We start from the raw sequence: 57,671 nt of genomic DNA, 5'->3' as shown, positions 1-57,671 counted from the left end.
AAACGGATCAGTCACGCTAGGACTGATCCGTTATCCATTAGGTTGTATTTGAGCTTTGCATACTACCGCAAAGTTCATAATGTTCATTTTTTCAACTCAACCCCATTATTCATTCAAATCTGCAGCAAATGCTTCTTCTTCCTCATCCACATACCCTCTGAAAATGATCTCTTCGATATCTTCATGATTGAATACATACGTATAATCCGGATTAATATATCCTTCCGGGTATAAACATCCAATATAGTCGAACTGACGAGGCGGTTCTGTCATTAACATCTGCTTGCGACCGTAAATGACGAGCTTTTTGGTGCCTTCCTTCAGCCGGATTACGGAGCCGTTGGGCAGTAAAGTCAATGTATCTTTTTCCATATGGTATGTAGCCTCCTTCAACTATTCTGCGCTTTATGGGCAGTGGTTTCCTTCGGGGCATGCAGTACCCGGCGCAGCCAGTAATACCGATGCATATCCATGATAAAGTGAAATACAACAAAAGCCAGCATAATATATACACACATCAGAACCACCGCAACGGTCTGCTGCGTTACAAAGGCCAACGATAGGTTTGCTATCAGATAACCGGCTCCGGTCAGCATGGTCAGTGTAGCGACAGGCATACGCGAGTTTGCACCCGCTTTGGGGCGATGTGGAGACTGCTGCAGTTTACGCAGGTGAAATCTGGCATACTGATACAAGGCGAAGCCGTACACTGCAAATGACCCGATTGCATACCATGGGGTTCTCAGTCCAAGCATGCCATAGGCAAACTTTTGCACGATGATCATGAATCCCAGGGAACAAACAACCCCAAATACTCCGCGGAACAAAACATAATTCAGCTGCAGTCTGCGTGGTGCCACAATCAATGCTACTGCCCACACATTCATGACTGCCAGAGGAGGCAGCAGAATATAAGCATACAGGGACTGGAACGGAACACTGAATATCGGGAGCAGCAGGAAAACGTTCAGAAAGAAGAGCACTAGCGTACCTGCACTGAAACGAATCCCATCCGCTGCATATACCGCAAGATAATTCTCAAACGAGTCCTGGTGGTAGGAGGTTCCTTCTACCCTATTTGCAGCCGTAGTGTTCGTCGATGAAGTGGAACGTTTCTGACGTGCCATCTATTTGAACCATCCTGATACGGTAGACCAGGCCTTCTTCGCTCCGTGTTTCACCACGTCTTTCACGGAATCATCCTGTCCATCGCCATCCAGATCCATGTTCATGGTTACCCCTTCTGCGAGATACGTCAATCCTACGGATACGCCCAAACCAACCGCACCAACGGCCAGCACGGGTGCCGCAGCGGGTAGAATCGCAGCGGTCAGTAGGGTTGCTCCTACCGTCGTTGCCCCACCAACGACAACGTTTCCGATGATATCCCCGGCAATTTTGTCAGTGGATGCGTTCTGGCTGATGTTCTCCTGTGTATCGGTAAAAACATCAATGCCGACGCTGGCCCAACCCAGCTTGTCCGTTAATGCTGACCGGACCGCATAACCTGGTTTGATCATCGAGGCGATTTCCTTAATCTGAGGCGTGGCTGTTCCGTTGGCTATTTTGGCTTCAATGTCACGAACGTAATGAATTTTGTAATCTCGGGGTCTGCCATTGACTAACGGATTATTCTTGACGGAATCATAGCTTTCGCGAACCAAAATTCGTGGCGTATTCCGATCAAGCTGCTGCTTCACCATATAACCATTCCTGACCCGGTACCCCAGTTTGGCAACAGCCGCAGCAGCCGTCAGTGTCCCCGCCGTGCTGCCAGGCCCATCGAATGGTGCAAGTGGATTAATGCCGGTCAGCCCAAATGTGCCCCCGGATTGATCCTCCTGTTCCATTCGTTCACGAGTGGTTTTCACATATGCAGCCAGCTGCTGCATGCTCTGTCCTGCGGTCTGAAACCGCTGTTGGTGCGACTGGTACAGACCGATGATGGTCTGCCGGTTCCCCGACTGCCAGGCCGCTCCCTGAATGGAGCGCTGGAGCACACCATCCACCTGCTGCAGCTGCGCAGTAACCTGTTCAATCTGCTGTGCGAGCGAGTTCAGGTACTCCGATTTCATAATAATCTTGGACAACTGTTTCTCCCCCTTTAGCTTACCTACGTTCTATGGGACTAAACGGCAGGCAAGATGGATAACGAACGCGTCGTTAGCAGAAAAAGACTCTGAACCAATTCTTCTTCTGTTATCTTGAATGCAGTAAATGTCTCTCTTTCTTCATGTTCCTGGTTGTCGATAAATAACCAATTGCCCCTAGGGCTGCCAATAAAATGAATCGTCTGTGGTTTGTCCTGCATCCCCCGGGTAGATACCTCAAACTGCCCTTGTTTTTGGATGTTTACAAACGCTTGGGCCAGCTCATGGATTGCAGTTGTATGCACATACCGGTCCTGTCGCAAGGCGAGTGTCATCCTTTCCATTCCGGATTGTTTCGTCAGTGCCAGCAGCTGCTGCAAAGTATCCTTCCGAATGGGGGTATGGATGGATTCCTCGGCACAATCAGGCAATTCAATCCGATTGCCTATAATCCGGAACAAGTCCTGCAAGCTTTCAAACGAAGTCAGGGTCACCTGATCCTGTTCAGGATTCCAGAGCCATTCAACCATGTTCGTGCCGGATATGAAGCCATAGGTCAGAGATGATTCACTCTGTTCCGAGGTGGATGTAAGCAGGTGAAGTTTCATCACTGCGCTACTGAGCTTGCAGCCCTGGAGCAGCTGATTCACTTGCGGATGTATGGTAATGACGTTATCCTCAGATTCTATAACGCCATCCTGGATCAGATCGGTTTTTATTTTTTCAAAAGTACGCTCGGCCTGCTCACCCTGTAATGCAGCATCATTCAGATGTGCAAAGATCACTTCAGCTTCCGGGATATTCATTAACTGAAATAGAAACAGAGCCTCCCGGCCAGTACAGGTAAACGAAGTATATGTAGGCACAGTCATTCCTCTTTTCCATGATATATGCATCAAACTCCAATGGAAGAGCCTATCTGTTTATTGTAAAAGGATAGGCATTCAGGCTCAATGCGCCCCCGCTCCTGTTCTTGGGACGTTAAACCTGATTATATTTACCCACTAAGCCGTGGAAATGCACAGGGTTGAATCACTTCTCAATGTTGAAATTTCGAATGAGGAGCAACAAACAAAAGAAGCAGCAAGGAGCGGATGCCCCCACTGCTTCTTATCGTCACAGAGCCAGATCGGTTAAACGAATAACTCTTCTGTAATACATGGAATCAATCAGATCTTCCCAATCCAGTTCATCGGCGCTGCCGTCACGATAATATACCGCAGCGGCAGGGAGATAACCAACCAAAGGACCCATGCCGCCACAGATCATGCCGCCGCCATCGCCGCCTTTGGGCAGCACTTCTCCAGACGGATCCACCGTCAATTCAACTTTGTACGGATCTCCAGCAAACTGGAGGCCAAAAAAATTGGGCAGTTCCAAATGATACGGCCTCTTATCTTCTACTACAAGCGACGGATCCGTTTCGGCCGATTCCTCTACCATCACAGTCAGCCTTTCCAAGCTTCCAAAGTGCTTCAACTTCATCGTGTAATCGAAACTGTCGCCCCAGGGAAATAACGTACGACAGCCACCCCCATACAAGTACTCCCATTCATCTTCGGTGAGCAAGCCAAAACCCGCTTCAGCCTGTTCCTCCAGCAGGGCTTCGAGCGTAACCCCCTCGTTGTACAATTGTATCCGCACATCTTCACCTTGACGATCCAGGCGAAACGCCTGATATTGCTCAAAGCTCTTTAGTTCAGAATGCTTGAATCTCTCCAGCTCTGCTGCAAAATCAGGTTCATGCCTTGCGCATGCTTCTTCTTCGGTAACTTCAATCCAGCCAAGCGATTGAGTCCCGCATTCCACCAGCATGGGAGCGATAGCTGCATCTCTCACAGGCGACATTTGGCCCGCCAGAAAAGCACGCACATCCTCTACGCCATACTCACTTACCGTCTCGAATAGATCTGCCGAAGTCTCTTCATTCATGCCATCCTGCCATCGATTCCACCCTAAGGTAACACGGTCTCCAGGTACAAACACAAACTCTCGTCCTGCGTGCAAAAACACCCCCGTTTCGGTTCGCTGACCGAAGCGTTCGAACATTCTTACACCGATATACTCCATACCTGACGGACATAAGGCGATCATCCCGCGCAGCAGTTGTTCTTTTTCCTGAAACGATAGCCCTGCCCATATGCCACGAGTACATGCTTCCATGGCTCTCCCTCTTTCCGGCTGCTCTTCCACTCCTTGATGGCAAAGCCCCTATTTACCTGCGGCCTGCAGGATCTCAAGCAGCAGCTCTTTCCGTTTCCCTTCGGCCTTGCGGGCCAAACCTGCAAGCTTCTCCACCTTGCCCCAGATCGGATATATCACACGCTCCACTTCATAGGTTTCCAATCCGTTGATCTGCTGCACCATAAGAGCAAGCTTCTCCTCATTTTCCAGTTCCGGCTGGATCTTCAGCTTCAAGCTATCCGTCGAACGTCGTAGGCAGGCAACCAATGCAGGTATAGAGCCAGGAGTTACACCATGCTTTTCGGCAAAGGCAACGGTGAATTTATCCTGCACCAACTGGTGTTCCTCGTCCACTTCTCCCATGTAAAATTCAACTAACGGGGAATACCCCTCGTCTGCAAGCCCAAGTCCAAACGTGGCATAACTGCCTGGCATACAGTTCTTCTCGCCCTCTGTGTCACCATACCATTCAAATTCTTCAATGGCTTCACGAGCGTACTCTTCAAGAAGAGGGTGCAGGTTCGGATACTCCAGTGCATTGGCGAAGAACCGGTGAGTATCCGACTTGGCGAGTCCCTTTATCGGCAAGTATTGTTTCACCTTCGATTTGAGCTTGATCTTATAGCTTTTCGGGAAGCCTTGCTTCAGTAAACGAATAATGAAAGCCAGCGCCTGCTCATAGGCAGATGCTTCCTCCTTGCGGATAACGACTGTAATGGTAGAGAATACATCATTAGCCGTACATTCCACCTGTTCATTCTTCACATACATGTCTTCCTTCGCATAAGTGCCGCTGCCTTCCGTCATCATCCGAGCTGCGCGGCTGCTTCCCAGCTGTTTCGCCAGTTCGAGGAAAGTAAGACCTGTCGGTTTACTGTAGCTTGGCTCAAAACGTAGAATCATGACTGCTGCATACAGCAACAGATCAATAGGCTCCGCCTCTTGCTGTTGATGGTTCTCAACCTCTCCATGAGGCTCATTCTGTACCAGAACGGCGCCTGGCTTGAGTGCATATTCATTGGACCTGTACGCCGATGACTGGATATCATAATACTGTGGCAAAAATTGATTCTCCGCCCAATCCGTCAATGCACGAATGATATTGCCGCGATGCTCCGCCAGGGCATCCTGACGGCCTTTATTTAATTCCTGGATACGATCATATTGAGCAAGAATCCAGGCGATGTTCGGTTTGGGAAACAGCTTCGGATCAAGCAAATGACGTGTCAGAAAAAAAGATTCCAGCGGCTTCGTAGGATATGTACCGTTCTCCAGCTTTTGTTCCGCATAGGTATGAATGCGTTCCAGCAGCCGCTCTTTCTTCTCTTCGTTCATATATTCAAACAGCGTCACTTGCAGCTTCCCTTCGGTCGTTGGAAACTTCCCGCGAAAGGTAAAACGGTAGTCGATCAATGGCGTATCCACCAGCTCGTTTACTCTTTTCCGGATCACATCTGCAAGCTGAGGCTGAATTTCGCTTCGCACCTGTTCTTCCGTAAATGGACCTGCGTTCCTGGATTTCAAGTCATCATCCAAACCGAGATCCAAACTGTCGACCGTCGTCCGGCCTGGTCTGTAATCCAGTAAAATATCATCGAAGATCCCCATCTGCAGCGTAGTTCGCTTCACGGTCTTGTCCAAATCGCTTCGCTTCCCCTGTTCATCAAACCATTCATGAATGGCCCCGATCATCTCTTCCATTGCCTGATCATAAAGTGTACTCATCTAATCTCCTGCCTTTCGTAATCGAACTCTATTAAATTAAGCTCATGTTCTATTCATTCAGGACCGCTCCATAAATCATGCCAGTGAAAATACGTATTGATGTTCGCATAACACCTATTATTTTACTCTCTCAAGCACACCTGGAACAATGAGACTTATGCACGGTTGTTGGCTAAGAAAATAGATGATCTATCCTTCTGCACCTGTCTGTGCATCCTGTACTCATACCAAAAAACACCGGAGTCAGGCGACTTTCCGCCCAAATCCGGTGTATTCACGAAACACGCTAACTACTTTTAATACTTTAGTATGATTCCATTCAGACAGTTAAGATTACACGAAAACGGAGAGTGCAGAACCAATCTGGAGAAGCGAAGCGCTCGCCTTTATCTCCGGATTTTATCCTCTAAATAGAGGAATCAAAAAAATCTGGGGATAACAGCGATCGAAAGATGGTACTGCAATCGGAGTGGCAAAGTGTAACCTCCCTCTTGCTGTTGAATCAGTTACCGTATTAATTCACGGTCTTAAACCATTCGTTCACTTCGGCGGTAATATCGTCGCCACCCATGGACTTCCACTTCGTTACAAAGGCATCAAATTCCTCAATGCCAACCTGGCCATAGATGATTTTGCTGAACGTATCCTTCTCCAGCTTATCGAGTGCGTCTTTCTTCATCTTCATCGTGTCGGTAGGCGCACCCGTGAATTTGTTCTTGATCGCATCATCCTTATGGGCAACCACGACTTGAGCTGCAGCAAACACTTCCGGTTTGTTAGCGATGCTCGTATTTTTCTCAAAAGGCGTCTCAGGCTCCTTGCCTGTCGCCAGCTCTGCGAGCGTATCCATCATCAGGTCCGGAATCCGCGCACCGTCATAGGTAATCGTGTATTTCAGCGGCGATACGCCATCTTTCACTTCAGCCTCGCCAACAACTTTGCCGTCTACAATGTCAAAGTCATAGCCTTGAGCAAATCCATGCTCGAACTCACTGCCCACTTCCGGATTGGCAAAGTTATCGAACAGATAATTCTGATATGTGAAGAACACTTCCGGGTTAGCCATATCCTTGTTGATCAACACAACCCCGTTGCTTGCCCCGGAACCATGGTGATGACTCTCACCCGTTGGGCCTGTTGGCAGAGCAATGGCTTTATAGGTGGCACCGTCCACATTTTTCTTCACGTCATCAATCGGCCAGTTGGGCATCCAGTGCGGACCCACGATGATCCCGGCCTTTCCTGCCGTAAACAGCTCTGCAGCCTTGATCTCATCGTATACACCAGCTTCCTTGGGCAGATAGCCTTTGGACAGCCAATCTTTCATTGTAGCAAGGCCTTCCTTCACTCCGGGTTGTATCGATCCGTATTGCAGTGTTCCGTCTTCAGCCTCATTCCATTGTCCTGGCATCGTGTTGTACATGCCGAAGATCCAGCCGGACTCCGTCATCCATGTATTCAGCGCATTCTTCATGCCGACGGTCAAACCATACGTATCCTTCTTGCCATTGCCGTCCGGGTCCTGATTCGTGAATGCATCCATGACCGCAACCAGCTCATCGATCGTTTTCGGTTCTTCCAGTCCCAGCTTCTTCAGCCAGTCTTCCCGGATAAACATCACCGGATCGCCGTTATAGGCATAGTCGAAGATCGGAATGCCGTAACGCTGCCCCTCATACATGTAGGGATACCATTCCTCCGGGGCCGATTCGGACGCCTGTTTCCATGTGTCGGATGCATATTTATCAAACAGTGCACCTGCATCAGCAAATTTGCCGGACTCGATCAACTCACGCACCAAATTGTAATCCCCACGGATCGAGACGATATCCGGCAGCTCTTCGTTGGCCGACAGGGACAGACGCAGCTTCGTATAAAAGGCGTCATTGGTCACTGACACGGCCCACGGTGTGGTCAGGTCAATGCCGAGCCGCTCCTTGGCCCATTTGGTATGCACATTGCTCTGTGCCGTTTCCCCGTTCTTGAACTTCGTATCATCGTTCCAGGCCCGCAAGTAGCTCATCTGCACCGCTGGTTCGTACTTCCCGTCCTGCATCGCAAGCGGCGCAGCCGCTTCCTTGGCAGGCTCCTCCTTGGCCCCCGAACTGCATGCTGTTACAGCAACCATCGTTAATGCAAGCAATGCCGTCATCATCTTTCTATACATGAACAAACCCCTCCTCAGGTAACTTTGAATACCCTTCTGCAATTCGCATCATTTAATGCGTAATGCACCTTACATGAAAAGGATAGTGCAGCCGGGGAGGCAAACATATATCACAATTTCAATGTTCATATTGATTTGTTAACCGTTCCGAAAATCCTGTGGTGTCAGGCCATAATGTTTGCGAAACACTTGGATGAAGTAAGGGGTATTGTTATATCCCACTTCCTGGCCGACTTCATAGATTTTCATTCCAGTATGCTTCAGCAAATGTACAGCGCGTTCCATTCTGGAGCGAATAATGTAATCGCTGATGCCTTCGCCAGTGGACTGTTTGTACATTTTGGACAAATACACCGGATGCAGATGCACCTCTCCCGCAATGACCTGCAGGGACAGGTCTTCTCCCAGATGATGGTCAATCCAGTGCTGCACCTGCCGAATCAAGGTGGACCCACTCTCTTGACCCGAGTCTTGGGTACGCTCTGTCCATTGCTGCATGACGTTTCGGGTCCATGCCTCCAGACTGCGCAGCGATACACCATAACCATCCTTCAGCAGCTGCTGATATTGTTCCCCAAGCACATCGGATAACTGTTTGCCTTCCCGGTGAGCCATGTAAGAGAAAGCGGCAGCCAGATAATGAAAAGCAACGTAAACATGCTCCGGAAATACACTTCCCGATAGCTCGGCAAAGATCTGATCGATCTTGCGATGTGCATCGTCCATTCTCCCGGCTTCCAGCAGCGTTGTCAGGCCAGGAGGTTCATAGAGCGCAGCAAGTGATTTCAATGAGGCTCCGTGCGAGCTGGCTGTAGCATTCAGATGCAATCCTTTCCCTGCTTCAGCCTGCTTCCGCAAGGCACTTACAGCCTGATGATACAGCTGCGGTACCTGATGCGGAAAACGCCCCGTTTTGCTGACGGATAATGAGATCGTGGCATTCAAATACTGCTTCACACTATGAATCAATCGTTCGCCAAGCCGTCCCATCAACAGTTCCGGTTCAGACTGTGCCTGTTTCGGACTGGCCATGAACACCAGATCATCATACGCATCATCGGTATGGCAGAGATGGTAGCTGCTGCTGAAGATTTCCTCCACCACATTGGATATGGCGTATTTCATTAATCGAAATGCCTTGTGCGTTGGCTGCGGATCATCATAGCGGATCAGAAGCAGCTGCATTTTATCCTGGGGACGAAAGCCGATCTCCAATTGCTCCAGCTTACTCACCAGTTCATCATCGGCAAACTTGCTCCCGAGCAGCACATCCTTCATTAACTCCGCCCTTTTCTCCGGCAAGTGTTCCCTTACCGAATACATGGCGCGCTGGTGCAGCTGCTGTTTCTCTCCTTCCAGCCGGATCTGCACGGAGGCCTGCTGCACGGCTTCGATCAGTTCTTCATCACGCACCGGCTTAAGCAGGTAACTTACCGTTCCATGTTTAAGGGCCTGTTTCGCATAATCAAAAGAGGCATGTCCCGATAAAATAATGCATTTGGTTCGCTCCCACTTTTGCCGAATATGACTAACGAGATCGAGTCCCGACAAGCCTGGCATGCGGATATCCGTAATGATGATATGGACTTGATGGGCAGCCATCTGCTGCAGCGCTTCCTTGACCGAATACGCCTTGTATACCTGACCGATGCCATATTCCCTCCATGCGATAGAGGAAGCAATGGATTCCACCGCCGAGTGCTCGTCATCCACGACCATTAAATTCATCATGAGACTGTTCCTCCTCAAACCATCGTATTTCAACACTAAGTCCCCCGTAAGGAATTGCTGCAAAATGAAGACCGGATGAATGCCCGTATCGCGTAACCAGACGCTGATGCACGTTCCAAGTGCCGGTACCGATCTCCTCGCCCATAGGCTCATTCACTTCCCGTTCCAGTTCTTCAATCTCTTCGGGTGTCAACGTCACCCCATCGTTATCCACAAACAAACTGTAGCGGATGAACGATTTGCCATCGATTGGCTCTTTGGCCGACATCCCGGTCACCACGATGTGGCCACTGCCCTCGCTTGGTTCAATGCCGTGAATGACAGCATTCTCCACAATCGGCTGAATGAGCAGCCTTGGAATGTGCTGCTGCATCAGCTCCTGCGGTACGGCAATTTCGTAGGATAACCGATTGGTTCGCATCTGCTGTATGGACAAGTAATTGTCCAGCAGCCGAATTTCCTCTTCCACGGTCGTCATGTCATTCTCATCCCGGGTAATGTACCGGTAGTAATCTCCCAGACTCAGCGACATCGCAATAACGGCTTCCGAATGGCCGAGCTGGGTCATATTTTTAATATAGAACAGGCAGTTGTACAGGAAGTGCGGATTGATCTGTGACTGCAGATGCTTGAGCGTTGCTTCTCTTGAACGAATGCGTTCCTCGTACACCTTCTCGATCAATTCCTGAATTTGTTCCGCCATATGATTGAAACTCTGGGTCAGGTATGCAAATTCATCGCGTGAGTGATCCACCGGAATCCGGGTCGACAGCTGGCCTTTGCGAATCTGCTGCAGCCCCTGCATCAGGCGATAGATGGGAATCTGAACTTTGCGGTAGAGCAGCAATGCGGCCCCAATGCTCAAGGCCAGCAGCAAGAGTATGGACGTGATAAACATGTTCCGGCTCTTATCCATCGGGGTGAGCAGGTCATCCAGCACGACGGGATTCACATAGATGCCATGAAGCTGTTTGGAGCGAACATAACTGACCAGATACTGCTTGCCTCCCGCCTCCAGCTGATGATTCCCCTCGCTGCCCAGCCCGTTCAAAGGCATATTCTCCATGATGGCTCGCACCAGATCAGGGTCTGCGCTGCGGTTTAATAAAGGGTCATTGCCTGGCACGTATAGAAAGGGATCTCCTCCCTGTGCCTCCTTGAAGTCGTCCAGCATGGCAACAATATTCATCGGATCAAAATTAATTTCCATCACGGTACGAACCCCCGTCGTCGCTGGCTTGGCATTCCACTCATAGTTGTCCGTGAAGAAATAAGTGAATCCTCCGTCATCCAATTGCCATTGTCCAGGCTGGGGAAACTTAAGCATGTTCTCATTGAAGACGGTTCGGCTTGCCTTGGTGGATAACACCAGTTCTGCCTGTGGAAGCAGAATCGTAATGTCGTTCTTCCAGCGGCTGGTGGACTGGTACAGCGATAATTTGTCGAGAATGTCGAGATAAATGCTGTTCTTCTCATACTGGCTGGTCGTTTCCGTCATGTAACGGTAATGCAGTATGCTGGGGTCTCTCAGAAGGGTAAGCCCATAGAGCGAGAGCTGCTCAATATTTTTATCTACCTGGGAGCTGAAATAATTGAACTGGTTCAAACTTGACTGCTGTTTTTCCTCCACGACCATGTCCACATTCGCCTGATTGGCGTATGTATAGAGCAGCAAGATGGGCACCAGCAGGCAGATCAGCAGAATAACCGTTTTTGCAAATACTGTAAATTTCATCATTTCACCCTGTCTCGTAAATATGATCGAACGTTACCGAAGTCCTATTTTATATTGAAAACCCTTTCATATCTATATTGATTTTGAAATCATTAATTGCCTCAACAGGTTAACAAATCAACATTCGCCTTGAAATGTTGGTCTATAGCACGCCCTTTTCCGTTGCTATAATTCAGTTGCTCCACTTTTTGCCGAGGCCAAAATGCCTTACGATGCGGAGGCTGGACGATACATAAGGAGGGACACGGATGGCTATGGAACAACCATTAACAACCAACACGTCGGTGCGGCAGGAGATACGCAATCCACGCAAACGCACCCGCTGGAACTTCAAACGCACATGGCCGCTGCACCTGATGCTGCTGCCTGCAGTACTGCTCACATTGCTGTTCGCCTATGTACCCATGGGCGGCATTATTATTGCCTTTCAGGATTTCAAACCGTGGCTCGGATTCACTGGCTCCAAATGGGTGGGATGGGATAACTTCCGGTTCATGTTCGAGTATCCGGACAGTGTACAAGTAATCTGGAACACCGTACTGATTGCTTCCATGAAAATTGTGGCCGGCCTGGTGGCCCCGGTGGTATTCGCCATTTTGCTGAATGAGGTACGAAACTCTACGTTCAAACGTTTCTCGCAGACGCTTGTCTACCTGCCCCACTTCCTGTCCTGGGTTGTCCTGGGCGGCATTCTGCTCGACATGCTGTCCCCAGAGGGCGGACTGGTGAACCAGGTCTTGGCAGCTGCAGGGATTGAACCGATTTTCTTTCTCGGAGATGGTGACTGGTTTCGGGTAACGGTTGTCATCAGTGATGTATGGAAGGAATTCGGATTTGGTACGATCGTATTTCTGGCTGCGCTTGCGGGGATTAATCCGGCTCTCTATGAAGCTTCCGAGGTGGATGGGGCAACACGGCTCAAGCAGACGCTGCACATTACGCTCCCTGCCCTGGTGCCGATGATTATCGTGGTGGGAACGCTGTCCCTTGGTAATATTCTGAATGCAGGATTTGATCAGATTTTCAATCTGTACAACCCGCTCGTGTATGAGAAAGGCGATATTATCGACACGTTTGTGTACCGGATGGGTATCCTCAATGGCAAAATGAGCTTCGCCACAGCCGTTGGACTCTTCAAGTCTTTCGTCGCGATGTTCCTGGTTATTACTGCCTACCGGATGGCCTACAAAATCGCCAATTACCGCATTTTCTAAGGGGCTCAGCATACTGCATTAAGGGGGAATCAAGGTGTATCACAAAACGACCGGATACCGGATATTCAATGGCTTCAACCTGTTCTTCATTGCGGCCGTTTCACTGCTGTGTGTGCTGCCGCTCGTTCATATTCTGGCCGTTTCTTTCAGCGGCAAGGCGGCCGCTTCTGCCAATCTGGTCACGCTCTGGCCAATTGATTTTACGGTAGACGCCTATACCAAAACGTTTGGGAACAGCAACTTTCTCAGTGCCCTCTGGATCTCGGTTCAGCGTACCGTTCTTGGTACACTGCTCAGTATGGTGCTGGTCATCCTGACGGCATATCCATTATCGAAGGAAAGTCTTCATTTCAAGGGACGTTCTATGTATGCTTGGTTTTTTATCTTCACGATGCTGTTCAGCGGCGGGCTGATCCCGTCCTACATTTTGATTCAAAAGCTGGGGCTGATCAACACGCTGTGGGCACTGATTTTGCCAGGAGCGGTTGCGGTCTGGAACCTGATTCTGATGATGAACTTCTTCCGTAACGTTCCGAAAGAGCTGGAAGAGGCGGCTTTTATTGATGGAGCTAACCATATTACGACCTTGTTTCGGATCTATCTGCCTGTGTCCATGCCCGCAATTGCGACGATCTCGCTATTCACCATGGTAGGCCAATGGAACTCCTGGTTTGACGGGCTCATCTATATGAATGATGCTTCCAAATATCCGCTGGCTACGTTGATGCAGACCATTATCGTACAGCAGGACTTCTCCAACATGAACGTCGATGCAACGCAGCTTCAGAACATGTCTCAACGTACGGTCAATGCGGCTCAGATCTTCATTGGCGCTCTGCCGATCCTGCTTGTGTATCCATTCCTGCAGCGTTTCTTCGTCAAGGGGATTGTGCTTGGGGCGGTAAAAGAATAGAACGAACGCGAATTACTGTCGCATCATCTCATCCCGGGGCTTTTGTCTCGGGGTGTTTTTCTGTTTAACCGAATGGCTTTGTTATATTCATTAATTAACTCATCCAGAATCATCGATTGACGAATGACCTCCGGATGCATTAATTCCGCATGTGAATTTGCGATCTGGTAGAGCCTTTGCCGTGCCTTTTCGATACATTCCTGAATGGTTTCCGGATTATGCACCATACTCCCGCCCCCTGTTGTCCTTCAATATCCATCACCCAAAAAAGACCATCTATTATAATATTCGGAACAATGGGGGCTCCGGATTACCCCAAAATTAAAATTTGTATATTTTTTCTTGTAGAGGTTGAAATAAGCAGGTGTATTAAGGGAGATTTCCCTCGTGGGAATAAAAAATGCCCCCTCTTCAGTCTGAAGAAAGGACAATTTTTTAGGAATGATGGGTGGACGCCTGATCAGCAGCCTGCAGTAAAGGCTGCATGAGCCCTGGAAATCGTGCTTCCAGATCCTCCGTTCTCAGTGTAAGGAAATGCTGGGTACCCTGCACACGTACTCGAATGACGCCAGCTTCTCGCAGGGTGCGAATATGATGGGACATCGTGGATTTCACAACAGGTGCATTAAAGTGACTGCAGGGCTGCTCTCCACTCTTGGCTGCTTCCGCAACAATGCCAAGACGGGTTGGATCGCTCAAAGCATACAACACGGAAGAAAGTTCAATATCCTCTACTGAAGGATGATGCAAAATTTTCATGATGTAGTCTCCTTTTTTCAGACTATCCATTGTATTTTAGCACAATTCCATGATATATTTCTAATGTTCGATATCAATCGAACTTTAATTCTAATTTCGTCAATAGTTCCCCTGCTGTCAGGCATGGGATTCACTGTATATCTCATTTTGCAAATGTTACATACCGTTTCTGAAATATTGCGAAATTACACATTTTATCAAGGAGGTTTTCATGAACAACACTGCAACCGCATCATCCGGGGAACGAACGACCGGACTACAGGAAGGGTTAATTGTAAGTTTGCTCGGTTTCACAGTTGTTCTCGTCGTCATGAATACGATGATGTTCAATCTGGCCCTGCCCAAAATTGCAGCCGAATTCCAGCTCTCATCCGTTGCTTCTTCCTGGATCGTTACAGGTTATTCCATCGTTTTTGCCATATCGTCGATTACCTTTTCGCGCCTATCGGACTTTGTACCAATTCGGACCTTGTTTACAACCGGTCTCACTTTGCTTGGTGCAGCATCCGTTCTGGGATTCTTCAGCAATCACTTCATTATCCTGCTCTGTGCACGCCTGATTCAGGCAGCAGGCGCCGCATCCGTGCCGGGACTTGCCATCGTGCTCATCACACGATACGTTCCAAGTGAAAGACGGGGTAAATCCATGGCGGTGATTATGTCTGCCAGTTCCCTTGGTCTTGGACTCGGTCCTGTCATCGGGGGAAGTATTACCCAATTCCTTGGATGGCATGATCTCTTTATTGTAACGGGGTTAACGTTATTCCTGATCCCTGTGTTCTTCAAACTGCTTCCGAGTGAAATGCCGCAAAAGGGGTCCTTCGACTTGTTGGGCGCACTGCTTCTGGCGATCGGAACCACAGGGGTTCTTCTGTTCCTTACTTCACGTGAGTGGGTAACTCTCGTTGTTGGTGTCGCAGCATTACTTTTGTTCTGGCTGCGGATTCGCCGTGCGGTCGATCCTTTTGTTCAGCCAGCCCTGTTCAAAAACAAAAAATATATGATGCTCAGCTCGCTCGGGATCGTCTCTTACATCAACAACTTCTCGACTCTGTTCCTGCTGCCGCAAATTTTGGCTCACCTGTACGCCTTAACACCAGCCCAATCCGGACTTGTCATCTTCCCTGGTGCAGTTGTTTCCATGCTGCTCTCCAACCGGATTGGCCGAATGATTGACAGGCACGGCAATACATTGCTGCTTAGATTTGCACCATGGCTGCTGCTGGCTGCCGCCGGATTGTTCGCTCTGTTTGCAGACAACAGCATCTATGCCATTATGGTCATTTATATTCTGCTGAGTGTAGGTTTCTCTGCTCTCACAACCAGCGTTTCCAACGAACTGTCCAATAACCTGACGATGGATCAGGTGGGCGCAGGCATGGGCCTATTCCAGCTCAGCCAGTTCTTCAGCGGTGCATTCAGTGTGGCCGTAACCGGTGTGGCTCTGACTGCGATGCAGCAACTGTCCCTATCGTCAGCCTACACGAATATTTTCTGGGGTATGACCGTGGTTGCTCTGGCATCCGTGATGTTCTCTTGGGTATACCTGTCCATGCAGTCCCGCAAAAAAGCCTCTTCCGCTTCGTCCTAATCCAAGCTCGTAAGAGTGACAGTCTAGGTTTCTCAATATCAAAAAGCCCTAAGGACATGATCTCTATGTTCTTGGGGCTTTTACTATTCTGATTTTACTTTTTATCCCTAATGATAACTATTCAAACAGATCCAAACGCAGACGCTTCAAGCTTGTATGCTTGATATACCATTGACCGTCGATCTGAACAAACGTCTCATGGTAATGTCCAAATCCGTGAAAGGATTTGTTCTCATTGCCTTCGGGGAACGTCACCCAATCCTCCATCGGAGAAATGACCCTGGCTTCGTTCTCGGATACAAATTCAACCTCGGCGCTGTGTACGTGATGCACCGTTACGGCAACATCCACCAGATCGCGGAATACCTGAACAATAGTGTCACGGCCCGTTAATACTGGAATGGGGTTACCTTCTGTACTGAAATCAGCTACTGCATCCGGAGCAAACACATCACCCAGTGCGTCCCACTGCTTCGTATCAATAAAGCGGCAATAGCGTGCCTTCGTATTGCGGATATTTTCCAGTGCAAGCAATTGTTCAAGTCCTGTGATGGTTGATTGGCTCATGTGTTGTCCCTCCAGAGATGTTATGGGTTTAAGACATATGTATCTATTAATCTTCCTTATTGTACCACCACGTTTGTATTAGGCACAACGGCTTATTATACGCTTGACTGCTTGATTACAGCTGCGAAAAAGTCCGAAAGCTAGGCCTTGTTGCTTAAATGCCGCTCTCGGACTTTCCGATCTACTTGTACCTATATACAAACTAACCATGAAGGATCGAACTCCGTTAGAAGCTGATCTGCTCTTCCCCCAAGGTTATCCCCGATGTGCACCCTTCATCTGAGCAGCCAGTTCGGACATTTTCTTATTGCTTAGATAGTTCTCCATCTGTTCTTCGGCATGAATCATGACTTGTTGAATCAAACAGCCCTCGTTGTGATTCTGAGAGCATTCGAACAGGGAAGCCTGTCCTTCAATGGCGTGAATAATCTCCAGGAACGAAGGATCCGGATTTTTGCGACTCAGACGATAGCCACCATTGGCTCCGGAAGTCGATTCAATCATGCCCGCCTTAACCAGCTTAGTTAATATTTTGGACAGATAGGTTGGCGATACTTTCTGCAAATCAGCCAGTTGATGAACACTAACCAGCTGCTCCGGTTCGGTAATTACAAGGTGAAGCATGGTATGCAAGGCATAGTTGGTTGCTTTTGAATATTTCATGAGGGCACCTCATTGTATACGGATTTAATTTATCCATAATAGACTTGATTGGGCTCGCTGTCAAACCCAGACTGTCTGTGATTTCGCGGTTACTACGAACCTCATTATTTTATTAATTGTGATAAAGTCCTCGGTATTCCGTAGGTGTCATCCCTTCATGCGCCATGAACTGACGGTTGAAATAACTGGCGTTCGGGTATCCCGCCTCCTCGGCAATCTGTCCTATATTGGCCGTTGGGCGTTCGAGCAGCCACTGCTTCGCCATTTGCAGCCGGGACCGGGTTACGAATTCCATCGGTGTCATCTCAACTGCACTCTTGAACAATTTGCAAAAATAATATGAACTGACCCCCGCCAAATCTGCCCAATCCTGCAGCAAAAACGGCTGACATGCCTCCTGCTGCATCTGCGGGAGCAATCCGAGAATCCGGTTCTCCGCTTGGCTGGTACGTGTATTCTTCAGAGGCACCGCATGCTGGACAAACTCGGCCAGTACGGCATACGTCAACGTGGACAGCTGGGCCGGACGCAGCATCCGATTCTGCTCGGCTTCGTCCAGCAAAGCCAGATGAGCCTCTTCCCAGGGGGCCTGCTGCCGCAGGGTCCACAGCAAATTGCGATGCAGCCCCCGTTCAATCATATAGTCATGGAGACGTTCGCCATAAAAGTGAACCCAACGTACATCCCACGGATCGTCTTCACTGCTGTAATAATGCTGGCGCTGCTGCGGGAAATAAAGTACCGCCTGACCCGCCCGAAGCTCATGTATAATCCCGTCCGCTTCCACATACCCCTTACCAGAAGCAACATAGTGAATATTGAAGTTATTAAGGGCACCAGTCTCCCGCAATACAGAATGCTCTGGGTGGTCCACATAATGCCCAACGGACTCGGGATAACAAAAATATGGAATATCCTGAAGGGTAAGCAATACGGTTTGTCTCATCATGAATATATCTCCTTGGCAAGCAATATTGTGTTAAGAGATCTCAATATATTATCATTTTCATTCATTGATCTATTCCTTATAATCACAATATACATTCATCCACAGGAGGAAACAACTCATGAATTCAGATCGAAAATTGCGCTGGGGCATTCTTGGTAGCGCTAGCATTGCCAAAGGTTCTGTCATTCCTGGTTTGCAACAATCGGAGTTGAATGAAGTGGCTGCGATCGCAAGCCGGGACGAGGAAAAAGCGAAACAAACTGCTGATCAGCTTGGAATCCCCCAGGCTTACGGCAGCTATGAAGCACTACTGGAGGATGACTCCATTGACGCTGTTTATATTCCCCTGCCCAACCATCTCCACCGGGAGTGGACGATCCGTGCGGCTGAAGCAGGCAAACATATTTTGTGCGAGAAACCACTCGCGTTAACCGAGCAGGAAGCTCACGAGATGGCGCAAGCCTGTGATGATGCCGGAGTACTGCTCGCCGAGGCTTTCATGTATCGTCATCATCCCCGTTACGACCAGATCAGAGACGTGATCGCCAGCGGTGAAATTGGGGAAATTCGCGGCATTCATAGTACATTTTCGTTCAATAATTCCGGCTCATCAGGCAATGTCAGGTTCAAGCGTGAATGGGGCGGCGGTGCTCTCTATGATATTGGCTGTTATTCCATTAGTGCAGCACGACTGCTGCTCGGCCAGGAACCTTCTGCGGTTACGGTTATCGGCATGTTCTCCCCTGAGCACGACCATGTCGACATGATGGCTTCGGGATTGCTTGAATTCAATGACCATGTCGGCGTTACGTTTGACAGCAGTATGTGGGCTGCATTCCGCAATACACTGGAGGTGCTGGGATCGGATGGCATTATCGAAGTTCCGTCCGCATTTATCAGCAATCCGGACCGCAGCTCGAACTTCTACGTCACAGCTGGTGGCGAGCGCAGGGAAGTTGAGGTCCCTCAGGTCAATCATTACTCCCTGCAGGGGGATGACATGGCACGTGCCGTACTTCAAGGAAAAGATCTGCGTTTTGCTTCTTCCGATGCGGTAGCCAATATGAAGGTGCTCGAAGCTTGTCTTCGTTCGGCAGAGGAACGTACACGAATTACACTATAAGCGAGGATGGTGTGAAAAATGGAATTCATTACGATTAATGGTGCAGGAAAACCCATTTCCCGATTGATCAAAGGTACGGATTATTTTGTGCATGATGCTTACGAAAAGGCTGCAGCGAACATGGACGCATTTCTGGCGATTGGCGGAAACACCGTGGATACGGCTCACATCTATTGCGGCGGACAGAGTGAAGAAGTGCTCGGACGCTACATGCAGGAGCGCGGCAATCGTGATCAGGTTGTCATTCTGACGAAAGGCGCGCACCATGATATGAACGGCCCCCGTGTCAATGCCGATGCGATTCGCAGTGATCTTTTGGACAGTCTGGAACGTCTGCAAACGGAGCATGTCGAGCTGTATGCATTGCACCGGGACGACCCGAATATTCCTGTTGGCACCATTCTTGAAGCACTGAATGAGCATATTGAGTCTGGTAAAATTGGTGCAATCGGGGCCTCCAACTGGACTTGGCAGCGTCTGGAGGAAGCCAACACGTATGCGGCTGCACATGGCCTGAAGGGCTTCACATTCAGCAGCCCGAATCTCAGCCTGGCCAAGGCGAACGAACCGTTCTGGGCTGGCTGTGTGTCGGCAGATGCGGAGACGCTGGCATGGCATGAACGGACACAGCTTCCGCTGCTGTCGTGGTCTTCACAGGCACGTGGATTCTTCACGGGCCGATTCACGCCGGAGGTACGGGACAATGCCGATCTGGTTCGTGTCTTCTACAGTGACGGTAACTGGGAAAGACTGCGCCGTGCCGGAGAATTGGCCGAATCGAAAAATACAACGGCCATCCAGATTGCGTTAGCTTATGTATTGAATCAATCCTTCCCGACCTGTGCACTGATCGGCGCGCAGAATCGCGATGAGTTATTATCCTGCGACGAAGGCTCTCGCCTGACCCTGACTGCGGACGAAATCGCTTGGCTTGACCTTGCGAGCGATGCCAAACCGGTTGTATAACCGCAAGGACTGGACGAAACGGAAACACTTCAAACGCAGCACGGTTTAAGAGACGGTACTCTCCGCTTTCAATGCGGGAGGCCGTCTCTTTTCCTTACTAAAGTAAATAAAGAGGGCACCAGCCAGAGAAACACTGGAGGTACCCTCAAGTAAATATATATATAAGTAACTTGGGCTAGGCCCGTCTTACAGTTTAACGATTTGGCCTGTCTTCTCGGATTCGAACGCTGCCAGAATGACTTGCAGGGAACGAAGACCTTCTTCACCGGAAATGGTTGGAGGCGTTTGAGTCACAATGGATTCCACAAATGCATCGATTACACCACTTGGTACCTGCTTCTCATTGGTTGCCATAGCACCAACTTTGTACGTTTCAACCGTACCGTTGGTCAGCTCAACAATTACTTCGTCGCCTTCGACCGTTCCGATTTTCATGACACCATTTTCACACCACAGAACCGTACTGTTATCCCCAGCTCTGTATTGAGTCCAGCTGGCAACGAGCGTACCAATGGCACCACTCTTCATGCGAAGCAAGCATGTCGCATTGTCATCCACTTGGGTGCCTTCTTTGTGCAGGGTGCTGATGAACCCAGCCACTTCGGACACTTCATCGTTCAGCAAATAGCGGATGAAGTCAGACTTGTGTACGCCCAGATCACCCATGGCGCCCATAATGGCTTCTTCCTTACGGAAGAACCAGCTCTCTGCTCCGTCTACACTCCATGCTTCCGGTCCTGGGTGACCAAAGGAAGTACGGAAGTTCAGCACTTTACCCAGTTTGCCGGAATCCAGAATTTCTTTTGCTTTGACGTGTGGAGGCATCAGGCGTTGGTTGTGTCCAACCATCAGATACACACCATTTTTCTTGGCAGCTTCAATCATTTGCTCGCCTTCTTCGGTTGTAACAGCCATTGGCTTCTCAACCAGCACGTGCTTGCCTGCATTCGCAGCGGCAATGGCCATGGAGGCATGCAGATAGTTAGGCGTGCATACGCTAACAGCATCAACCGTTTCGTTTGCAAGCAGCTCTTCATAGCTGGAGTACGCTTTACCGCCATAAGTTTCGGCCATTTTCTCCGCACGCTCCACAACTGGATCGGCAAAAGCAACAAGTTCTACGTTTTCATTAGCGGCGTATTCTGGAATATGTCTGCGTTCAGCAATAGCTCCACAGCCGAATACAGCAACTTTAATTTTACTCATGGATAAATGTCTCCTTTGACAAGTAGATTCAGCATTTGCTTCGTTTGATTCAAATTCGCTTCAATTAAAATTGGTTCAGATAGTTTTGTTTCAGCCAGTTATAGCTGTTGGCTACGCTTTCAAGCGGAGGATTCTGACATACGTCCTGTTCCACGATCAGCCATTCCACGCCTGCACTCGTTGATGCTTCAATAACTGCTGGCAGGTCAACCGAACCTTGTCCCAGTTCCAATGTTTTCATCTGACCTTGTTCGTCTTTGCTGAAGTCCTTCAGATGCAGAAGCGGCAGTCGGCCCGCATATTGATTAATATATTCGATCGGATTTTGTCCCGCAAATTGGACCCAACATACGTCCATTTCCACTTGTACAGCCTCAGGCGTAGTTTCAGCGAACATGGCATCAAAGGCATTTTTGTCGCCAACTTGGCCATGGAATTCGAAGTCATGGTTGTGATAACCAAAGATCAAACCTTGTTTCGCTGCTTCCGCACCATATTGCTGCAGTTCAGCGAACAACTTAGTCCAGCCTTCAGCATTGTCAGGACGATCTTCAGGCATGAGGTAAGGACAGATCATATATTGAGCCCCAATCGTTTTGAGGTAATCAATTTGTTTTTGTAAATCTTCGCGCATCGCGTGCAGGGAAACGTGGCTGCTGAATCCTTTGAGACCTAGCTCATCCAGCAATGCTTTCATCTCTTCGGCAGGAATGTCACCATAACCAGCGAATTCCACACCTTCATAACCAAGCTCTGCTACCTTGCGCAATGTGCCAGGGAAATCTGCTGCAGTTTCATCACGGAGGGTGAACAATTGCAAACCAATGTTAAGTTTTTTCATGAATGATACACCTCTGCTCTCAAATTTGCTTTCATTGCTCTATCTGGTATCATCCTACCTCAAAACAGGCTAGAATGAACATATACAATATCGTCAGAACATGAACTATCTGATCGAATTTTTATTCCAGTATTTTGCATCACTATGATTTCACCTATAAAAGTGCATGCACGATACCTATATTGGAGGATTGCATCTTTGGAACCGTTGAAGACTTCAGTACTGATCTGTGACTACTCTTATCACTACAAGGCATTTAACCACAACATGAAGGGCGAGCTGCAGACCTACCTGTTCCGTCTGCAAACCGAAGGCTCTTGCAAGGTATATGTGCAGGATGAGGAATTTACGATGACCAGCGGGGATTTGCTGCTGTTGAAACCAGGAGATGACTATCATCTCGTGGTCGAAGAACCGCATAAGGAAGGCCGATTGTCCAGCGGGGACTATTATTTGTTCTGTGAAGGATCCTGGATTGATCAATGGTGGAAGCGAATTCAGCGTCCTACCGTGAACCGAATTGGACTGGATGACAAGCTGGTCAGCCTCTGGCGCAATATTTTGCTGGAGCAGCGCAGGGGACCTCTTGAAGAAAATGAGGAGTTAAAAGACGCGTTATTACGCGGACTCTGTCTGTACATCGACCGCGCCATCAATGAAAGTCTCCAGACGGATCGGAGCGTCTCCTCCACCCTGAAGCTAAAGCGATTCATTGAGGAACATGCTACCGTTACCTTTAAACTTGAAGAGGCAGCCCGTTATGCCGGTCTAAGCCTGTCACGCGCCGTACGGCTGTTCAAGGAGCACTACGGCAAAACCATGATTCAGTACGCCATTGAAATTCGCCTCAATGTGGCATTGGAACGCATGAAATACAGCGAGATGACACTGGAGCATATTGCCGAGACATGCGGCTTCGCCAGCTATTCCTATTTCCACCGGGTATTCCGCGCTCACTTCGGGATGTCTCCCCTGGAATATCTGAAATCCCATTCTCACCCCTCTTTTGATATGGAACATGTGTAACACCATCTGGAATCTCGAACCCATGGCGACCTGTAAACAGGTGACGTATATGGGTTCTTTGAACTTTTCACAGTTCCAAATTTACTCATGACTCCTTCCGCATAACCCTGTATAGTTAAAATTATAGCCATTTACAAAATCAACCATCATTAACGGAATTTCCATTAACCTTCATTGGAGCGATACATATGCCTCATTCACGTAAAATACTCATTATTGAAGACGAGCAGGACATTTCACGCATTGTAAGAGACTATCTGAACAAAAATCAATACGACGCCGCAGTTGCCGCCACTGGACAAGATGGATTGCAGCTGATGGACATGCTGCAGCCGGACTATATCATTCTGGACATTATGCTTCCGGATATGGACGGTATCGATGTATGTCGTGAAATAAGGCAAAGAAACAATATTCCCATTCTCATCCTGAGTGCAAGAGGAAGTGATACAGACAAGGTGCTTGGTTTGGGCTTTGGGGCAGATGATTATATGACAAAACCCTTTTCCCTGAGTGAGCTGCTTGCGCGAATCAATGCTCATTTCAGGCGGTATGACCGTCTTACATCCGAGCGTGACGAGACACATCTCCTTCGTCTGTCCAATCTGGTGATCGACAAAAAAGCGTACAAGGTTACGCGAAGCGGAAGTGAAATTTCACTTTCTGCGAAGGAATTCGAACTGCTGTATTACCTGGCGAGCCACAAAAACCAGGTGTTTTCCAAGTCGCAGTTACTGGATGCCGTTTGGGGATATGATGCTTACGGGGATGAAAATACGGTCACTGTATATATCCGAAGGTTGAGAGAGAAAGTTGAAGCCACCCCCTCCCAACCCGTTGTTCTGAAGACAGTCTGGGGAGTCGGTTACAAATTCAACCACGAATAAGATAGATGGGAGACAACAATCTCAATGTCGTTACTCAATGGGTCCAAACGCTGGCTGATCACCGTACTTATTCTGCTGATTCTTATCCTTGGGTGCAGCCTGACACTTGCCGCGGATCGGTTAGGTCGTCATACAGAGGAGTCCAACTTGTCCATTAATCAGGTCCGGCTCAGCATCAACCCGGTAATGCTCGCTTTGGAGCAGAATCATTATCAACTCGACACCCCGGAGGTTCAGGAAACCGTTCGTGCCATCGCCAAAGAGCAAGGCATCCAGTTATCCTATGTCGGCCTGGACGGTACGATCATGCTCTCTTCAGACCCATCTTCTGAAGGAGAACGTATCCATCTGGCATCTGCCTTGCATTATGATCTGAACCATTCGGTGTATGCCAAAAATGGAGAGGATGATGTGCTGGACATTGCTTTTCCTGTCCTTCATGCTGCTGATGGAGTTCAGATCGGAAATGCCATCTTTACCATCCCTGAAGCCATGGTTACTGTCCAGCCTTCATCGGCCCTGCCCCATCTGGTTGCAGGCTTCTCGATCTTGATCGCGCTTATTCTGGGCATTCTCCTGGTAACCATGCATCGCAAAATACATAAACGATTACTGTCACCGGTCAATATGCTTCAGCATCATGCTGAATCTATTCTCAAGGGACAGTACGATAAGCCAATTCATTATAAACATGCAGACGAAGTCGGCGAATTATATGCCATGTTTGATCTGATGCGTACCGAAATCAAGTATTTGAGTGAACAACGCACGAAGCAGGAACAGGCGCAAAAGGAACTCATCACCAACATTTCGCATGATATCAAAACGCCCATTACAACAGTTAAGGCGTATATTGAAGCAATTACTGAGGGGATGTGCACAGATGAGGAAACCCTTATGGAATATATGCGAATCATGCAGACCCACACAGACAGAACAGCCCAACTGGTTGAAGATCTGCTAATTCATGCGCTGCACGAGCTGGGTCAGATTTCCGTTGAGCCGCGTGAAGTTTATAGTGGTCCCGCTTTCGAAGCCATGCTTGGATCATTCGGACCTGCTGTACGCATTAAAGGTCTAACGTATGAAACGCCTGAATCCGTTCCGAATGTGTTAATCCGCATGGACACCACAAGGATCGAACAAGTTCTGTCCAATCTCATATCCAATGCACTGAAACACACCCGCCATGGGGATATCATTCGTGTCCATACAGAGCTGGAAGCCGATCAGTTCATTGTGACGATTGCAGACTCTGGTCAGGGAATACGGGCTCAAGATGTGCCTTTTGTATTTGAACGTTATTTCCGGGGGCTAGGTTCACTTGTGTCCAGTCACGTGCAAGAGGGTACAGGCCTGGGCTTATCCATATGCAAAAATATTATTGAAGCTCACGGGGGACGTATATCCTTTTCAAGCAAAGAGGGGCATGGAACCAGCTTCCGATTCAGTCTGCCGATCTGCTGACTCGTCGCAATCCATTAATGCGGGCATCCAGCCTGTAATACTTTATTCATAATTTGATAAGACTTCCTCAACATCCCACCTCTAAAATAAACCGTATACTGCAGTGGGGAGTGATCTTCTTGAGCAAAACGACCATTATTCGGGCGCATAACCTATACAAAACATACAGCACAGGCCCGGAGCAATACCATGCCATACGTAATGTTGATCTGGATATATACAAAGGGGATTTCACGGTCATCATGGGTAACTCGGGTTCGGGCAAATCCACCCTGCTCTATCTGCTGAGTGGTCTGGACCATGTGACTGCTGGTAAAGTCTATTTTCAGGAGCAGCGCATTGATGCTTACAGCGAACGGGAAATGTCTGATTTTCGTACTCGCCGGATTGGTTATATCTATCAGAGTATTAATCTGGTGCCGGATCTCTCCATTCGAGAGAATATTGCACTGCCGGGTTACATCGCCGGGACCAAAAAGAATGATATTCAGCTGCGGACAGCCCAATTGATGAAATCCTTGGATATAGACGGTCTGAGCAGCCGTCTTCCCTCCCAGACCTCAGGAGGCCAGCAGCAGCGAGCCGCCATTGCACGTGCTCTGATCAATATACCGGACGTCCTCTTCGCCGATGAACCGACTGGAAGTCTGAATGTGGAGCACGGTAAGGCTGTTCTCGACATTCTGACAGACATTAATCGAAAAGGACAGTCCGTTGTCATGGTCACGCACGATATCAAGGCTGCCTGCCGTGCCGATCGTCTCATATTGATCCGGGATGGCAAGGTTGGCGGCATTCTCGAATTCGAACCATATCGTGAGCATCAGGTTCATGACCGTGAGGACATGATATTTGCCTTTGTATCGGGGAAGGAATAACGATGGCTGTCATGTGGAAACTTAGCCTCTCCTATCTGAGCAGAAGCAAAATACAAAACTCGTTTATCGCTCTGCTCATTCTTCTATCCACGCTGCTGTTGTCTACTGCAGTCATGATTCTGGCCAACACAGGTAATCAGTTTAGAGAAATGCATACCCGCACCCATGGATCACATCAGATTTTGACTTTTGAAAAAGGTCTGAATGATCCGAAAGCTGTTCACAACTGGTGGGCTTCCCAGGAAGGCGTTGATGTGTCTGACTTGCTTACGTATCGTACGCTATCGGGCATCTCGTTTCATGGCACGGATATCCCTAATGTCTACCTTTACATGATAAACACCCCTTCAACTCCGGGGGCTGTAGATAAACTGATTTTTTCAAGCGGAACATCACAAACGGTTCCCAAACAAGGTTCGGTCTGGATTCCCACTTCCATGGCGAATGCCTACGATATCTCGGCAGGAGATGCCATTGGCTTCAAAACCGGAACCACAACCATCGAATTGAACGTATCCGGCATTGTGGTCGATGTCCCCTATGGGGCACCATTCACCAATACAGCACGAGTCTGGATGAATCCTTCGGATTATTTGGATGATGTCCAATCCCTTGCGGGAAACGATAATTATATGATGGGTATCCATTTCGACGATTACAGTGCACATTCAAGTTATTGGGAACAGTACTCGCTTGAGGCAGGCGGTCCGTTTCTGGAAACCAAAATGGAGTTTGAGAGCATCTCCTCTTTCTACCTGATCATTAATCAAATGATCGGATTCATCATGGTTTTCCTAGGGGTTGTCATGCTTGCCATCGCTCTGATTACGATCGGATTTACAATTTCAGATGCCATCCTGGCCAACTACAAAACGATCGGCATCCTTAAATCACTGGGACTGACCTCGGCGAAAACGATCGGTACTTATGTCATCCAATATTCATTACTTTCCTGTATAGCCATCCTTCCAGGACTTGGGCTCAGTGTGTGGGTATCCAAATTCATTATCAATATTTCCGTGTCTTCTCTTCGTGTGGCAAATCGTAACATCCCGGTCGAAGGGGTAGGCTCAGCCATGCCGGTAGGCGTATTCTTGTTCGCCATGATCCTTTTGTTTGTTGTCATGTATGCCAAGAAAGCACGGAGTATTCAGCCGGTGCAGGCCATCCGTTATGGTATGTCGGAGATGGACAATACCCGGATGGCACGGAGAATGAACTCCCCGCTGACCAGTCTGTTCGGGTTCGCGCGCCTGCCAGTAGCTGCAGTGATCGGTGTCCGCCATGTCATCAAAAACATCAAAAGTTCTGTTCTAATGCTCCTGCTGACAACAATAGCCTCTTCCGTACTGGTTTTGGGGTTTGTTCTGTTAACCAGCATCACCGGAATTGTTCAGACAGCTGCCAAATGGGGTTATGACAATGCCAACATCGCTGCTGTAGTTGTGAATAAAAGCACCTTCCCTAAAGAGGATTTCAAACAATGGCTACAAGAAGATGCAAGAATCAAAAATGCCGGTTGGCAAGGAAACATTACTGGCGTAGTTAGCCCGGACCCTTCGAGAGATGCAAAGGGGCAAATCAGCAGTATAGCTCTGAGTGTACTGGATGGAAGTTATCAGGATCTTGGATTTGAAACATTAGAGGGAAATAATCCGCAGCAGAAGAATGAAATGGCCATCGGCGTGGGTGTAGCTGAGTCCTTAAACAAAGAACCGGGTGACTTTCTGGAACTTTATATTGAAGGGGAAAAGCGCACATTCCTCATCACAGGAATTTATCAAGCCATTGCCAATATGTCCATCTCCGGACGAATTACGATGGAGGCTATGAATACGATCCGTCCGAATTACGGTGATTTCGATGCCATATTCATTAATTTGAATGACCCGCTGGAAGCGGAACATGTTGCCAAGGAGATGAATAATCACTTTAAAAAATCCGCTTCCGTTGTAACGCAGAAGACACTCCTCGATTCGGTCTATTCCGAGGCGGCAGACATTCTAATTTACCCCATGAGCCTGCTCGGGCTGCTGTTTATCCTGGTTACTTTTATTATTATTTTCAGTACCTGCCGAATTAGTATTCGCAAAGAAAGCCGAACGTATGGCATCTACAAATCGCTAGGATTGACCTCTCGCCGCATTCGGCTGTCGATTGCCATGGGAGTATCGGCCCTATCCGCCATGGGCGCTCTGCTGGGAATCCTGATTGGCGTGTATGTGCTGCCTATTCTTCTTGAAATGATCCTTGCTGACTATGGTATAGTACAGCTTCCTCTTATTCTGAATGGAGGTGGAATTGTCATATTTGCTTGCATAGGCATTATTGCAGCAGCCCTCGGCTCCTGGTTCTCCTCCCGTGTCATTCAAGAAACTTCACCACGCATGCTGGTTATTGAATAACTTTTTATGGGTATAGGCATATGAAATAGCCTTCTCAGATCCTTCGCGGGGTCTGAAAGGCTGTATGGTTTGTCCAGATATCACTCCGTTGATGATCCCTGATTCTTGATTTTGATTTTAATGTCGTAAGTAATCGGGATTTCACTGAATGTCTTATCCCAATCCGGTTTAACCTTTTTCCATACCTTTGGATATTTAATGCGTAGTTTCTCGCCAAACCCACCAACATCCACCTTGTACTTGTGCTGCATTTTATCCAGAGCCTGTTTCACCTGCTGTTCAGCGATCTTTTTAAACTCCTTCTCCAATTTGTGAATGTATTCTTCGTCTCCTTCTACTTCAGGAACCGTCCAATCTTCCATGAACCAACCTTCCGATTCCACTTTAACATGAAACGATATATCATCCCCTTTGACAGTAGGGATAATTTTGCCTTTGGTATGCTTAATTTCATATACGACCGTACTCCCAGTTCGTTCCTCATATGTTTTTAATACGCCTCCCTTAGGCCTTTCCTGTATCCACGACAATCCTTCGAGATCTGCTTGGCTTAACGTTCCAATAAGGCGTTTTGTCTTCGAGTGATATATCCCTGCGCCTGAAAATTTATGTTCGCCTTTATATGAGATGACATTTTGGAGGAGAAAGCTTCTGCCAGACTGCATTGTTGCGTCCAACTTAGCCAGTGACACGGCGGGTATGATTTTGTTTGACAAGTATGAATTGTCCACAAGACCTGTCAGGTAAAATGCCGGGATTTCACTAGGATCATTGGAGTACAAGGCATCAATGGCTTTTTCATTACTCACCACGACCAGACAGCTTGGCCGAATATCGTTATCACGCAATACAAAATCGAGTAATTGTTCCAAGCTATATTTCCGTGAGATTTCTTGAGAAACGACGATAACTTTCAAGTGATGCCCAATAAGGGGGCGGTCTCTTCTGAGTGCAAACTGACGGAAAATTTCTAATAGAGAATCCCCCGTTAATTGTTCGTTAAAATAGGATTTACCCGCTGAAGGAGAACCTTGCTGGCTATTGGATTTCGAAGAATCCTTAGGTACAATCTGAACTGTGGCGGTAATATTGTTTTCTTTTGGATAATAACCGCCATGAGCGTTTACATCCTTTTCAAATTCCGTTTGCTCGGCGACATCTATCCCCAGAGCCACGTAGACGCCCAAGTCCTCGATCTCTTTACTGCTCCAGCATCCTGTCTGCGTGAATAACATGCATAACGATACAGAAAACAAGATTAGCTTCTTCCAAGGAATATTCATTTCTTCTGGCCTCCTTTCTTACGAACAACACTTAACAGCAACAAAAGGGCAGGAAGGATAGCAAACAAACACACAGATACTTTCCCCAAAAAGTCACCTAATGCAAAAGTCTGGTTGACGTCATTTGGAAGAAAGGCAATAAAATAGATAAGGGCAACTAATATAAACATAGCCCCCAGTATTTCCTTCCGCTTGAACAATTGCGCACTTCCTATGGAAGCACCGTATAACGTGACGGTGAATGTCGAAAAAATTTGCATTATCCAGATGACCAGCAGCAACGATTCAAATCGTTCAAATATCAATCCCTGAATCTCAAAACTTCTCATCAAATCAAGTGTAGGCCAGGTTCTGGTCTTCATGCCATTAATGGACAGGCTACCTACCACCATGATAACCGTTACCAGATAGATTAACATAGGGATAGCCGTTCCCCAGATCATCGCCTTATTTCCTTTTTCAGGATTCTTCATATAAGCCATGATGACAAACATGATCTCATAGCCTGTATATGACAAAAGTGAAGGCTTCAACCCTTTAATGACTGGCATAAATCCTTCACCAAGCACAGGTCTCAGATTGTTAATCTCAAACACTTTGCTGCTAAGCAGGATAGCTATGACAAAGATAACAATTGTGATCGGCAAAATAATCTCGAACAACCTAACGATCGCATTCAGGCCGCCGGATATCAGATAGATCCCAATCCACATAAATCCCATGACAATCCCCCAAGTTGGCGTACGCTCAAGCAGATATAAATTAGTCACTTCCGCCAATACCCTGACTTCAAATGCAGATATTACGACGAAGTACAGGATAATCGCCATACTGATTAACATGGCAATCCACTTGCCTGTAATCTCCGGAACAAACTGGAACACGGTCTTTCCTGGAAATCTTCGGCACAGCTTAACCATGATGAAACCAATGAGCAGGATTATCAAACCCGAAATGATAATGGACATCCAGACATCCGGCGTATTCACTGCTTCCACGGTTGTCCGGGGCAAGGTCAGGATGCCTGCTCCCAGCATGTAGTTGATGATCATGATCGCAGCCTGAGTTGTTGTTATGGGAGTATAGGAAGGCTTCATTGATTTCACCTCTTCATCAGTTTCATAGCCTTGTCCTCATTTCTTGCGATCCTGATCTTTGGGTTTCATCATGTAAGGGCGTTTCTTCATCATGCTCATTGGCGCCCTGATCAGAAAGTCCTTCCAGTCCGACAATCTATAAGGAACACTTGGGCTGACATATGGAACGCCGAAGCTCTGTAAGCGTGCAAGATGACTGCAGAGCAACAGGATAAACAAAACCACCCCGTACAAGCCAAGAATAGCTGCACTAAACATGCCTATGAAACGCAGAATCCGCAGCGTTATCCCTGCGCTGTATGTGGGAATGGAGAATGACGAAATTGCCGTAACGGCAACGACAATTACGAGAAACGGACTGACAATCCCCGCCTGTACGGCGGCATCCCCGATAATGAGACCGCCGACGATGCCCATCGCAGGTCCAATCGGTTTCGGCAGACGTATGCCAGCTTCGCGCAATATCTCAATGGCCGTCTCCATAATGAGTGCTTCAATAATGGAGGGAAAAGGTACTCCTTTTCGCGTCTCAATAATGGTCAATGCCAGTTTGGTCGGAATCAGACCCGGATGAAAGGAAATAAACGAGATATACAAGGCAGGTGCGAGAAGTGCAATCATGGCTGCCAGAAAACGAAGCATGCGGAGAAAGGTCCCCGGAATCCATCGTTCATAGTAGTCTTCCGGTGATTGCAGCAGCATGCTGAAGGTGGTCGGCACAATCAATGCGAAGGGTGTACCATCCAGCAATATCGCAACACGCCCTTCAAGCAAAGCACTGATAACCCGGTCCGGTCTCTCGGTATTTTGCACCTGCTGAAAAGGACTCAGTTGATCATCCTCAATGAGTTGCTCTACATACCCAGATTCCAACATGGCGTCCACATCCAGCTTCTCAATTCGCTTTTTTACTTCAGCTACTATCTCGGGGTTGGCTATATCCTGAATATACGCAATAACCAGATCCTTTTTGATCCGTGTGCCTACTTCATATTTCTGTATGAACAGACTCTGATTACTGCCATATCGCCGTAGTACCCCCGTATTATCACTCAGACTTTCCGTAAAACCAATTCGCGGACCTCGGAGCAGGGCTTCGGACAACGGCTCTTCAATACTGCGCGTTTTTCCTTTGGCTGATCCGATCAGAAGAGCACCAGGCATGCCATCAATAATTAGAGCATTTTTACCTGACAGAACACCCAGGGCCAGTTCCTGCAATGATTCCGTTTCTTCTACCTGACTGACCGGCAGCAAATGATTTTTCAGATATCCCTTAAGCAGATGAGCATTTTCCGGATGAATGAAGGCATCCTGTTTCAGTTCGGGTACCCCTCTTAACATAAGAGGCGTGATCAAATGGTCATCGACCAACTCCTGATCTACCAGACCATCGACATACATGACAGCCGCAGGCGTATCCGTACCATAGATGAAAAACTCCCGGATATGTACGTCGGCATTCTGGCCAAAGGTTTCTTTTGAACTGATCAGATCTGTGGTATAGTGCCCCGTCAGCTTGATGTTCGCATATGCCCCGGTTTCGATTCCCTGCGCTTGGTCAGGACCATTTGAAGAGGAATCACAGGAGCTTTGCTTCTGCTGTGAATTGGGGTTCGTGAATGCACCTTTTCTAATGGAAGAGCTCATCCATCGAGCTACTTTTAATATGACGAATGGAATAATCACAACCAAAAATGCCTGCATCCATATCGACCATTCAGGTACAAATGATAATATTTTGGACCACATCACCCTCACCCCAACATTTCTCTATGCTGTACACCACAACCTACATGTATTTCTGAGTATTCTTTCCCCGAAGGCTCACAATAATTCCCGTTTTTTTGGCGTAATAAAAAAGCAGGCCTCTGTTAAGGAGACCTGCCTCATTTGTACCGTTCATCACATTCTATGGAAAGAGAAATACATATTAGACAATCATCCACAATACCAGGAATTATCCGCGAGGCAGCTTACCCGCATATTTGCTGCGCAGTTCAGCGAGCCTCTCCAGCTTGGATAACGCCAGCTCCTTCTGCAGCAACCCCACAGTGAGCACCAGCTGTTCCATAAGCAGAAGCGGAGTAACCATAGAGTGGAATTCCCCCAGCTCACCGCGGCTCACATAGAAAGACAATTCCGTTGCCAGTCCGTATAACAGATCCTCCCGATCCGTCACGAGTACAGCCTTACTGTTTACTTCCTTGGCATAATCCAGAATGACTTCTGCTTCAGGCAGCAGACGGGTAAAACTCATTAGTAAGACCATATCCTCCTGCTGCATGTGCATCAGGGATTCCAGCAATTCATGTCCGCTTCCGGCCAGATGGATGACCGTTAAACCAAATCTCGATAACCGGAATGATAGCAGCTCTGCCAAACCCGCTGAGGGCCCCGGCGCATAGATATATACTCTTCTTGCTTCAGCAAGGATGGAAGCGGCCTGCTCCAGATCTCCCTGCTTCATATGGGATAACGTCTTCTGCAGATGGGACACCGAGGCTTCCAGCAATTGCACAGGCAGGCTGCTTGTGTCCATGCGGGAGATCGTTTTATTTAATTTGAGAGCAGGTGTCGTGTCCTCGGAGGTACGCAGCCGGATTTTGAACGCTTTGGCATTGTCATATCCAACAGCACGCCAGAAGCGCGAAACGGTGGCTATACTCACTCCGAGCCTGTCGGCGATTTCCTGCTCCGTCATGAATAATATCTCTTCGGGGTTACGTTCAACAAAATCGGCAATTTTCAGATGACCAGGTGATAGCTGTTCTTTTTGGGCAAATAAATTCATTCCGGATCCACTCCTTTTCTAGCTCTGCCATCAGTATACCAGCTGTGTAGAGATCAAGTGGTTTAAGTATGTAATAAATTTTTCATTAAATTTTATACTTGTAATAAATATTACGATCGATTTACAAATCTCTTCCTTTGCGTTAATACTCTGCCCCTAGACTGTGGCTATGATCAACAACATTCAGGGAGGTATGTATCGATGAAGAAGATGACTGAGCGTTATACGCTGACGTCTTCACAGAAAATGATGGTGTTTGTGCTTTCCATGTCACTGTACGGCTTGTCCAACATGTTTACAGAGCTCATCCCCAAGCTGCAGCTTGGACCCATTGAATTGTCCGTTGAATATTTTGCTTTTATTCCACTGACGCTCTGCATCCTGTTCCATCCCATGATTGCCGCTCTCGGTGCTGCTCTTGGTGAAGTCATCTTCGGTGAGCTGATGCTGGGGCAATTCGGCGGACTCGGCGAACTGGAGAAATTCATTACTTTTTCCTTCGCGATGTATGTCGCCGGCCGCATGGTCCGTGATCCCCGCAATCGCAGGCAAGTCGGCATCGCAGCCATGACCGGGGTCATCATTCATCAATTTCTCAGTTCATTGGTCGATATCGGCAAAGTATGGATTGGCGTGGAAGAACTCGAAGCCGTTCCCGGGCTTGCCGAGAGTGTTGTGCTGATTGAAGGCGTTGGGTTCCTGAATGACGTATTATTCTCGGGTATCCTGTTCGCTCTGCTGCCTACGCTTTACCTTGTTCCTCTTCTCTATGGCAAAATCGAGCCACTGCTCGGCATCAAACCACGTAATCCTGGCATGAAGTATGAAGGTATCGGTTTCTTCCGTCCGAAACTGTTCCTGGTCGGTCTGCTGCTGCTCGCACTGGCTTTTGGTGCAGAATCCTTGTCTGAGATGGACATCAACTTCGCCGTATGGGAAACGGACTATGCAGATCAATACGGTTCAGCCTCGATCTGGATTAGTATCGGCGCTGCCGCTTTCATCGCGGTCGTAACCATATGGATCATGCGAGCGAAACGGAGCAAAAGCAAAGTGGCTTCCGGTACGGAGAATCGTCCTTATGCCTAATATACCTTCTTCTGACTCTGCTACTTCACCAGCTACCGCCATTGCTATCCGTAACGTTACCTTTACCTACCCGGGTTCGGAAGAACCTGTTCTGAACGGAGCTTCACTTGAGCTTCCCCGCGGAAGTTTCACTGCCATTATTGGAGGCAACGGATGCGGCAAGTCAACGATGTGCAAATTGTTCAACGGCCTCATTCCCCAATTCTACACGGGAGACTTCGCGGGTGAAGTACATGTGCTGGGTATCCCTGCAGAAGGTCAAAGTGTTGCAGACCTGTCCAGAAAAATTGGATATGTCTATCAGGATTTTGATAATCAGCTGGTGCGTCCAACCGTGCTTGATGAAGCTTGCTTTGCTCCGCTGAATTACGGACTGGCCAACTATAAGGAGCTGGGTGAACGTGCGCTGACGATGTGCGGTCTGGACTCCATCCACAATCGGTACATCTGGGAATTGAGCGGCGGGCAGAAGCATCTGCTTGCGCTCGCTGGGGCACTATCCATGGACCCAGACATTCTCATCGTGGACGAACCCGTCTCCCAGCTGGATCCACAGCATGCCAGACTCATCTATGAATGCCTGTATCGGTTAAATACAGAGCACGGCAAGACCATTATTGTCATCGAGCATCATACTGAATTTATCGCCGACTTCTGTGCGAATGTGGTCCTGATGGACAAAGGTCGTGTTCTGTGGAATCTGCCCGTCAAGGAAGGTTTGAATCGTATCACAGATCTGGAGCGGCTGGGCATTCAGCCACCTGAAGTAACCCGTGCAGCCCTTCAGGCTGCTCCATTATTGAAGCGAGATCAGGTAACCCACCGCAAGCAGCTGCATCATCAGCTCCTTCCAATCACGGTGGAGGAAGCCGCGGGTTATTTTAAAAAACAGCAAGCTGCTGCGATATCCGCACTACTGGCCGAACAGGGCAGACAGCCCCGTGCTGCGGAGAGCAAGGTACAGTCACTGTCTGAAGAACATACGAATGCTGCTGCTCTCCCGATTGTACAATTCAAGGATACACGTCTGCGGTATAGAGGCCTTGGCAAAAAAGAACACGAAATCATTCGCGGTGTTAACTTTTCACTCCATGAAGGAGAACGGATCGCCCTGGTAGGCAACAACGGTGCAGGTAAGTCTTCACTACTCCGGCTCATGGCCGGCATCAGTCTGCCTCAGGAAGGCAGTGTCAGTGTGCTTGGGGATATCACACATCGTTCATCCTTGGAACAGCTGGCCGGCCGAGTCGCTTATATTTTTCAGAATTCGTCGGAAATGTTTATCGAAGACAGTGTGCGCAAAGAGGTCTCGTATTTCTTGAGAACCCGCCGCATCCAGGGAGCCGATGAGCAAATCGCACATGTACTCGATCGCTTTCGGCTTACCCCGTTACAGGAGCGGGATGCCCGTCTCCTCAGCGGTGGACAACAGCGACGCGTTACCCTTGCGATCGGCGCAGCCATGAAACCCTCTCTTATGCTGCTGGATGAGCCTACCGCCAACCTGGATCTGGCTACGCGGGAGGAACTGATCGGCGTGTTGGATGAACTGGATCAACATGTCCGGACAACCGTGATTGCAACTCATGACATGCAGCTGGTTACCCAATGGGCCAGTCGTGTCATCGTGCTTCATGATGGACGCGTTGAAGCAGATGGAACACCTGCGGAGGTGTTTGCCAATGAGCCGCTTCTGCGTCGTTCGGGACTTGCTCTTACTCAGATGATGGAACTTTCGCATCGGTTGGGTATGTCCGCACTATGCGCGACTCCCGAGACATTTGTGGAGAACCTTTTGAATCATTCGTTTACCAAGGAGGAAGGCATTGATGCAGCTTGTCCGCAACTGGTTTGACAAAATATCGATTGAACGCATTCAGCTGGAGTTGATGAATACCGTGTATGGCAGCGGTCATGCGAGCCTGGCACGAATTGATCCGCGTGTCATGCTGATCTGGTATCTCTTCTTTGCCATCGTTCCCTGGTTCATTCATAATGGCACGGTGCTGCTTGGCATGTTTTTGCTCATGGTCACCACGACCATCCTGTCACGCGCTGCTCCCTTCATCATCATCATTCTATGTCTGGGGCTGATCGGTCAGGTGGGCTGGATGTTTATTATCTCGCTGTTCTTCGGAGGTAGTCTGGAATCAGCATTTCCGTTATTACTCTTAACCCTGAAGCTGTCGATCGTCTCCCTGGCAAGCATCACCGTCTTTTCGGGTATGGACCCGGAACGAATCGGGGATGGCCTGCTGGCACTCGGAATGCCTGCGGCATTCTCGTTCAGCCTATCGTATGCATACCGTATTCTGCCCGTCTTGTTTGGTGAATTCCGCAACATTATGTTGTCCTACAGATTGCGCGGTCAGGTTCCTTCCAAACACGGCTGGTTCTACTGGCGGCTCGTCGTCTACTATATGAAACTGTTTGTTGTATCCTTTTTCCCGTTAATGCTGGCTACCGCCAAGCGTTCCCGCACTACTGTGGAAGCACTGGAAACCCGTGGTTTCTCGTACGGAATGAAGAATGCCGATTCGAAACGGCTGAAGCTCGCCCATCTGAAGATTACCCCACGTGATATCGGTTTTCTTGTCGGGTCAGCGATCTATGCTGCTCTCCTCTTCTGGCTGGGTGCACATTATGAAATTTTGTAATTCATATACTTAATCATTCATGGAATAAAAGGAGTGTCTCTATATGCGTATTGATCTTCATACTCACGGCAAATTATCCAAAAACTCTGATTTCTCCGTCGACTACTTCACTGAAATGGTCACCGAGGCCAAGGCCAGCGGACTGGACGCCCTCGCGCTTACCGAACATTTCAACACTCGCCACTTCTACGATGTTTACGAGACGCTGGATCGTCTCTATCCATACAACGGAGAATATTATGACGCGGACGGACTGCGCATTTTTCCCGGGATGGAAGTGGACATTCAGGAGACAGGGCACATTTTGCTGATAGGTCAAAAAGAACATATCCTTGCCGTTCGTGCCGGCCTGGAAAATTATACAGCCAAGGGGTCATTCATTCCCTTTGCGGACCTGCTTCATCTGGCCGAAGCCTGGCCCTTGTTCAAAATTGGTGCACATCCTTTCAGGGAATCCACTCCCCTGTATGAGCTGGATCGCAATCTGCTTGGGCGCCTGGATTCCTTCGATCTAAACGCGAAAGATATGTACAAAACCGGCATCCAGACCTGCCGCAGTCAGGTTGAATCGTTCGCTCAGTCCCTTGGCAAACCCGTAACAGCCGGCAGTGACACGCACCAATGTCTGCAATACGGCAGTGTATTCAATGTATTGGACCGTCCTTGTGTATCTGTTGCCGAACTGAAGCAGCTAATCCTCGCCGGGCATTACACCATTGAGGTTTCCTCAGACCTGCCTCTTCGCGTCAAAGCCTCGGTAATGCTGAAGAAAGTCATGAAACGCCTTGCCAAGCTCGAAGCCGCCAGCTTGCAGGAAGTTTAATCAATAGTGCGTGCGAAAACTTATCATGTAGTGGATCAATGTATAGCGCAAAAGGACCTGCTCACGAAGAGCAGGTCCTTTTCTTGTCCATATGACTAAAATCTATTAGGCTCCATAACAACAATTGATAACCGCCAAGTACAGACGAATCACGTCTCCAGCAGATCGACACGTTCTGAACGTTCATTTTTCTTGTATTGGGTAGGCGATTCGCCCATGGTCTTGGTGAAGAGAATCGTAAAATAATTCGCATTCTGATAGCCCAGCCTATGAGCGATCTCACTCACCTTCATGTCCGTCGTGGTCAGCAGGCACTTCGCTTCTCCCATTCTTCTGTAGACAGTATAGCGAATTGGGGAATCATCATACTTGTGCTTAAACACATGGGATAAGTAGTACGGGTTCATATGAAAATGCGCAGCGATATCCTGCAGTTTCAAGTGCTGTAGGTATTTCTCATCAAGATATTCCTTGATCCGCACAGCCAGATGATCCGAATCTTGCTTTCGTGAAACATTCGGTTGAACCAACCTCTGTATTAAGGCAAGCAGTGCATCGAGCAGTCCTTCGCAAATCTTCTCATAACCTGCCTGTTGATTGGACGATTCCTCATACATGAAGTCAAGCAGCTCGCCGATTCTGCCAGCGTACCCCTCAGTTTTAATATATGGAGATGCGTTTTCGGGAATGAGGTGCTCTCGTCGTGACCCATCTGAATAGATATGGGCTATTCCACAATAATAAAGACTGAGTGGACAGACCGGAGAGGTACATTGCTCATGAATGACACCTTGGTTATAGATTAACAAATCGCCTTTTTGCACGGTATAAGGATGTTCGTTTATTTTAATAATGCCTTCCCCATCAGACACATAGACGATTTCACTGATATGCTCATGCATGTGACTCGGGAAATTCCAATTGGGATTGCCATTGACTTTGCCTATATACAGCAACCGGGAGGACGTTTCTTTTCTTGTCTCGTTCATTGCTGTCTCCTCCTATATCCATGCTTGATCTCTCTCTAGCTGTATTAATATACCCTGTTTGCCACAGCAAGATCTATAATTTTTCAGAAAAACAAAGCAAGATCTTTCATTGTCTTCCCCTCTCCATTTCCTTATGATGAGTCATGCACCTGCACATTAATCACATTTCAAGGAGTCGAAATCGATTGAAAAAGCTGATTTTTTATATCATCGCCATTGCGACAGGAGCTCTTTTAAGTTTTGAGGGGGCACTGTACGGCAAGCTTGGGGAACATGTCGGCACGTTGGAAGCTGATTTTTATAATTTCTTCATGGGTGCGATTATCTCATTGATTCTGTTGATTTTCTTCGGCAAAGGAAACCTCTCTGCCCTCACCAAATTTCCAAAATGGAACCTTCTCGGTGGTTTGCTCGGGGTCATCTACCTGCTGACTTTAGTCATTGGTGTTCCGATTGTGGGCGTAGGAATCTCCATGATTGCCATAGTCGTTGGGCAGATGGTGACCAGTATTCTAATTGATCATTATGGATGGCTGGGAAGCAGTCGCAAACCGGTGGGAAGCAAACGAATGGCCGCCTTGGTCTTGATGCTGGGTGCGCTTGCTCTAACTTTATTCTAAAGGAGGATTACCATGGGCACAGGTTTATTGATTGTTATCGTTACTTTGATTGGTGGAGCCGTGCTTAGTGCACAGTCCTCCATTAATGGCACCATTAGCCGTAATATCGGTCTGCTGGAGACGGTATTTTTCACATTTGCGTCAGGTACGCTGATTCTGGCCATACTGGTTAATTTTTTTGGCAGTGGGCACCTGCTCGACTTGCTTCATGCACCCAAATTGCAGCTCTCTGCTGTATTCATGGGTTTTGGATATCTGTTCCTGTCTACTTTTGTTGTTAATAAATTGGGTGTAACGCCTGCCAACCTTACGGCAATTGTGGGTCAGATTGTTGCGGGTTTTATTATCGATGCAACGGGGCTATTCGGCAGTGAGCTGATTGAATTTTCCTGGCAGCGGGCTGTATCCCTCTTGCTGATGTTAGCTGCACTCGCTCTGATTTTCAGTGAAAAAAATGATGAAGTTCAAGCAGTAAAGCTTACAAGGTAAATGAGTAAAAAGAAGGTACAGACTTCTGGATCCCGTGTGATCAGGCTATCTTCAGATTGTGGGAACAGTTTTATTTGGAAAACAAAGAAAGAAGAGCACATTGGTATGGCTATCAATGGCTCTTCTTTTTTTGATGCTTGGGATTACGTTTTATTGAACCGGGCGAGTGGCCCGCGTCCTTGAATTTTTTAGAAATCGTGCACGGTCACACAGAGCTGAATCGCAATTCCGAACGGATCACGCACAATGCCATAACCCGGACTAAATTCGTTTTGTTCGTAAGGTACCAGCACCTTCACGTTCTCATGTTGTACAAGAGAGGCATACAGTTGATCCATTGTACTTTTATCCTTGGATTGGATGCATAGTGACGTACTGTTTCCCAATTGCCACGGTCTCTCCGGATCCATTGCCTCCTCCGCAATCATGATTTTGTTCACCCCAATCTCCAGCACCGAATGCGTAATATACTCATCTTGACCAGCAGGGTATTCGAAGCCCGGATTCATTTCTTTCATCTCTTTATAACTTTTCTTAAAAAGCACTTTGGCCCCCAAAACCTTCTCGTAAAAAGCGATGGCTGCTGCCGCATCTCCGTTCATCGACAAAAATGGAATCACTTCAAAATTCATTATCGTTTGCCTCCCTGATTCGATTGGATTACACTTATCATCATAACAATAAAAGGTGCCAATACATGGCACCATTGAAAGGTTTTTATGATGAAAAAATCAGAACGCATGAATCAGATGCTGCGCTTTATTAATCAAAAACAACAGTTTACCCTGCAGGATCTCATGCAGGAGTTCCAGATCTCCAAGCGAACCGCGTTAAGAGATATCGCCTCATTGGAAGAGCTCGGTGCACCCATCTACGCCGAGTATGGCAGGTACGGCGGTTATCGTCTGCTTCAACAGATGCAGCTGCCTCCCATTTCGTTTAATACGGGTGAGCTTCATGCCCTTTATTTTGCCATGCAGGCCCTTCGGAGTTTTTCGAGCTTACCCTTTCAGGCTACGTTCCGTACGATTCACGAAAAATTCATGAGTTCGTTATCCGACAAGCAGCGACAGGATATTGAGAACATCCAAAACCGGGTTTCCTTCCGACATACGGAACAGATCCGCGATAGTGCGCATTTGGAGTTTCTGTTGATGGCTGCTGTTCAGAATATAGTGATCCAGATTACGTATCCTGATCAGCGGAGATCTACTGATACAAGACCGTCTTCTGCAAACCTTCCTGATCCAGAACATTCGGATACATCATCTTGTACAACCTACTCCAATTCTCGTACCATCCAACCGATCGCCCTCTATGCGATGAAAGGCTACTGGTATTGCCAGGCCTATGATCTTAATAAGCAGGCATATCGTGTGTTCCGCTGCGACCGGATTAATTCAGCCGAAGTGACAGATATTGAACCCTTGGTGCATATCAAGGAGCTTACGCTCCAGGATGCCCATTCGCTCTGGAAGTCATCAGAACAAGCCATTCCCTTTCAATGCCGGATCGACGAAGCAGGAATGGATCTTTTTCAGCAGGAACACTTTCCATCCATGAAACTTGAAGTGTACGCGGAACAGACCTATCTTGTTGGTTCGTATGAACCCCTTGAGCTTGATTTTATCGTTCGATACCTTGCAGGCTATGGTAAGTCCATTCAGATCATGAAGCCAGCCAGCTTGAAGGAAGCCCTGAGACAATATTATCTGGATTTACTGGAGCATGTTTAATTTGAACCGGTTTGATGCTTTCCAAATCCATCCTCACATGTAATATCCGTATGAAGGATGTCGTAAAGATCTTGTTTCGCATGTTCAAGCTTCTTCTGAGCTTCTTCAATTTCGGATATCTTATCCTGGATAATGCTTCTTTGTTCATTTCGCGAAAATCCGTTTTTGGAGATCATGGATTGAATATCCTGAATTGTAAAGCCAACAGCTAAGCTATGCTTAACCACTTCCAGATGCTGAACGATACCAGAATCATAAATCCGATAGTTATTCTGGTCTCTCAGAACATGCTCATCCGTGATAATACCTATTTTCTCATAGTAACGGATCGTTGATATAGGGAGGTTTACTCGTTTGGCTACTTCACTTATCTTCACATGGATCGCCCCTCTTCGTGCTCTTGCTATAAAGTGTACTTCATAGTTTAGAATCCTCATAGTGAGATGGATGGAGATATAACCGATACCCCTCTCTCACCAATATTAGATATGAGGAGAGATTTCGATATGAATACAATTACCGGCCAATTCAACAAAACAAATGATTTCGATAACATCGTCCTGGAGCGCCATTCCGTTAAAGCCTACGACCCTGAAGTGAAAATCAGCCGCGAGGAGATGACCGAAATACTGGCGAAAGCTTCACGTGCCCCTTCGGCGATTAACATGCAGCCGTGGCGTTTTCTTATCATCGACAGTGCTGAAGGCAAAGAGAAGCTTGCACCACTGGCCTCTTTTAACCAGACACAGGCACTAACGTCTTCGGCTGTCATTGCCGTATTTTACGATGCCAACAACATTGATTACATGGAAGAGATCTTCAGCAAGTCAGTGGAGCTTGGATACATGCCACAAGACATCATGGATATGCAGATGCAGCAGGTAAAACCTTATTATGCGAACATGAACGCATCCGAACTGCGTGATATGAACCTCATTGACTCAGGCCTCATTTGTATGCAACTCATGCTTGTTGCCCGTGCCCACGGATATGATACCAATCCGATGGCCGGTTATGATAAAGACCGGATCGCCGAGGTCTTCGGCTTGGACAAAGGGCGTTTCCAACCCGTGATGTTGATCTCAATAGGCAAGGCTGCCAAGGAGGGCTATCCTTCCTATCGTCTCCCAGTCGATACGATTGCAACTTGGGCATAATAAAAAGTTATTTCATTAGAGTGACAGAAGGAATATCTCTGCATAGCTAGTTCGTTTATCTCAAGCTTGGCAAGTCAGTCAGAGCTTCTTATCTAAAGAAGCATATACTGATGTTAGAAGAGAAAACAGATAAAGCGTCCTTTTATTTAAGAACAAAAAGGGTCCTATGACAGTATTGTATGTCATCAGGACCCTCTTCTACATGCCTTCAATTTTATTGTTATTAAGATACAGATGTTTAGTTTTAGCTGAGGAATCCTCATTTGGTGAGTTTAGAATATTCATTTTTCTACGATTCACCATCTATCTCTATCCATTTCAAAAATCTTTGGTTCCATATATGTTCATAAAAGGAAATCGTCTCTTTTGCAGACATCCATGGATTATCTAAAGTAGAGGTTCCATTCTGTATCATATAGTTGTCGTATCCCAATCCATGAGCAAATTTAATTGTAGCATCCATACAGTATTCTGTTTGAGCACCACAAAACTCGATACGATGCACATCTAATTGGTCCAAAAGACTTTTCAAGTTTGTTTCGTAAAACGAATTCGCATGTATTTTCCGCACAAAAGAATCTTGCTCTTGAACATCTAGATCGGCATGTATAGCCCATGATTCTTCTCCAGGTACTAATTCCTCATCACAGTGTTGAACAAAAATGATTGGTTTATGTAGTTCTCTATACAAAGCAATTCTTCTATTTACTCTATTGAGTAAATTATTCAAATCAAATAAATGATTTCCATCATAACATACGCCATTTTGTAGATCGATCACGATCAATACATCTGCACACGTCTCCATCATTTTTACCTCTTTCATTTTGCAATATGGTTATTCTACTTAGATAAATGGATGATGAAAAATTCTTATGTTCAGTATACTGGATAACAAAAAAAGATGATATGACTTGGTCATATCATCTTTTTTGAATAACTACTTATTTGTAAAGGATTTTGTTACATCCAACTACGTTATTATTCTTATCAACCGTTGAGAAATTGAACAGTCTAACCTTACTCAACCGTTACGCTTTTCGCCAGGTTACGTGGTTTATCCACATCGTGACCCAGTGCCAGGGAAGCGTAGTATGCCAGCAATTGCAGGGCAACCACGGACAGAGCCGGGCTGAGCAGTGGCAGCGTCTTAGGAATTGCAAACGCTTGGTCTACGGATTTCAGCAGACTTGCTACGTGCTCTTCGTACGTAATTGCCAGTACATCCGCACCACGTGCTTTTACTTCCTTGATGTTGCTCACTGTTTTCTCGAGTACGTTCTCTTGTGTTGCCAGGGCAATAACAGGAATACCGTCTTCGATCAAGGCAAGTGTACCGTGTTTCAACTCACCTGCAGCGTATGCTTCAGAGTGGATGTAAGAGATCTCTTTCAGTTTCAACGAGCCCTCTTGAGCTACCGCATAATCGAGACCGCGGCCGATGAAGAAGAGATGTTGATGTTTGGAGATTTGCTCTGCATATCCTTTGATCGCATCCGCTTGCTCCAGCATGGATTCCACTTGCTCTGGCAAAGCTTGCATTGCTGCCAAGGTGTGTGCAATCTCTTCTGCAGTTTGTGTACCGCGCACTTGTGCAAGGTACAGACCAAGCAGGTTGAATGCAATCAACTGTGAAGTGTATGCTTTGGTGGAAGCAACTGCGATTTCCGGTCCTGCCAATGTTGCAATCACATCGTCTGCATCACGTGCAATGGAGCTGCCCACAACGTTTGTAATGGCCAGTACGTGTGCACCATTGGATTGTGCTTCGCGCAGTGCAGCAAGCGTATCCGCAGTTTCACCGGATTGGCTCACGACGATAACGAGTGTATCTTTACCCACGATTGGGGAACGATAGCGGTACTCAGAAGCAACATCTGTTTCAACCGGAATACGTACCAATTGCTCAATTACTGTACGTCCAACCAGACCTGCATGATACGCTGTACCACATGCGATGATTTGAACGTTACGAATATTTTTAATTTGTTCTTCAGTCATTTTCAACTCAGGAAGTTGAACTTTTTTAGCTTCATTGTCGATGCGGCCCAGCATGGTATCACGGTATGCTTTTGGTTGCTCATGAATTTCTTTCAACATGAAGTGCTCAAATCCGCCTTTTTCTGCGGTTACAGCATCCCAATCGACATGAATCATTTCCCGAGAAATAAAATTACCCTCAATTGTCATCAATTCGACAGCATCATGTGTCAAAACAGCCATTTCACCGTCATTCAGGATATACACGTTACGTGTGTGTTCCAGAATGGCCGGGATATCGGAACCGATAAAGTTCTCGCCTTCACCAATACCGATGATCAGTGGACTCGCTTGACGCACAGCTACGAGTTTCTCAGGCTCATACTCTGTCAGTACACCCAGTGCGAATGCACCACGCATAAGCGTGATTACTTTTTGCACGGCTTTAACGATATCTCCATCGTATTCACGTGCAATCAGGTGAGAGATGACTTCAGTATCCGTCTCGGAAGTAAACGTGTGACCTTGAGCGATCAGTTCATCCTTCAGCTCCAGATAGTTCTCGATAATTCCGTTGTGAACCACAGAGAACTTTTGGCTCTCATCTGTATGTGGATGGGAGTTCTCATCCGAAGGCTTACCATGTGTTGCCCAACGCGTGTGACCGATACCGGCATTACCTACCAGTGGTGCACCATCCAGCTTAGCTTCAAGGTTCGCAAGGCGGCCCAGAGCTTTCGTAATTTGCAGACCTTCTGGTGTAAATACGGCAATACCTGCAGAGTCATAACCACGATACTCGAGCTTTTTCAATCCTTCGATCAATACCGATTGAGTGTTCTTATTACCAATATATCCAACAATACCGCACATAGTTTAGTTCCTCCGTTTGTATATGAATACTGTGTCACGAAGAGAAACCGGCTGTCGCGGCATATCGAAAAAATGAATGATTGCCTAAACGTATCATGAATACCTGTTACCTATTCAATTATCAATGATCAGACCGGCCTCTTGCCGCTCCTCAGTCATCATAAGATGTTATAAATGCAATCATGAATGTACATCATTTTTCCGCTCCGCGCATCCATTATGCTCTTCGCGCACATTCATTTGAATTTTAGTTAACTCTTGCACCTACCGGCGCGTTGTGTGGACAGTCACCCATCCATTTTCCGCAATCCGGTTTACGGCTATGGTGCATCACCGGGAGGTCCCCGCCGAACAATCCGAACACCTCCACCTCGTCAGCTTGATTGCCGTCGATTCTGATCAGCGAATTTTGAACTCCAAGATCCATACCGCTTCAGAATCCTTCCCGCGCAACTTCAAGCTCTGGCGCTTGTGTAACTAATACCTTACGATCCTCACTTTCTGTGTCTGAATGACGACTCCACTCATTATATGCAGGTCAGGTTCATTTTGCAATGGAGCAAAGTACCTGTGACCAAATCAGCATATTTACCCACAATCCCGACCGGATAATCAGACCTTTGGTCTTATCCATCGGGACGTGGGATTTTTGTCTAGATTCAAGCATGTACCCTTTATTATAACATTGTATGACGGTATCCCTACAGTGGGAATGTGTACACAAAATGTATATCTAAGGAGTTAGACCAGTTCTTTTTGCACAACGTCTGCGATCTGAGATACGAACTGCTCAAGTTCAGCTTTATCTGGTCCTTCCGCCATAACACGGATCAGAGATTCTGTACCAGACGCACGAACAAGGACACGCCCATTATCACCAAGCTGTTGTTCTACTGTAGTAATGGCCTGCTCGATTGCAGCATTACCTTCATATTTGCTCTTGTCTTCAACACGTACGTTGACCAGCACCTGTGGGTATTGAGTCATTAGTGATTTCAAATCACTCAACTTCTTGCCCGATGCCTTAAGGGTATCCACGAGTTGAATGGCGGTCAGCATGCCATCTCCAGTCGTATTGTAGTCCAGGAAAATAACATGGCCGGATTGCTCGCCACCCAGATTATACCCTCCGCGGCGCATCTCCTCCATCACGTAGCGGTCGCCCACAGCCGTTTTAGCTGTTTTCAGTGCAAGTTTCTCCGTCGCTTTATAAAATCCAATATTACTCATAACGGTAGATACCACTGTACTGTCTTTTAGCTTACCCGCACGATTCATCGCATCACCACAGATGCACAGAATGAAGTCTCCATCGACCTCTGCGCCCGTTTCATCAATGGCAATCAGGCGATCGGCATCTCCGTCAAAAGCAAGACCCAGGTCCGCTTTATGTTTAAGCACTTCTTGTTTCAGGTGCTCCGGGTGAGTGGAACCGCATTGCTCATTGATATTCAGGCCATTAGGCTCAGCACCAATCGCAATGACTTCCGCCCCAAGCTCTGCAAACAATTTAGGTGCCAGCTCATAAGCTGCTCCATTTGCACAGTCGAGTACAATTTTAAGTCCAGAGAACGACTCGGTTACGGTTGTTTTCAGGTATTCGAGATAACTGTAGCGAGATTTCTCATCCACCGTTACGGTACCTAATCCACCGCCAATAGGACGTGGCAATTGGTCCGTTTCGGCATCCATCAGTTCTTCGATCCGGTTCTCCGTCTCATCAGACAGTTTGAAACCGTCCCCGCCAAAAAACTTGATTCCGTTATCCTCTACCGGATTGTGAGAAGCCGAAATCATGACCCCTGCGTCTGCTTTAAGCAAACGTGTAATATAAGCCACTCCCGGAGTGGATACGACGCCTAGACGAATGACATCTGCACCGATGGACAATAGACCTGCAACCAGCGCAGATTCCAGCATCAGTCCCGAGATCCGGGTATCCATGCCGATAACCACTTTGGGTCTCTCCACGCCACCAGCAAGCACGTAACCGCCACATCGACCGATGCTGTAAGCCAGCTCCGCCGTTAACTCTTTATTGGCAACCCCTCTTACACCGTCTGTACCAAAATATTTCCCCATGATCTAACTCCTTCTATTCGCATCATATAAGAGCATCAAATATTTATTTTATCAAAATCAAATCTGAATCATTACGGATTAGAGCCATTGGTACCGCTGCTACCGCTGCTGTTACTCGAGTTGCCTCGATTCGTTGTATTACCTTGCTGGGTTTGCTGCTCCTGATTATCCGTATTCGATTCTGTCGTTTCCCCTTCATCAGGCGCAGGATCCGTTTCCCCGTTCTCCACTTCTGCAGGCGAAGGCTCCGGTCCGACGTTATCTTCATCCGTGGGCTCTTCGCTTGGGGGAACCGTCGTATCCTCAGCTTTTTCACTGATCTTGACTGTAGCACTCATTTGATTAGAGGTACCATCCAGCTCAGCAAACCGGGGCAATTCAGCCTCCAGCTGCACATCATGCGTCCCGGCGGCAAGCCCATGAAGATCTGCCGTCAGCTTGATATCCTCGTCACTCAGACCTTCAAGCATACTCGGAGAACCCTTCAGTGTCAGGTTTACACCGCCGCTCTTGGGCGTGACAAGTGCAGCTTCCAAACCGTTTCCCACTCCCGTAAGGGTTATGGGGACATTGGGAAAGACCTTTGTTGTCTCCTCTGTCTCATCATAAGGTGACACAGTAACCTTGATCTGAATCGAACTAGGCTCGATTTTCTCAAAACCCGGAGGCGGCGTCAAGTCCGCGTTAACTGTGGATGTACCCGCCTCCTCAAATTGTGTGAGATCCAGGGTAACTTGGTCGTAGGCCTGTATACCCGCAAGTGCCTCATCCGTACCGTAAACCGAGACTTCTTTCACGCTTGGTTCCACACTGGACAGCACCAATCCCTCCGGCAGCTGTCCTGAATATTTGATTCTTAAGGGTACTGATTTATAGGGCTGATTAACCGGAATGCGAACTTCAACGGTTTGTGGCGTGATGACTGCATTTTCAAGAACTTTGCCTTCTGCATCATATGCCTGTAGTTTCACCCTTTTCTGCGTCACATCATCTTTTGCGTCCTTCACACTCACACTGCCCTGAACCTTGGCTACGGCGTCCAACTGCCCTTCCGGCAGAGTTACCTTAACCGGACCTGTTGGCTCAACGACAGGGGTCCCTAGGCTGTATCCAGCGGATGGATCTCCTTCCGGTACAATATTCACATTGAAAGATTTGGTGCCCAATTTTTCAACATTGACTGTAACCATGGAAGGCTCCATGCTAACCACCTCGACGCCAGAAGGCAGATCGGGAACGAGCGGCAGCGTATTAGAGCCATCTTTGACCTGACTCAGGTCAACGAGTACCTTATAATCATCATTTGTAAATATGGAAGTTAACATGGACCGCTGTCCTTTGATCTCCAAACGTACCTCATCTGTACTTAATGAAGTCAGTACATACGAATTGCTGTCAAGGCCATAAGGCTGAACAGGTACGGTACGCTCTACCACCTTGTTGGTCGTTCCGGTAGCAATCGTTGGCGTTGTTGGAACTTCATCCAGATGAATCATAAACCAGAGAAGCAAACTGACTGCAAGAGCAAGGACCTTGGCAAAGTTATTATTGTTAAACCATTTATCCATTACTTCGTTCCCCCCTTCCGTTTCCAGAAGGAAGTCCAGTTATTCTTTTTGTTTAGATTGGATGTTGGACGGAGCTCTTCATATAACTTGGCAATCAGCGACTCTTCCTTAATGTCACGAACAACCTGTCCATTCATCGCCAGCGATACTTGACCTGTCTCCTCCGAGACAACCAGACAGATCGCGTCCGCAACCTCCGTGATACCAATCGCGGCACGGTGACGCGTTCCAAGTTCCTTGCTGATAAATGGATTCTCGGATAATGGCAAATAACATGCTGCTGCAGAGATCTGTTTGCCCTGGATAATAACAGCCCCATCGTGGAGCGGTGTATTTGGAATGAAGATATTGATCATCAGTTCCGAGCTAACCAGCGATTGCATCTGAATTCCGGATTCCGTGTAATCGTTCAAACCCGTTTCCCGTTCGAAGACAACAAGTGCACCAATTTTACGACGAGACAAATAGTTCACAGACTTAATAATCTCGCCAATTAACACCGTTAATTCTTCATCGCTGGCTGCAGTCGAGCGTCCGAACAGTTTACCGCGTCCCAGCTGCTCCAGTCCGCGGCGCAGTTCCGGTTGGAATATAATAAAGACGGCTACCACACCAAATGTAAACATCTGGTTCATGAGCCATTTGAGCGTATACAGGTTTAGCCACGTACTTAGTGCCCAGATCACCACAAGGAACAGAATACCCTTAAGCAGCTGGACCGCACGTGTACCCCGTACAAGCAAAATCAGTTTGTACATAATATAGGTAACAATCAATATATCGATAACGTCCTTAATGGACTCTTTCCACGTTAAGTCAGCAAAATAGTTCATAAGCCAGCCCCCGCTATCCCCATTGATGAGTAAACCCTGATCTCATATTAACCCATTAGGATTTTAAATAATCCATTGTCTTAGCATTTGCATCATTCGATTCAGACACGTTTCCAACTGCAAAAGTTGGACGGGAAGAAACACCCCCGGTCCAACCCACGTATAGAAGAACAGAACCATTCATCCTATATCTTGGCAATTGAAAGAAGCCCTCTGGATAGATGCAAAATGCTTCTCTATATGTAGTAGTATGTTCTCTTTAGTATCTAGGTTATAACGATAACGTTCAGGTTGCAAGTTACGGCAGTCACAAACTGCGCAGAAACAACACAAATACCATAAATTACAATGTCACCAATAAAAAAAGAGTACCCCATGCAAACTGGAGGTACCCTGCTTGGTATTTACCATTGAAGAATTCACCCTATGCTAGCGATAAGCCACTTCATTCACCATATTGGTTATTTTGTACCAGAACCAGTCCAGCGCCTGATCAATGCTTTTTACCTGACCGGAAATATGCGCCGTCGAAGCTTGATACAGTTGTCCGTCGATCACCGTCAGATTGCCATCTACATCACCATATACCTGGGCGGTACCGTTTTCTATCGTAAGATCGCCCGCAATTGACTTGCCTTGAGGAACAATAACCGTGTTTCCTTCAATGACGATCTGGTCCAGATTATTACCCTTAACGACCATTTCGTTATTCTGATCCCAGAAGCTCCAAGCGCTAAAGAGCATCACGACCAAAAAGAAGGCTGCCGCCGTCAGCGCCGGATGTCCTTTGACCCACTTGAGCCATACCTGCTGTCTCTTGGGCTGGGGCAGAGCATTCATAATTCGATTGGTCAGCTCATCCGAGGCAGACGGTGAATAATGTTTCATGGCAAAGAGCAGCATTTCCGTCTGTTCCAACTCTTTAAAGCGCATGCGACAATCCGGACAGGTAACAAGGTGACCTTTCAGTTCTACCTTCTGGGCCGGGGACAACGACTCATCCAAACATTCATGCATTAAAGAGACGGCCGAGTTGCAATCCATATGAGAGCCAATCCTTTCTTAGATCACTTAGTCCATGCATCTTCAGATACTATGCATAAGACTTGCATACATTACATACGCATCCGTTTCGGATATGTTTCAAATAATTTCGCCTAAAAAAATACTGAATTGATTTACAACTTATATTCCAGTTTTTTACGCAAAAAATCACGACCCCGATGCACACGTGTTTTGATCGTTGTTACGGGCATGCCTGTGACATCACTGATTTCCTGCAGCGACAAGTCTTGTAAATATCTCAAAATCATGACTGACTTATATTTGGCCGGCAGACTGTCAATAGCCTCACGAATAAGAGTCTGTGTTTCTGACAATAGTGCTTCGCTTTCTGGTGTACGATCATCACTCGGAAGCATGGCATAACCATCTGATCCTTCCTGATCATTCAACTCGGCATCTAAAGAGTAAGATGGTTTCTTCCTCCGCAAACGATCAATGCACAAGTTGGTTGCAATCCGGTAGATCCAGGTTGAAAACTTCTGGTTTGGATCATATTTCTCCATATTGCGAAACACACGCAAAAACGTCTCCTGTACAACGTCCTCAGCTTCATGACGATTGTTCAGCATCCGGTATGCCAAATGAAATAGCTTGTCCTTGTATAACTCTACGATTTCTGCAAAGGCCCGCTGATCACCCTTTAGGACCAGCTTAATCAGCCTGTTCTCCAAATTGTCCACCTTTATTCCCCCAGACATGCTGATGGGTCTTCCGCCTTCTGATACCCGTCCACACTTGTAATTCACCAATCAAATCGTAAATCAACTTTGGTCAAAAATCAAGACTGTGCCCAAAAATATCCACCAAAAACAGTAAAAACGGGAACTCCTACCGGAGTCCCGTTTCATCTCTCACACAAGACTGAGGAGAGAACCTTGCATTTTATTGTCTCATTCCATTAAATAATCACAACATGAATCATTGGATCGGCTAATGCATCAGCCTGTATTGCGCAGCCCTGCAGCAATACCGTTAATCGTCAGCAGCACTTCACGCAGCAACTCGGTATCATCTTCCCCACGCTCACGCATGTCTCTCAGCTCGCTAAGTAGCTGCACCTGCATGTAGGACAATGGATCAACGTAAGGATTACGCAAACGAATGGATTCCTGAATTACCGGTACATCGTCCAAAATCTCCGCTTCTCCGGTAATTTTCAAAATCAGCTCTTTCGTCAGCTTGAATTCGGACTCAATCTGACCATAAATTCGATCACGTGCTTCCTTGTTGGAAGCCATCGCGGAATATTCTTTGGCAATCACAAGATCTGCCTTAGCAACAGCCATCTGCACCGTATCAATAAGTGTACGGAAGAATGGGAAGTTGGCATACATGTCTTTGAGGACTGCCAAATTCTCCTCTTTATTCTGGTAGTAGCTTTGCAAACCTGTTCCCGCTGCATACCATGCTGGGAGAAGATAACGGCTTTGAGTCCAGGCAAATACCCATGGGATTGCTCTAAGGTCTTCAAATTTATCACTGTTTTTCCGTTTCGATGGACGTGAACCAATGTTGAGCTCACCAACCTCCGGCAGCGGTGTTGATTCCTTGAAGAAGTTGAAGAAATCCGGATCGCGGAAAATCAAGTCTTGATACTTCGTGAGAGATACTTCGGAAATATCCTTGATGATGCTATCCCAATGTTGTTCAGATACCGACTCTTGTGGCTCCATTCCGTTCAGCGCAGCCGTGAGCAATGCCGATGTAGCTTGCTCCAAACTGCGGTAAGCAATGCCCTGCAAGGAATAACGGGATGAGATCACTTCGCCTTGCTCCGTAATCTTGATTCCTCCGCCAATCGTATGCGGTGGCTGTGCAAGAATACTGCGGTTGAGCGGCATGCCTCCACGTCCCAATGCACCGCCACGACCATGGAAGAACTTCAGCTTGACGCCATGCTTATTACCGACCGCGGTAATGGCATTCATCGCTACCCGAAGCTCCCAGTTAGCCGTTACCACTCCGCCATCCTTGTTGCTGTCTGAATAACCGAGCATGATTTCATGCAGCTCGTTCCGGGAAGCTACGCTTGCGCGATATACCGGAAGATTGAAGAGCTTTTGCATGATGTCCGAAGCGGCATGAAGGTCATCAATGGTTTCGAACAGCGGTACAGCCTGAAGTGTTGAAATAATCTCTCCACCCTGACCTTTGCGGAACAATCCAACTTCCTTGGCAAATACCATAACTTCCAGCAGATCACTTGCTCCCTGCGTCATACTGATCAGGTAACTTGTGATGCAACCTGCACCAAACTCGCTCTGTGCACGCTTGATTGTACGGAATACATCAAGACATTCCTTGGTGCCCTCACTGTACTGATGATAAGGAGAGGTCAGTGGACGCGGATCTTCCAGCAAGCGAGCCAGCAAATCAATTTTGCCGTCTTCCGTCAGACGAGCATAATCTTCAACAATATTCATCTTGGCCAAAATTTCGGACATCGCATTTTCATGTTCCTGACTATGCTGACGTACATCCAGCGAAGCGGTGTGGAATCCAAAAAGCTCCACTTGGCGAATCATTTTGCGAACGGTCGTATCCGCTACATAATCCGCAAAATGATGGCGCAAGCTGCGGTCGATAATCATAAGATCATCGATCAGTTCCTGAGCACTGTCATAACGATCGGGCTGTCCGACTTTATTTTCGTCAAGTACATTATTCATTTTGGCAATCATGTAAGCCAGCTTGATCCGGTAAGGTTCTTTCTCGTTGCGCCAAATGTCTACTTTCTTCAAAGTGACACAGCTGCGATCTTGCTCAATGGATTGAATCAGTTCGTCCGACACACGGATGATGTTCGTACTGAAGCTGAGATGCTCCATGAGCTCAATCATAATCCGCTGATACTCACGCAAAGCGAGCTTGCGCTGCATCAACAGCGTCTGCCACGTTACATCTGAAGTTACCGAAGGATTTCCGTCCCGGTCTCCACCGATCCAGGAACCGAAGCGCAAATACGTCGGCACATGCCAGTCGTGGTCAGGATAAAATTTATTCAGGCAGCGTTCAAGCTCCTGATATACATCCGGAAGTACGTGGAACAACGTTTCGTGAAAGTAATACATCCCGTTCCGTACTTCATCAAGTACAGTCGGTTTGCGGTCGCGAAGTTCATCGGTTTGCCAGAGCGTAATAACTTCATTTAGCAGCTTTTCCCGCAATTGTTCACGTTCACGCAACGTCAGCGTAGGATTATCAAGCAGCATGACATCTTCAGATATCCGTTTATGGATGTCCAGAATAACCCGCCGCATAGCTTCGGTTGGGTGAGCTGTCATGACCAGCTCCAGCGACAATTCGTCCAGAATCTGCTCTACTTCGGTATGAGACAGTCCGCGTTCCTTCAGATCCTGTACGGCCTTCTCGATCGAACCAGGCTGTACTGCATCCCCTGCAGATCGTTCATAATCCCGTTTACGCCGAATCCGATGGTTTTGTTCAGCAATATTAACTAATTGAAAATAAATTGCAAAAGCTCGAATCACCTGGTGACGATTTTCAGAATCTAATTCCTGGATCATCGTTTTGAACTCTGTATACAGTTCAGGCAAAAATTCTGCACGCAACGATTTGCTCGTTTCCCGAATTTTCTCAACGATATCGAGAAGCTCCGTGCCTCCTTGATGGACAAGAACTTCTCCGAGTATATTGCCCAGGAACCGCACGTCTCGCCGAAGCAGGTTGTTGGATTGGCTTTTGCTGGCGGTTACCATAGTTTCAGTCATGCTTATCCTCCCATCTGATCGTTCACATTCGTACACGTAAATTTGACACCTTCATAACATCATACAATAAAATGGTACGAAAATCTTTATTTTTCTATTAGTAAAAAAGGGGATTATCCCCGATTTTCTGCACAAAAAGACACTTTTTTATTCATTTTCTCAATTTGCTTCATTTAATAAACAAAAGCTTGTCACATGATAACTTTTTCACATGCTATATATAAACAAATACCTTATACCTATTCGTTTTTATTTATAATTATACAGCGATGTTAAATATAACTTATACCAGTAGAGTACCATATCCTTTCCATAATTTAAGCAGTTCAACTCCAGGCAAAAACATGACCGGCAAAGCAAGCTTTTGTATACTTTACCACAGTGATGTAATAAATTAAAGTATCAATTTAAAAATTATTATCATTTCTTATTTCCTTTGTGGAAACGACCACCGTGGAAGTTATAAGTAAAGATGTTCAGTGATGTAACCTATCCAGGTTGTATTGATGATTGTTTCCGTTTGATAATGAAGTCCTTCGTTTAAGCCTTATTCAATTTACTCTTTGTTAAAGTTGATGCAGGATTTCTAAAGGTTTTGGGGTAAGTCCATTTCTTTCCCAACTATTATTAGAGCAGGATTATATGGAGCATATTCACCTATGAGACAGAGGGATATTTTAACGCCAGAACCCTTACATAATTTGATTTAGTAAAAGGCAGATTAATTATAGTTCAAACAAAAAGGAGGCGACATCTGATGAAGAAAAAAGTTTCGACACTTATTGCTTCTACACTTTTGGTGGCAGCATTGGCTGGTCCTGCAGCTGCGAATGGTCAAACAACCCAAGGTATGGATCAAAACCGTGGAACACAAATGAACAGCACAAACTACAACACGGGTGACTACCGTACGAACAATGTTCGTGCAAATGCTGCAAATGACCGAGACAATGATATGGACTGGGGCTGGCTCGGTTTGCTCGGACTTCTTGGCTTAGCAGGTATGCGTAAAAAAGTTTCTGATCGTCACGAGCGCTAAATAGCTGCCCAAGGGTCCTAAACACAACTAAGGTGTTTAGAAGCCCTTCTAGGCTGTCATAAGGCTCGTTTGATGTACTGAGTACTGAGTGATACACAGAACAAAAAAGCCAAGACCTCCATTTATAGGTGGTCTTGGCTTCTTACTGTGAGTTTGTTATTTTACATTCCCATCAACGTTGTCGTCAAAGAAAAGAGCAGTCTCTACATTGTGTAGAGACTGCTCTTAAATTCATATAAGCGGGTGATGGGAATCGAACCCACGCTATTAGCTTGGAAGGCTAAAGTTCTACCATTGAACTACACCCGCGTAATTATAAAATCGGGATGACACGATTTGAACATGCGACCCCCTGGTCCCAAACCAGGTGCTCTACCAAGCTGAGCTACATCCCGATATTGATAAAAATAATGGCGCGCCCTGAGAGATTCGAACTCCCGGCCTTTTGATTCGTAGTCAAACGCTCTATCCAGCTGAGCTAAGGGCGCATATATAATTGGAGCGGACGACGGGAATCGAACCCGCGACCCTCGCCTTGGCAAGGCGATGCTCTACCGCTGAGCCACGTCCGCTTATAAGGGATGCGCGTGGAGGGACTTGAACCCCCACGTCAAAGACGCTAGATCCTAAGTCTAGTGCGTCTGCCAATTCCGCCACACGCGCATGTAACAAGTGAGCC

At 47.3% G+C, this 57,671-nt stretch carries 51 protein-coding genes and 5 tRNA genes (1 of these 56 running past the window's edge); 20 read left to right on the top strand and 36 right to left on the bottom strand.

The features are described 5' to 3' along the window. Nucleotides 1–20: the final stretch of a WXG100 family type VII secretion target gene (locus ABGV42_RS19770; protein ID WP_347383343.1), read on the top strand. It extends 256 nt beyond the left edge of the window; 20 of the gene's 276 nt are visible here — the last part of the coding sequence; the start codon falls outside the window, past its left edge; its stop codon occupies nt 18–20. Nucleotides 21–105: 85 nt separating this feature from the next. Here the strand turns inward: ABGV42_RS19770 and ABGV42_RS19765 are convergent, their stop codons facing one another. The 9 genes from ABGV42_RS19765 to ABGV42_RS19725 all read right to left on the bottom strand — a co-directional run bounded on the left by ABGV42_RS19765 (nt 106) and on the right by ABGV42_RS19725 (nt 11,635). Then, complete coding sequence (locus ABGV42_RS19765; RefSeq protein WP_347383342.1) at nt 106–372, bottom strand: DUF4176 domain-containing protein; 267 nt, start codon at nt 370–372, stop codon at nt 106–108. A gap of 17 nt (nt 373–389) precedes the next feature. Continuing rightward, nucleotides 390–1,127: a hypothetical protein gene (locus tag ABGV42_RS19760; protein ID WP_347383341.1), complete on the bottom strand. Its 738-nt coding sequence runs from the start codon at nt 1,125–1,127 to the stop codon at nt 390–392. Then, nucleotides 1,128–2,090 (bottom strand): hypothetical protein, encoded by a 963-nt coding sequence (locus tag ABGV42_RS19755; RefSeq protein WP_347383340.1) that lies wholly within the window; start codon nt 2,088–2,090, stop codon nt 1,128–1,130. Between the two features lie 38 nt (nt 2,091–2,128). Further along, on the bottom strand, nt 2,129–2,956 hold the full coding sequence (locus ABGV42_RS19750; protein ID WP_347383339.1) for a hypothetical protein: 828 nt from the start codon (nt 2,954–2,956) through the stop codon (nt 2,129–2,131). A 250-nt stretch (nt 2,957–3,206) separates the two neighbouring features. After that, nucleotides 3,207–4,253, bottom strand: a complete 1,047-nt coding sequence (locus ABGV42_RS19745; RefSeq protein WP_347383338.1) for a hypothetical protein — start codon at nt 4,251–4,253, stop codon at nt 3,207–3,209. Between the two features lie 48 nt (nt 4,254–4,301). Beyond that, a complete protein-coding gene (locus ABGV42_RS19740; protein ID WP_347383337.1) occupies nt 4,302–5,999 on the bottom strand; it encodes a DUF6138 family protein in 1,698 nt (565 codons plus the stop codon). A 514-nt stretch (nt 6,000–6,513) separates the two neighbouring features. Continuing rightward, entirely contained in the window at nt 6,514–8,166 is a 1,653-nt protein-coding gene (locus tag ABGV42_RS19735) for an extracellular solute-binding protein (RefSeq protein WP_347383336.1), read from the bottom strand. A gap of 138 nt (nt 8,167–8,304) precedes the next feature. Continuing rightward, complete coding sequence (locus ABGV42_RS19730) at nt 8,305–9,897, bottom strand: response regulator transcription factor (RefSeq protein WP_347383335.1); 1,593 nt, start codon at nt 9,895–9,897, stop codon at nt 8,305–8,307. Next, nucleotides 9,872–11,635, bottom strand: a complete 1,764-nt coding sequence (locus ABGV42_RS19725) for a sensor histidine kinase (protein WP_347383334.1) — start codon at nt 11,633–11,635, stop codon at nt 9,872–9,874. Before ABGV42_RS19725 ends, ABGV42_RS19730 begins: the two co-directional genes overlap by 26 nt. 245 nt (nt 11,636–11,880) lie before the next feature. Here ABGV42_RS19725 and ABGV42_RS19720 point away from each other — a divergent pair, with 245 nt between their 5' ends. Both ABGV42_RS19720 and ABGV42_RS19715 read left to right on the top strand, forming a co-directional pair. Then, the gene (locus ABGV42_RS19720) at nt 11,881–12,846 is read left to right on the top strand and encodes an ABC transporter permease (RefSeq protein WP_431523660.1); all 966 of its coding nucleotides are present in this window, start codon (nt 11,881–11,883) and stop codon (nt 12,844–12,846) included. A gap of 34 nt (nt 12,847–12,880) precedes the next feature. Then, nucleotides 12,881–13,759, top strand: a complete 879-nt coding sequence (locus ABGV42_RS19715; RefSeq protein WP_095292286.1) for a carbohydrate ABC transporter permease — start codon at nt 12,881–12,883, stop codon at nt 13,757–13,759. A gap of 23 nt (nt 13,760–13,782) precedes the next feature. Here the strand turns inward: ABGV42_RS19715 and ABGV42_RS19710 are convergent, their stop codons facing one another. Further along, nucleotides 13,783–13,986, bottom strand: coding sequence for an aspartyl-phosphate phosphatase Spo0E family protein (locus ABGV42_RS19710; protein WP_347383333.1), 204 nt, complete (start codon nt 13,984–13,986; stop codon nt 13,783–13,785). 208 nt (nt 13,987–14,194) lie between these two features. Further along, nucleotides 14,195–14,518, bottom strand: coding sequence for an ArsR/SmtB family transcription factor (locus ABGV42_RS19705; protein WP_347383332.1), 324 nt, complete (start codon nt 14,516–14,518; stop codon nt 14,195–14,197). Nucleotides 14,519–14,729: 211 nt separating this feature from the next. Between ABGV42_RS19705 and ABGV42_RS19700 the strand changes: the two genes are divergently transcribed. Continuing rightward, entirely contained in the window at nt 14,730–16,109 is a 1,380-nt protein-coding gene (locus tag ABGV42_RS19700; protein WP_347383331.1) for an MFS transporter, read from the top strand. A 117-nt stretch (nt 16,110–16,226) separates the two neighbouring features. On the opposite strand, the gene ABGV42_RS19695 is transcribed toward ABGV42_RS19700, so the two are convergent. The 3 genes from ABGV42_RS19695 to ABGV42_RS19685 all read right to left on the bottom strand — a co-directional run bounded on the left by ABGV42_RS19695 (nt 16,227) and on the right by ABGV42_RS19685 (nt 18,288). After that, nucleotides 16,227–16,676: a nuclear transport factor 2 family protein gene (locus ABGV42_RS19695; RefSeq protein WP_347383330.1), complete on the bottom strand. Its 450-nt coding sequence runs from the start codon at nt 16,674–16,676 to the stop codon at nt 16,227–16,229. 255 nt (nt 16,677–16,931) lie between these two features. Then, on the bottom strand, nt 16,932–17,339 hold the full coding sequence (locus tag ABGV42_RS19690) for an Rrf2 family transcriptional regulator (RefSeq protein WP_347383329.1): 408 nt from the start codon (nt 17,337–17,339) through the stop codon (nt 16,932–16,934). A 112-nt stretch (nt 17,340–17,451) separates the two neighbouring features. After that, nucleotides 17,452–18,288, bottom strand: a complete 837-nt coding sequence (locus tag ABGV42_RS19685; protein WP_347383328.1) for an AraC family transcriptional regulator — start codon at nt 18,286–18,288, stop codon at nt 17,452–17,454. A 118-nt stretch (nt 18,289–18,406) separates the two neighbouring features. Between ABGV42_RS19685 and ABGV42_RS19680 the strand changes: the two genes are divergently transcribed. Together ABGV42_RS19680 and ABGV42_RS19675 are read left to right on the top strand one after the other, a co-directional pair. Next, a complete protein-coding gene (locus ABGV42_RS19680; protein WP_347383327.1) occupies nt 18,407–19,411 on the top strand; it encodes a Gfo/Idh/MocA family protein in 1,005 nt (334 codons plus the stop codon). Between the two features lie 18 nt (nt 19,412–19,429). Further along, entirely contained in the window at nt 19,430–20,377 is a 948-nt protein-coding gene (locus ABGV42_RS19675) for an aldo/keto reductase (protein WP_347383326.1), read from the top strand. A 186-nt stretch (nt 20,378–20,563) separates the two neighbouring features. Here the strand turns inward: ABGV42_RS19675 and ABGV42_RS19670 are convergent, their stop codons facing one another. Further along, a complete protein-coding gene (locus ABGV42_RS19670; RefSeq protein WP_347383325.1) occupies nt 20,564–21,583 on the bottom strand; it encodes a Gfo/Idh/MocA family protein in 1,020 nt (339 codons plus the stop codon). Nucleotides 21,584–21,647: 64 nt separating this feature from the next. Then, nucleotides 21,648–22,424 (bottom strand): sugar phosphate isomerase/epimerase family protein, encoded by a 777-nt coding sequence (locus tag ABGV42_RS19665; RefSeq protein ID WP_347383324.1) that lies wholly within the window; start codon nt 22,422–22,424, stop codon nt 21,648–21,650. 207 nt (nt 22,425–22,631) lie between these two features. On the opposite strand from ABGV42_RS19665, the gene ABGV42_RS19660 reads away from it, so the two are divergent. The 5 genes from ABGV42_RS19660 to ABGV42_RS19640 all read left to right on the top strand — a co-directional run bounded on the left by ABGV42_RS19660 (nt 22,632) and on the right by ABGV42_RS19640 (nt 29,087). Continuing rightward, nucleotides 22,632–23,450, top strand: a complete 819-nt coding sequence (locus ABGV42_RS19660; protein WP_347384436.1) for a helix-turn-helix domain-containing protein — start codon at nt 22,632–22,634, stop codon at nt 23,448–23,450. 188 nt (nt 23,451–23,638) lie between these two features. Then, on the top strand, nt 23,639–24,337 hold the full coding sequence (locus ABGV42_RS19655) for a response regulator transcription factor (RefSeq protein WP_347383323.1): 699 nt from the start codon (nt 23,639–23,641) through the stop codon (nt 24,335–24,337). A gap of 24 nt (nt 24,338–24,361) precedes the next feature. Further along, complete coding sequence (locus tag ABGV42_RS19650) at nt 24,362–25,804, top strand: sensor histidine kinase (RefSeq protein WP_347383322.1); 1,443 nt, start codon at nt 24,362–24,364, stop codon at nt 25,802–25,804. Nucleotides 25,805–25,923: 119 nt separating this feature from the next. Beyond that, complete coding sequence (locus tag ABGV42_RS19645) at nt 25,924–26,682, top strand: ABC transporter ATP-binding protein (protein WP_347383321.1); 759 nt, start codon at nt 25,924–25,926, stop codon at nt 26,680–26,682. Between the two features lie 2 nt (nt 26,683–26,684). Beyond that, nucleotides 26,685–29,087, top strand: a complete 2,403-nt coding sequence (locus tag ABGV42_RS19640) for an ABC transporter permease (RefSeq protein ID WP_347383320.1) — start codon at nt 26,685–26,687, stop codon at nt 29,085–29,087. Nucleotides 29,088–29,167: 80 nt separating this feature from the next. Here ABGV42_RS19640 and ABGV42_RS19635 read toward each other — a convergent pair whose 3' ends face one another. The 4 genes from ABGV42_RS19635 to ABGV42_RS19620 form a co-directional block, all read right to left on the bottom strand. Then, nucleotides 29,168–30,370, bottom strand: coding sequence for a Ger(x)C family spore germination protein (locus tag ABGV42_RS19635; RefSeq protein ID WP_347383319.1), 1,203 nt, complete (start codon nt 30,368–30,370; stop codon nt 29,168–29,170). Then, on the bottom strand, nt 30,367–31,467 hold the full coding sequence (locus tag ABGV42_RS19630; protein ID WP_347383318.1) for a GerAB/ArcD/ProY family transporter: 1,101 nt from the start codon (nt 31,465–31,467) through the stop codon (nt 30,367–30,369). Before ABGV42_RS19630 ends, ABGV42_RS19635 begins: the two co-directional genes overlap by 4 nt. 36 nt (nt 31,468–31,503) lie before the next feature. After that, the gene (locus tag ABGV42_RS19625) at nt 31,504–33,219 is read right to left on the bottom strand and encodes a spore germination protein (protein WP_347383317.1); all 1,716 of its coding nucleotides are present in this window, start codon (nt 33,217–33,219) and stop codon (nt 31,504–31,506) included. Nucleotides 33,220–33,427: 208 nt separating this feature from the next. After that, a complete protein-coding gene (locus ABGV42_RS19620) occupies nt 33,428–34,261 on the bottom strand; it encodes a MurR/RpiR family transcriptional regulator (protein ID WP_347383316.1) in 834 nt (277 codons plus the stop codon). A gap of 201 nt (nt 34,262–34,462) precedes the next feature. Between ABGV42_RS19620 and ABGV42_RS19615 the strand changes: the two genes are divergently transcribed. From ABGV42_RS19615 to ABGV42_RS19600, 4 genes are read left to right on the top strand one after another with little or no spacing between them, the layout of a single operon-like run. After that, nucleotides 34,463–35,350: a cell division protein FtsQ gene (locus ABGV42_RS19615; protein WP_347383315.1), complete on the top strand. Its 888-nt coding sequence runs from the start codon at nt 34,463–34,465 to the stop codon at nt 35,348–35,350. Beyond that, a complete protein-coding gene (locus ABGV42_RS19610; RefSeq protein ID WP_347383314.1) occupies nt 35,343–37,205 on the top strand; it encodes an ABC transporter ATP-binding protein in 1,863 nt (620 codons plus the stop codon). The genes ABGV42_RS19615 and ABGV42_RS19610 overlap by 8 nt, the downstream gene beginning before the upstream one ends. Next, nucleotides 37,180–38,007 (top strand): energy-coupling factor transporter transmembrane component T family protein, encoded by an 828-nt coding sequence (locus ABGV42_RS19605; RefSeq protein ID WP_347383313.1) that lies wholly within the window; start codon nt 37,180–37,182, stop codon nt 38,005–38,007. Before ABGV42_RS19610 ends, ABGV42_RS19605 begins: the two co-directional genes overlap by 26 nt. Before the next feature lie 43 nt (nt 38,008–38,050). Beyond that, the gene (locus tag ABGV42_RS19600) at nt 38,051–38,830 is read left to right on the top strand and encodes a PHP domain-containing protein (RefSeq protein ID WP_347383312.1); all 780 of its coding nucleotides are present in this window, start codon (nt 38,051–38,053) and stop codon (nt 38,828–38,830) included. A 149-nt stretch (nt 38,831–38,979) separates the two neighbouring features. Here the strand turns inward: ABGV42_RS19600 and ABGV42_RS19595 are convergent, their stop codons facing one another. Then, nucleotides 38,980–39,819 carry a helix-turn-helix domain-containing protein gene (locus ABGV42_RS19595; protein ID WP_347383311.1) on the bottom strand — a complete coding sequence of 280 codons (840 nt, stop codon included), beginning with the start codon at nt 39,817–39,819 and terminating at the stop codon, nt 38,980–38,982. A 185-nt stretch (nt 39,820–40,004) separates the two neighbouring features. Between ABGV42_RS19595 and ABGV42_RS19590 the strand changes: the two genes are divergently transcribed. Both ABGV42_RS19590 and ABGV42_RS19585 read left to right on the top strand, forming a co-directional pair. Then, a complete protein-coding gene (locus tag ABGV42_RS19590) occupies nt 40,005–40,439 on the top strand; it encodes a DMT family transporter (RefSeq protein WP_347383310.1) in 435 nt (144 codons plus the stop codon). A 12-nt stretch (nt 40,440–40,451) separates the two neighbouring features. Next, a complete protein-coding gene (locus tag ABGV42_RS19585) occupies nt 40,452–40,928 on the top strand; it encodes a DMT family transporter (RefSeq protein WP_347383309.1) in 477 nt (158 codons plus the stop codon). Between the two features lie 188 nt (nt 40,929–41,116). Here ABGV42_RS19585 and ABGV42_RS19580 read toward each other — a convergent pair whose 3' ends face one another. After that, a complete protein-coding gene (locus ABGV42_RS19580) occupies nt 41,117–41,560 on the bottom strand; it encodes a VOC family protein (RefSeq protein WP_347383308.1) in 444 nt (147 codons plus the stop codon). A gap of 90 nt (nt 41,561–41,650) precedes the next feature. Here ABGV42_RS19580 and ABGV42_RS19575 point away from each other — a divergent pair, with 90 nt between their 5' ends. Then, nucleotides 41,651–42,664, top strand: coding sequence for a helix-turn-helix transcriptional regulator (locus ABGV42_RS19575; protein WP_347384435.1), 1,014 nt, complete (start codon nt 41,651–41,653; stop codon nt 42,662–42,664). On the opposite strand, the gene ABGV42_RS19570 is transcribed toward ABGV42_RS19575, so the two are convergent. Beyond that, a complete protein-coding gene (locus tag ABGV42_RS19570) occupies nt 42,661–43,041 on the bottom strand; it encodes a MerR family transcriptional regulator (RefSeq protein WP_347383307.1) in 381 nt (126 codons plus the stop codon). The genes ABGV42_RS19575 and ABGV42_RS19570 overlap by 4 nt on opposite strands. 129 nt (nt 43,042–43,170) lie before the next feature. On the opposite strand from ABGV42_RS19570, the gene ABGV42_RS19565 reads away from it, so the two are divergent. After that, the gene (locus ABGV42_RS19565) at nt 43,171–43,821 is read left to right on the top strand and encodes a nitroreductase family protein (protein ID WP_347383306.1); all 651 of its coding nucleotides are present in this window, start codon (nt 43,171–43,173) and stop codon (nt 43,819–43,821) included. Nucleotides 43,822–44,110: 289 nt separating this feature from the next. Here the strand turns inward: ABGV42_RS19565 and ABGV42_RS19560 are convergent, their stop codons facing one another. From ABGV42_RS19560 to ppc, 8 genes are all read right to left on the bottom strand, one after another. Next, nucleotides 44,111–44,629, bottom strand: coding sequence for a cysteine hydrolase family protein (locus tag ABGV42_RS19560; RefSeq protein WP_347384434.1), 519 nt, complete (start codon nt 44,627–44,629; stop codon nt 44,111–44,113). Nucleotides 44,630–44,841: 212 nt separating this feature from the next. Further along, on the bottom strand, nt 44,842–46,674 hold the full coding sequence (gene glmS, locus ABGV42_RS19555; RefSeq protein ID WP_347383305.1) for a glutamine--fructose-6-phosphate transaminase (isomerizing): 1,833 nt from the start codon (nt 46,672–46,674) through the stop codon (nt 44,842–44,844). 741 nt (nt 46,675–47,415) lie between these two features. Beyond that, nucleotides 47,416–48,756, bottom strand: coding sequence for a phosphoglucosamine mutase (gene glmM, locus ABGV42_RS19550; protein WP_347383304.1), 1,341 nt, complete (start codon nt 48,754–48,756; stop codon nt 47,416–47,418). A 71-nt stretch (nt 48,757–48,827) separates the two neighbouring features. Continuing rightward, nucleotides 48,828–50,324, bottom strand: a complete 1,497-nt coding sequence (locus ABGV42_RS19545) for a CdaR family protein (protein ID WP_347383303.1) — start codon at nt 50,322–50,324, stop codon at nt 48,828–48,830. Beyond that, nucleotides 50,324–51,157: a diadenylate cyclase CdaA gene (gene cdaA / locus ABGV42_RS19540; RefSeq protein ID WP_095292238.1), complete on the bottom strand. Its 834-nt coding sequence runs from the start codon at nt 51,155–51,157 to the stop codon at nt 50,324–50,326. The genes ABGV42_RS19545 and cdaA overlap by 1 nt, the downstream gene beginning before the upstream one ends. Before the next feature lie 429 nt (nt 51,158–51,586). Continuing rightward, nucleotides 51,587–52,201 carry a zf-HC2 domain-containing protein gene (locus tag ABGV42_RS19535; RefSeq protein WP_347383302.1) on the bottom strand — a complete coding sequence of 205 codons (615 nt, stop codon included), beginning with the start codon at nt 52,199–52,201 and terminating at the stop codon, nt 51,587–51,589. 134 nt (nt 52,202–52,335) lie between these two features. Beyond that, a complete protein-coding gene (sigW, locus tag ABGV42_RS19530) occupies nt 52,336–52,902 on the bottom strand; it encodes an RNA polymerase sigma factor SigW (protein WP_036614044.1) in 567 nt (188 codons plus the stop codon). A gap of 258 nt (nt 52,903–53,160) precedes the next feature. Further along, nucleotides 53,161–55,953 (bottom strand): phosphoenolpyruvate carboxylase, encoded by a 2,793-nt coding sequence (ppc, locus tag ABGV42_RS19525; protein WP_347383301.1) that lies wholly within the window; start codon nt 55,951–55,953, stop codon nt 53,161–53,163. Between the two features lie 757 nt (nt 55,954–56,710). Here ppc and ABGV42_RS19520 point away from each other — a divergent pair. Further along, nucleotides 56,711–56,992, top strand: coding sequence for a WGxxGxxG family protein (locus tag ABGV42_RS19520; protein ID WP_347383300.1), 282 nt, complete (start codon nt 56,711–56,713; stop codon nt 56,990–56,992). Between the two features lie 238 nt (nt 56,993–57,230). On the opposite strand, the gene ABGV42_RS19515 is transcribed toward ABGV42_RS19520, so the two are convergent. The 5 genes from ABGV42_RS19515 to ABGV42_RS19495 all read right to left on the bottom strand — a co-directional run bounded on the left by ABGV42_RS19515 (nt 57,231) and on the right by ABGV42_RS19495 (nt 57,655). Continuing rightward, nucleotides 57,231–57,301, bottom strand: a tRNA-Gly gene (locus tag ABGV42_RS19515). A gap of 12 nt (nt 57,302–57,313) precedes the next feature. After that, nucleotides 57,314–57,387: transfer RNA gene (locus ABGV42_RS19510), tRNA-Pro, on the bottom strand. Nucleotides 57,388–57,403: 16 nt separating this feature from the next. After that, a tRNA-Arg gene (locus ABGV42_RS19505) sits at nt 57,404–57,480 on the bottom strand. 9 nt (nt 57,481–57,489) lie between these two features. After that, a tRNA-Gly gene (locus ABGV42_RS19500) sits at nt 57,490–57,564 on the bottom strand. 10 nt (nt 57,565–57,574) lie between these two features. After that, nucleotides 57,575–57,655 (bottom strand) — tRNA-Leu (locus ABGV42_RS19495). Between the last annotated feature and the right edge of the window lie 16 nt (nt 57,656–57,671).

The sequence above is a fragment of the Paenibacillus pabuli genome (genome assembly GCF_039831995.1).
Taxonomy (GTDB): Bacteria; Bacillota; Bacilli; order Paenibacillales; family Paenibacillaceae; genus Paenibacillus; species Paenibacillus pabuli_C.
Note: the sequence above shows the minus strand (reverse complement) of the source record. Positions and strands in the feature narration are given on the sequence as shown.

Excerpts from the sequence above, each read along its gene's own strand:
- ABGV42_RS19670 (WP_347383325.1), bottom strand. The coding sequence starts at position 21,583 with ATGAGTAAAATTAAAGTTGCTGTATTCGGCTGTGGAGCTATTGCTGAA.
- ABGV42_RS19625 (WP_347383317.1), bottom strand. The coding sequence starts at position 33,219 with ATGTGGTCCAAAATATTATCATTTGTACCTGAATGGTCGATATGGATG.
- cdaA (WP_095292238.1), bottom strand. The coding sequence starts at position 51,157 with ATGAACTATTTTGCTGACTTAACGTGGAAAGAGTCCATTAAGGACGTT.
- ppc (WP_347383301.1), bottom strand. The coding sequence starts at position 55,953 with ATGACTGAAACTATGGTAACCGCCAGCAAAAGCCAATCCAACAACCTG.
- ABGV42_RS19765 (WP_347383342.1), bottom strand. The coding sequence starts at position 372 with ATGGAAAAAGATACATTGACTTTACTGCCCAACGGCTCCGTAATCCGG.
- ABGV42_RS19565 (WP_347383306.1), top strand. The coding sequence starts at position 43,171 with ATGAATACAATTACCGGCCAATTCAACAAAACAAATGATTTCGATAAC.
- ABGV42_RS19620 (WP_347383316.1), bottom strand. The coding sequence starts at position 34,261 with ATGAATTTATTTGCCCAAAAAGAACAGCTATCACCTGGTCATCTGAAA.
- ABGV42_RS19605 (WP_347383313.1), top strand. The coding sequence starts at position 37,180 with ATGCAGCTTGTCCGCAACTGGTTTGACAAAATATCGATTGAACGCATT.
- ABGV42_RS19700 (WP_347383331.1), top strand. The coding sequence starts at position 14,730 with ATGAACAACACTGCAACCGCATCATCCGGGGAACGAACGACCGGACTA.
- ABGV42_RS19655 (WP_347383323.1), top strand. The coding sequence starts at position 23,639 with ATGCCTCATTCACGTAAAATACTCATTATTGAAGACGAGCAGGACATT.
- ABGV42_RS19680 (WP_347383327.1), top strand. The coding sequence starts at position 18,407 with ATGAATTCAGATCGAAAATTGCGCTGGGGCATTCTTGGTAGCGCTAGC.
- ABGV42_RS19615 (WP_347383315.1), top strand. The coding sequence starts at position 34,463 with ATGAAGAAGATGACTGAGCGTTATACGCTGACGTCTTCACAGAAAATG.
- ABGV42_RS19635 (WP_347383319.1), bottom strand. The coding sequence starts at position 30,370 with ATGAATATTCCTTGGAAGAAGCTAATCTTGTTTTCTGTATCGTTATGC.
- ABGV42_RS19610 (WP_347383314.1), top strand. The coding sequence starts at position 35,343 with ATGCCTAATATACCTTCTTCTGACTCTGCTACTTCACCAGCTACCGCC.
- ABGV42_RS19545 (WP_347383303.1), bottom strand. The coding sequence starts at position 50,324 with ATGGATAAATGGTTTAACAATAATAACTTTGCCAAGGTCCTTGCTCTT.
- ABGV42_RS19695 (WP_347383330.1), bottom strand. The coding sequence starts at position 16,676 with ATGAGCCAATCAACCATCACAGGACTTGAACAATTGCTTGCACTGGAA.
- ABGV42_RS19665 (WP_347383324.1), bottom strand. The coding sequence starts at position 22,424 with ATGAAAAAACTTAACATTGGTTTGCAATTGTTCACCCTCCGTGATGAA.
- ABGV42_RS19580 (WP_347383308.1), bottom strand. The coding sequence starts at position 41,560 with ATGAATTTTGAAGTGATTCCATTTTTGTCGATGAACGGAGATGCGGCA.
- ABGV42_RS19650 (WP_347383322.1), top strand. The coding sequence starts at position 24,362 with ATGTCGTTACTCAATGGGTCCAAACGCTGGCTGATCACCGTACTTATT.
- ABGV42_RS19675 (WP_347383326.1), top strand. The coding sequence starts at position 19,430 with ATGGAATTCATTACGATTAATGGTGCAGGAAAACCCATTTCCCGATTG.
- ABGV42_RS19600 (WP_347383312.1), top strand. The coding sequence starts at position 38,051 with ATGCGTATTGATCTTCATACTCACGGCAAATTATCCAAAAACTCTGAT.
- glmM (WP_347383304.1), bottom strand. The coding sequence starts at position 48,756 with ATGGGGAAATATTTTGGTACAGACGGTGTAAGAGGGGTTGCCAATAAA.
- ABGV42_RS19725 (WP_347383334.1), bottom strand. The coding sequence starts at position 11,635 with ATGATGAAATTTACAGTATTTGCAAAAACGGTTATTCTGCTGATCTGC.
- ABGV42_RS19575 (WP_347384435.1), top strand. The coding sequence starts at position 41,651 with ATGAAAAAATCAGAACGCATGAATCAGATGCTGCGCTTTATTAATCAA.
- ABGV42_RS19740 (WP_347383337.1), bottom strand. The coding sequence starts at position 5,999 with ATGAGTACACTTTATGATCAGGCAATGGAAGAGATGATCGGGGCCATT.
- ABGV42_RS19535 (WP_347383302.1), bottom strand. The coding sequence starts at position 52,201 with ATGGATTGCAACTCGGCCGTCTCTTTAATGCATGAATGTTTGGATGAG.
- ABGV42_RS19730 (WP_347383335.1), bottom strand. The coding sequence starts at position 9,897 with ATGATGAATTTAATGGTCGTGGATGACGAGCACTCGGCGGTGGAATCC.
- ABGV42_RS19560 (WP_347384434.1), bottom strand. The coding sequence starts at position 44,629 with ATGGAGACGTGTGCAGATGTATTGATCGTGATCGATCTACAAAATGGC.
- ABGV42_RS19690 (WP_347383329.1), bottom strand. The coding sequence starts at position 17,339 with ATGAAATATTCAAAAGCAACCAACTATGCCTTGCATACCATGCTTCAC.
- ABGV42_RS19595 (WP_347383311.1), bottom strand. The coding sequence starts at position 39,819 with ATGAACGAGACAAGAAAAGAAACGTCCTCCCGGTTGCTGTATATAGGC.
- ABGV42_RS19630 (WP_347383318.1), bottom strand. The coding sequence starts at position 31,467 with ATGAAGCCTTCCTATACTCCCATAACAACAACTCAGGCTGCGATCATG.
- ABGV42_RS19705 (WP_347383332.1), bottom strand. The coding sequence starts at position 14,518 with ATGAAAATTTTGCATCATCCTTCAGTAGAGGATATTGAACTTTCTTCC.
- ABGV42_RS19720 (WP_431523660.1), top strand. The coding sequence starts at position 11,881 with ATGGCTATGGAACAACCATTAACAACCAACACGTCGGTGCGGCAGGAG.
- ABGV42_RS19585 (WP_347383309.1), top strand. The coding sequence starts at position 40,452 with ATGGGCACAGGTTTATTGATTGTTATCGTTACTTTGATTGGTGGAGCC.
- ABGV42_RS19685 (WP_347383328.1), bottom strand. The coding sequence starts at position 18,288 with ATGATGAGACAAACCGTATTGCTTACCCTTCAGGATATTCCATATTTT.
- glmS (WP_347383305.1), bottom strand. The coding sequence starts at position 46,674 with ATGTGCGGTATTGTTGGATATATTGGTAATAAGAACACTCAATCGGTA.
- ABGV42_RS19735 (WP_347383336.1), bottom strand. The coding sequence starts at position 8,166 with ATGTATAGAAAGATGATGACGGCATTGCTTGCATTAACGATGGTTGCT.
- ABGV42_RS19760 (WP_347383341.1), bottom strand. The coding sequence starts at position 1,127 with ATGGCACGTCAGAAACGTTCCACTTCATCGACGAACACTACGGCTGCA.
- ABGV42_RS19640 (WP_347383320.1), top strand. The coding sequence starts at position 26,685 with ATGGCTGTCATGTGGAAACTTAGCCTCTCCTATCTGAGCAGAAGCAAA.
- ABGV42_RS19520 (WP_347383300.1), top strand. The coding sequence starts at position 56,711 with ATGAAGAAAAAAGTTTCGACACTTATTGCTTCTACACTTTTGGTGGCA.
- ABGV42_RS19745 (WP_347383338.1), bottom strand. The coding sequence starts at position 4,253 with ATGGAAGCATGTACTCGTGGCATATGGGCAGGGCTATCGTTTCAGGAA.
- ABGV42_RS19710 (WP_347383333.1), bottom strand. The coding sequence starts at position 13,986 with ATGGTGCATAATCCGGAAACCATTCAGGAATGTATCGAAAAGGCACGG.